Raw genomic sequence first — 57,671 nt, forward strand, 5'->3', positions numbered from 1 at the left:
GGTGGAGCTGGGGGGATTTGAACCCCCGTCCGAAATTACTACACCGTCGGCACTACATGCTTAGTCAATCTTTACATTCGCCGGTCAGCTGCGGATGGACACGCCACTAACAAACTAGCCTGATTAGATTTAGTGCTTCAACCCCAGGCAAGGTCTCCACACGATCTCTTTTGGGTTTGACCTCTCTTGATCCCCGTCTTAAGAGCGGAAGCTAGGGAGAGAGGGCTCTAGGCAGGGTATTAAGCTGCTAGTGCGTAGTTTTCGTCGTTTGCGACTATTTTTTTGCGGCTTTTTACGAGGCAAACCGCCCCTCGGCATGCTCCTTGGGCTTCGCAAATCCCGTCGAATCCAGAATCAGCCCCAAGTAACTGTGAGCAGTATATCAGAAATCTATCCTGTTAAGCCAGAGACTTAACGATTGGCATGCTTCATGATACGGGCTTTCGCCGTCTGCCATTCACGATCTTTAATATCATCGCGCTTATCGTGTTCTTTTTTACCCTTGGCTACACCAATTTTTACTTTGCTCCAGGCATTTTTCCAATACATGGAGAGGGCAACAACGGTATACCCGTCACGGGTAACGCGGCCAATTAACGAATCTAGCTCACGCTTTTTCAGTAACAGTTTTCGGGAACGTGTTGGATCGCAGACCACATGAGTTGATGCGACATTCAGCGGGGAAATGGTGGCACCGAATAGATAGGCTTCACCGTTACGAAATATCACATAGCTATCGCTGATGTTAGCTTTGCCAGCACGTAGTGATTTTACTTCCCAACCTTGCAGCGACAAGCCCGCCTCGATCTCCTCTTCAATGGAGTACTCGAAACGTGCTCGCTTGTTCTGCGCAATAGTTGCGGAACCGGGTTTGTGGGCTTTTTTCTTTGTCATAGTCTGCTCATTATACTGGATGAAACCACGAAAGAAATCCCTTAACGCTCTGTACCTGCGCTATTTCTTCTTTTTTGAACGCCTCAAATGGTAGCAGATTTTTGTCTGGCCACAGATAAATGGTACTATTCGCATGTTTTTTGCCTTACAGGAAATGATATGCCTCAGATCAGTCGCTCTGCATTGGTGCCTTTTAGTGCCGAGCAGATGTACCAGTTGGTTAATGATGTCTCTTCTTACCCCGAATTTCTGCCAGGTTGTGTCGGCAGCCGGGTGATTGCTGCTTCCCCTAATGAGATGACGGCTGCAGTTGAGGTTGCAAAGGCGGGTATTAGCAAGACGTTCACCACACGTAATACTTTGTTGGATAATCAACGCATTAATATGCAATTGGTTGATGGTCCATTCCGTAAGCTGATGGGGGGCTGGCAGTTCACTGCATTAAGCCCAGAAGCGTGTAAAGTTGAGTTGCATCTCGATTTTGAGTTCACCAATAAGTTGGTTGAGCTGGCCTTTGGTAAGGTGTTCAAGGAGCTGACGGGGAATATGGTGCAGGCGTTCACTCAGCGTGCCAAAGAGGTCTATCGTGTCTGAAATATGCGTTGAAGTGGTTTATGCATTGCCAGAACGCCAGTATCTGCGCCAGGTTACGTTGCCAGCAGGGGCTACGGTTGAACAGGCCATTCAGGCTTCAGGGCTGTTGGAATTACGCCATGATATCGATCTAGCCAGCAATAAAGTGGGCATTTATAGTCGACCCGCCAAATTGCAGGATGTACTTAATGAGGGTGATCGGGTGGAGATTTATCGCCCTTTGCTTGCCGACCCGAAAGAATTACGCCGCCAACGGGCTGAAAAAGCCGAAAAAACAAAAAAATAAGACAAGGCACGGCTGTGCCTTATCTTTATCTTCAGACTGTGTGCTCTCAGTGTTGTCCCGATACGAATAGAGACAACGCACTCTTGCTTATTTAGCCAACGCTGGCTTGTTCTGTATATCCGTCAAGATACCTGCGCTATCGAAGGTCAGTGTCAGCGTTTTCTGAGTTACTGGTTCATGGCTAGGGTGTTGACGGAACACGTAGAACCACGTTTGGGTACCAAACGGATCCTGTACCATTGGTGTGCCCAATGTGTAAGCAACCTGTTGTTGTGTCATCCCCTTGTGGATTTTTGCCACAGAGGCTGGTGTCAGGTAGTTACCCTGGTTGATATCAGGCCGATAGACCAACTTTTGAAAAGTAGAACAGCCTGCAGTCAGCATCACAAGAACTACAGCGGCAGCTGTCAGCATTTTACAACGCATAGTAATCACATTCCTTTAGGGCATAGGTTACTGATGATAATAGACCTTGCAGCAGTTGGAAACCTTTACAGGGCTTCTATATGACCTCGGAAACGTAAAAAAGTTATGCGGCCAGCAGTTCTTTTGCATTTGCCAAGGTATTTTTGGTGACTTCACTCCCCCCCAGCAGGCGTGCCAGCTCTTGTAACCGGGCCCGTTTATCCAGTTGCAACATCTGTGTTTCGGTCTCTGTACCGTCTGTTTGTTTGCTGACAAAGAAATGTTGATGACCACAACCGGCAACCTGCGGCAAGTGTGTGACACACATCACTTGAGTCGATTCCCCTAGCTGACGTAACAGGCGGCCAACGATCGCCGCAGTGGGACCACTGATCCCCACATCAACTTCATCGAATATCAACGCTGGGGTTTCCATTTTACGTGCCGTAATCACCTGGATTGCCAGCGCAATACGGGAGAGTTCACCGCCCGAGGCGACTTTAGCCAGAGCTTGCAGCGGTTGCCCAGGGTTGGTAGAAACAAAGAACTCAATACGGCTTGCCCCTTCGCTACCCAGATATTCAGGTTCAAAATTGACCTCAATATTGAATTTACCGTGCGGCATAGAGAGCGTGTTCATGCTTTCGGTAATCAACTGGTTCAGTTCAGTGGCATAGTGCTGGCGTTTCTGATGCAGCTGTTGAGCCAGATCCAATGCGTGCTGATGATGCAGGCTGACGGCCTGGCTGAGTTGTTGATGACAGCTTTCCTGCTGTGCCAGTTGTTGTTGCTCTGCCAACAGTTGCTGATGCAGATTGGGCAACTCTTCTGGCGAGACATGGTGTTTGCGTGCCAGGCTCATTTGCTGGGAAAGGCGCTGTTCAAGTTCATGTAGCCGGTTGGGGTCAAGGTCCATGCTGTCGGCATAATGGCGTAATTCGTCGCTGGCTTCGCTGATTTGAATTGAGGCTTCTTCCAGCATGTTGAGCAAACCACTTAATTTATCGTCCATGCTGGTCAGTTCAGCTAACAGATGCTTGGTGCTGTGGAGTTGGCTGAGCATATTATGCTCATCATCATCAGCCAACAGTTGCAGCGCTTGCTGGCTGAGGGTCAATAACTGGCCACTGTTGGCCAGGCGTTTATATTCGGTATCGATCTGTTCAAACTCACCGCCTTGCGGGGCAAACTCATTCAGCTCTTTCAACTGATACTGCAGCAGTTGTATGCGCGCATCACGTTCAATGGACTGCTGTTGATGGTGTGCCAGTTCGCGGCAGCTTTGGTGCCATTGTTGGTAAGCCTGGCGCATGGCGGCCAGTAGCTCAGGTTCACTGGCATAGGCATCCAACAACAGCTTTTGGTGTTCAGGTTTCAATAGCAATTGGTGAGCATGTTGACCGTGGATCTGGATCAGGTGCTGGCCGAGATCGCGCAATTGCGAGAGCGGCACCGCAGTGCCATTAATAAAGCCACGTGAGCGCCCATCCGCACTGATTACGCGGCGTAATAGGCACTCATTGCTGTCATCCAGTTGATTTTGTTCCAGCCATTCACGGGCAGAGGGGGTGTCAGCCAACGAAAAACGTGCGCAGATATCGGCACGAGCCGCCCCCTGGCGGACAACGTTACCGTCAGCACGGTTACCCAGGCAGAGACCTAATGCATCAATGGCAATTGATTTACCGGCACCAGTTTCACCGGTGATAGCGGTCATACCCGATTGGAAGTCGATTTCCAGTTCGCGAACGATAGCAAAATTGTTGATGGTCAATTGGGCTAACATAGGGCCTCTCCCGTGTATAAATTCACAACTGTGATTTCATACAGTATAAACTGGTTTTATATACAGTAAAGAGGCCCGGGCATTTTTTAGAACAATTATTTTTTAGAACAATTTTTTTGACCAGCCCAGTTTGGTGCTCAGGGTATTGAAGTAGTTGTAATCCTTTGGGTGAATCAAATTCAGGTGGAAATCACTGCGGCGGATTAATACTTCTTCGCTCTCCTGAATCGGCAGGGCTATCTGGCTGTCACAACTTATTTCCAGGTCACTACCGGTATGGGAAAATTTTAGCCTGATGGTGCTGTTGCCATTAATGACCAATGGCCGTGCAGAAAGGGTATGCGGGAACATGGGAACCAGCGCAATGGCTTCTAACGACGGGGTTAATATTGGCCCCCCCGCAGAAAGCGAATAGGCAGTAGAACCGGTTGGCGTGGCGATAATCAGGCCATCGGAACGTTGTGAGAAAGCAAAGCGGTCATCAATGTAAACCTCAAATTCGATCATATGGGCAACTTTGCCGGGGTGTAGCACCACTTCGTTAATGGCGGTGCTGATGCGGCATTGCTGGTGATCTTTATGAACGATAGCTTCCAGCAGAAAACGTTGCTCGTCGATATATTCGCCTTCTAGCACGTCGGCCAGTTGCTGAAGCGCATTATCAGGATCAAGATCGGTCAGGAAGCCGAGATTCCCCCGGTTAACCCCAATCACTTTGATGTCATAACGTGCCAAGACCCGTGCGGCCCCCAGCATATTGCCATCCCCGCCAACCACCACGGCAAGGTCGGCGTGTTGCCCAATATCCGCCAAGCTGCCAGTTACCGCGTTTTTCAGCTTGAGATCCTGCGCAATCTGGCTTTCAATCATCACCGGGTAGCCTAACGAGGTTAACCATTGAAATAGCATCTCGTGGGTTGCCAGAGCAGAAGGGTGACGCGGATGTCCAACAATGCCAATACAGGTAAATTTTTTATTCATGGCGGTGCTTTTCCTCACCTGGGGTTGTTTATGTCCCACATTGTGACTGGTTGACTTGAAAGCCCATTTTTGATCCCCATAATAAACGAAGTTGCGGGATTAATGCTAAAACGCGGAGATATTCATGAGTAGTAAAGAACAGAAAACGCCAAACGAGCAAGTTTCGGACGAAATGGAACAGCAAGCACAACACGATGAAACCATGCTGGATATGATGGAAGGTGTTGATCTACGCGCTGAACGTATTGCTGAATTGGAAACCCAATTGGCCGAAGCCCATCAACATGAGCGTGAAAGTCTGCTACGTGCCAAGGCTGAGATGGAAAATATCCGCCGTCGTAGTGAACTCGATGTCGAGAAGGCGCACAAATTCGCCCTGGAGAAGTTTTCCGGTGATTTGTTGCCAGTGATCGACAGCCTGGAGCGTGCATTGGAACTGGCAGATAAAAATAATGCCGAGCTGGTGCCGATGATCGAAGGGATTGAGTTGACACTCAAATCCATGTTGGACGCAGTACGCAAGTACGGCATCGAAGTGGTGGGTGACATCAATGTGCCATTCAACCCGGATGTCCATCAGGCAATGACCCTGCTGGAGTCTGCGGACCACCAACCGAATCACGTGATGATGGTAATGCAGAAAGGTTATACGCTTAATGGCCGTCTGCTGCGCCCGGCGATGGTGGCGGTTTCCAAAGCCAAGTCTTGATCTGGTTTAGTGACACAAGGCACCTTAAGGTGCCTTTTTAGTCAGTTGCTAGTGCCATTTTTTTCGAGTTTACGATTATACCTGCGGCAGAACCGGTACCCAATCAATGGGCGTCAAACCTTGCTGTTGCAGCAACTGGTTGGTCTGCGAGAAGTGGTGGCAACCCAAAAAGCCACGGTGAGCAGAAAGCGGCGAAGGATGGGGCGCTTTCAACACATGATGGCGTTGGCGGTCGATAATATTCCCTTTCTTTTGCGCATGTGCTCCCCAGAGTAGAAATACCACCCCTTGACGGTTTTCATTTAAAGCAGCAATTACCCGGTCAGTAAAAGTTTCCCATCCTAAATTGGCATGAGAATGGGCACGTCCTGCTTCTACGGTTAATACGGTATTGAGTAACAACACGCCTTGTTCTGCCCAGCTTTGCAGGCAACCATGTGTAGGGCGTTCGAAGCCAGGGATATCCGTCATCAGTTCCTTATACATATTGACTAATGAAGGCGGTGCCGGAATGCCTGGCTGCACAGAAAATGACAAGCCGTGCGCTTGATTGGGGCCGTGGTAAGGGTCCTGGCCGAGGATCACCACTTTGACATCTGCTAACTCAGTAAAACGGAAAGCATTAAACACATCTTTCTGTGGTGGATAAATGGTCTTACCAGATTGGCGCTCGTTGGCCACAAAGTCGAGTGTTTCAAGAAAATAGGGCTGCTCTTTCTCTTTGCCAATCACGTCATGCCAAGTGAGGGGGGTAGACATCTACACTCTCCTTTGTTTTCGTTAACGAATTATAGCCTATAGCTTACCGTTAACTTTCATTGGCTGAAACTGGCTTTTCTGCGTGGCGTGATTCAACTTACTGAGGAGGGGAATTTTTTGGTGAGTTGGCAGGTTGATGATTTGATTGCCAGATGAGGAGTGATGCAAATTTTTTTGATATTTTACAAAAATAATTTTAAAAGCAAAAAAGAGTAAAATTGATATAAAACATAAATTTGCCGCTCACCGTCATTTTGGCGCCTGACAAAAATTGATTTAAATCAAGGTAAGTCCCTCGTCAGGCTGGTATATAGAACAACAAGACAACATTGGTTTTACCAAATAGCCGGAATTCAGATTTTCGGCGAAGTAGAATTTTTCTCCCCACTACGGAGGCAACAAAATGATTACTGGTATTCAAATCACTAAAGCTAACAATCAGGCATTGGTTAACTCTTTCTGGTTGCTGGATGAAGAGAACGCACAAGCGCGTTGCGTATGTGCCAAAGCAGACTATGTAGAAGATCAGGTCGTTCCTGTGAGCGAATTGGGCCAGATCGAATATCGTGAAGTACCAATGGAAATGCAACCAACGGTACGCGTTGAAGGTGGCCAGCATCTGAATGTGAACGTATTACGTCGCGAAACGCTGGAAGATGCCGTCAAGCATCCTGAGAAATACCCACAGTTGACCATCCGTGTTTCTGGCTATGCAGTGCGTTTCAACTCACTGACTCCAGAACAACAACGTGACGTTATTGCTCGTACTTTTACTGAAAGTCTGTAATCTCAGTTTGAGTGATAGGGGTGTTGCGACCCGCTAAGTGATATAAATGAACCCCATTTTATGGGGTTCTTTTTTTTGCGCATCTGTCAGTGAGTGAAGGGAATAGGGGAGTTACTCGGTGCCCGGTTTAGCCGCTGGCTGGCGGCGCTTACCCACGTTTTTGGCATCACGATGGCGTACCTTCACTTTAGCCTTTTCCTGAGTCTTCAACTTGCTTTCTGCACGTTTAGCCAACACCTTTTTGGATGGCTTACCGCTATTTTTTTCACTGGGTACTCTACTGGTGGGGCGCAGTTCATCAATGATGCGGGCTTTCAGTGGTTCATTGAGATAACGGCCTACTTTCCCTAACAGTAGATGGTCATGGGCTTCAACCAGTGAAATTGCAGTGCCTTTGCGCCCGGCACGACCAGTACGGCCGATGCGGTGTAGATAGATATCGGCAGTGAGTGGCATATCAAAGTTGAACACATGGGTGATATCCAGAATATCCAACCCGCGTGCGGCGATATCGGTGGCGATCAGAACATTGACCCGGCCATCCATCATGCGCTTTACCGCTTCGTTGCGCTTGGCCTGGACCATTTCACCTTCGAGATAACAGGTATTGATACCGGCTTCACGTAACCAGGCTGCCAGTTCATGCACGCGCTCACGTTTGCGCACAAAAATCACTGACTTTTGCACGTCAGGCTGCTGCAACAGGTGAATCAGCAGGGCGGTTTTATGCTTGATATCGTCAGCCCGGTAATACCATTGCAGAATTTTTTTACGCTCACGGCGGGACGGATCAGCTTCTACTTCCACCGGCTCTTTCAGAATACGCTCGGCAAATTCACGAATAGCCTCGCCTTCCAGCGTAGCGGAAAACAGCAGTGTCTGAGTGCGCCAGCGTGTTTCAGCAGAAATAGTTTCAATATCCTGGGCAAAACCCATATCAAGCATGCGGTCCGCTTCATCAAGGATCAGCGTCTCTACGGCCCGGCAATCAAAGTTTTCTTCTTTGATGTATTGCAGTAAACGGCCCGTAGTCGCCACGACCAGGTCCTGGTTTTCACTGAATACCTCGGCGTGGTTCATATAGGCCACACCACCGGTGATGGTGGCAATATCCAGTGAGGTATGGGCAGCTAACTCACGTGCCTGGTCGGCCACCTGCATGGCCAGTTCACGGGTGGGGGTGAGGATCAGCACGCGCGGTGGGCCAGATTTTTTACGCGGGAAATCCAGCAGATGCTGCAAAACGGGTAACAGGAATGCGGCTGTTTTGCCCGTGCCAGTCGGCGCCGAGCCTAATACATCGCGGCCGTCCATCGCTGGGGGGATCGCTTCGGCCTGAATGGCGGTAGGGCGACTATAGCCTTTATCACGGAGCGCGCTAATCAGGCGCTCATCGAGTTCGAGTTCGGAAAATTGGGTTGCTGTCATGGTCTACCTCTACTTGGGGCGCCGATTATAGACGGGATAGTTGCCGGGTTCACCCTTTTTAAAAAAAGCATCTCTTTTACCCTGACTCAGATTACCTTATGCTACGCCAGTTTTGTTGGTGGGTGGCCATGGTGAGTAATCAATCTAAAGCTAAATTATCCCCGCGTCGCGGTGGTTTTACCTTTAAGCAGTTTTTTGTTGCGCATGATCGTTGTGCCATGAAAGTGGGAACGGATGCGGTGCTGCTGGGGGCCTGGGTCGCGGTGGCGCATAAACAGCGGATACTGGACATCGGTTGTGGCAGTGGGCTAATTGCACTGATGCTGGCACAACGAACGCCTGCTGACGTCACCATTGATGCGGTGGAACTGGATAATGAGGCGGCAACTCAGGCCAACGACAATGTTCAGGCTTCCCCTTGGCAGCAAAAAATTGAAGTGCATAGCCAGGATATTCATCATTTCGCCCAGCAGCGGGCTGATTACTATGATCTGATAGTCAGTAACCCCCCCTATTTCGAACCTGCCGTAGCTTGCCGTGATCTTGCCCGTGCCAATGCCCGCTATACCGAAACACTGACCCATGATGCTTTGCTCGATTGCGCTGAACGGCTCATCACGGCGAGTGGTCATTTCTGCGTGATATTACCTTATGACATTGGCATCGCTTTTGAACTGAACGCCCATCAGCGCGGCTGGTATACCGCACGCCGGTTGAACATCAGCGATCGGGCTGATACCGCCAAGCACCGTATTATCGTTGCCTTAACCCGCCAGGTGGCGGTAACAGAAGAGAGGGCGTTGGCGATAAAGTTGGCGGATGGCAGCTATACGGCTGATTTCCGCCAGTTAATTACCGATTTTTATCTGAATTACTGAATCGGGGGAAAGAGAAAACCTCAAGGTTGCAGAATAGTCGTCTGCGGATCAGGCAACAGGTCCGGGTAGTCCAATGTGTAATGCAACCCACGGCTCTCCTTGCGTTCCATTGCGCTGCGTACCATCAGTTCGGCAACCAGCACCAGGTTACGTAACTCCAGCAGATTGTTGGAGATACGGAAATTGGCATAATATTCGTCAATCTCCTGTTGTAGGGTATTGATACGTCGCAGCGCGCGCTCCAGGCGTTTTGTGGTGCGCACAATGCCCACATAGTCCCACATAAACAGCCGTAATTCGTGCCAGTTATGCTGGATCACCACGCGCTCATCGGAATCATCCACACGGCTTTCATCCCACTGCGGCAGCTGCTTGGCCAGTTTGATGGTGGGCAGGCGCATTAGCAGATCTTCGGCGGCGGACCAGCCATAAACCAGGCATTCGAGGAGTGAGTTGGATGCCATGCGGTTGGCGCCATGCAGGCCGGTGTAGCTGACTTCACCAATCGCATAGAGTCCGTCTAAATCGGTTCGGCCATATTGGTCCACCATCACACCACCACAGGTGTAATGAGCCGCTGGGACAATAGGGATCGGTTGTTGAGTGAGATCAATACCTAGCGTCAAGAGCTTTTCATAGATCATCGGGAAGTGCTGAGTGATGAATTCCGCAGGTTTATGGCTAATGTCCAAGTACATGCAGTCGGCACCCAGGCGTTTCATCTCATGGTCAATCGCTCGGGCAACAATGTCACGTGGGGCCAACTCGCCACGTGAGTCAAAGTCTGGCATAAAGCGGCTACCATCTGGGCGTTTTAAGTGGGCGCCTTCGCCACGCAATGCCTCGGTCAGCAAGAAGTTTCGGGCTTGTGGGTGAAACAGACAGGTTGGATGGAACTGGTTAAACTCCAGATTGGCGACCCGGCAGCCAGCACGCCAAGCCATGGCGATCCCATCGCCGGAGGAGATATCCGGGTTGGTGGTATATTGGTAAACTTTGGCGGCTCCTCCCGTCGCCAGCACCACCGTTTTGGCTCGGTGGGTTTCCACCTGTTCCAATTCACGGTTCCAAACGTAAGCACCGACGACGCGCTTGGTACCCGGTAGCCCAATTTTGTCAGAAGTAATCAGGTCTACGGCATTTTGGCGTTCCATCACGCAAATATTCGGGTGTGTGCTTGCTTTCCCTATCAGGGTAGTTTCTACTTCTTTACCTGTTGCATCAGCGGCATGCAGAATACGGCGGTGGCTATGTCCGCCCTCACGTGTCAGGTGATAGCGTTCTTCGCCATGTCGGTCGGTTTCAGTATCGAACAAGACACCTTGGTCGATCAGCCATTGCACACAGTGGCGTGCATTTCCGGCAATAAACTCGACGGCCTCTTTATCACACAAGCCTGCCCCGGCGATCAGTGTGTCATTAACGTGTGAGGCGATGCTGTCTGTTTCATCAAAGACGGCGGCGATCCCACCTTGGGCATAAAAGGTGGCACCTTCATTAAGCAGGCCCTTGCAAAGGACCGTAATCTTGCAATGATCTGCCAGACGTAGCGCCAGTGACAGGCCAGCAGCACCGCTGCCAATGATCAAGACATCGCTAACATGTTCAGATGATGGTTGCATAACGTATGATGTGTGCAGAAGAAGAGTGAAATTCATGTTAGCCTACTCTTCCGGGCAAATGCCACGGATAAGACGACATTTATAGAAAAAACAGTGGCGACATGGAACTTTATGTTCTATATGAACTCAAACCATGCGCTTGCTCAAGGAAAACAATGTTATGGCTGGCGGTACAATTTTACCCGTGGAAACGGATTTGAGGAGAATTTACCTCGGATGAGTGAGCAGTTAACGGATCAGGTTCTGGTTGAGCGGGTCCAGAAAGGTGATCAGAAATCGTTCAATTTACTGGTGGTTCGTTACCAGCATAAAGTGGCGAGCCTGGTTTCACGCTATGTGCCACAGGCCGATGTGCCGGATGTGGTGCAGGAGTCGTTTATTAAAGCCTATCGTGCATTGGAATCATTCCGTGGTGATAGTGCTTTTTACACTTGGCTTTATCGAATCGCTGTCAATACGGCAAAGAATTATCTGGTTGCTCAGGGGCGGCGTCCACCATCGAATGATGTAGATGCCAATGATGCCGAAAATTACGAAAGTGCCGGTGCACTGAAAGAAATTTCGAACCCTGAGAACTTAATGTTGTCAGAAGAACTGAAACAGATCGTTTTCCGTACTATTGAGTCACTCCCAGAGGATCTGCGCATGGCAATTACTCTGCGGGAGTTGGATGGTCTAAGCTATGAAGAGATAGCTGATATTATGGATTGCCCGGTTGGAACTGTACGTTCGCGTATTTTTCGTGCCCGGGAAGCTATTGACAATAAAGTTCAACCGCTGATCCAACGTTAGCGATAGCGGACACAGGAAAGGGTACCTAGGCATGCAGAAAGAAAAGCTTTCCTCTCTGATGGACGGTGAAATGCTCGACAATGAACTATTGAATTCATTGGGCAAAGATAGAGCTCTTCAACAAAGCTGGCAGAGCTATCACCTGATACGCGACACATTACGGGGTGATATCGGGCAAGTCGTGTATCTCGATATTGCAGATCGCGTTGCCGCTGCGCTGGAAAAAGAACCTGTACGTCTGGTTCCTTCGGCAGTTCTTGAGTCTCAGCCACAGTCCCACACTTGGGAAAAGTTGCCGTTCTGGCACAAGGTGCGCCCTTGGGCTAGCCAACTGACGCAAGTCGGTGTGGCGGCTTGTGTTTCTTTGGCGGTGATTGTCGGTGTTCAGCATTACAATCAACCCACTGAACAACCTGGTGGCTTTGAGTCACCTGCGTTTAACACGTTACCGATCATGGGGCAGGTTTCGCCAGTGAGTCTGGGGGTGCCTGCAGACAATTTCTCTACCGGTAGTGGCCAGCGGCAGCAGGTACAAGAACAGCGTAAGCGTATCAATGCCATGCTGCAGGATTACGAACTGCAACGCCGTTTGCACTCTGATCAAATGCAGGCTGGGCAGCGTAGCCCACAACAGGCCGGCATTCAGGTTCCTGGTACTCAGTCTTTAGGAATGCAACAGCAGTAATGAAGCAATATTGGTTATCCGTCTGTCTTTTGACGGGCAGCCTGCTCAATGCGAATATCGCCTCGGCGCAGCCTCCTGACGCCGGGGCGATATTGCAACAGATGAGCAGTGCCAGCCGTTCACTTAATTATGAACTCGCCTATATCAGCGTCAGTAATCAAGGGATAGAGTCGTTACGCTACCGCCATGCGGTGGTTGATAAACAGCCCTTAGGGCAACTGCTGCATATGGATGGCCCCCGCCGGGAAGTATTACAACGTGGCGGCGGGATCAGCTATTTTGAGCCTGGCCTGGAACCTTTCACACTCTCTGGTGAGCATATCGTCGATGCATTGCCAGCCATCGTTTTTGCTGATTTTAGCACTTTGCAGAAATACTACGATTTTATCTCTGTTGGGCATACACGTATTTCTGATCGCCCCTGTGATGTTTTCCGTATTGTAGCGCGAGATGGTTCGCGTTTTAGCTATGTCATCTGGATCGATACTGAAAACAGGTTGCCGTTGCGAGTGGACTTGTTGGATCGTGATGGTGAAATGCTGGAGCAGTACCGGGTTATTTCAGTCGTGGTGGGTGAACAGGTGATGAGTGTGATGCAAGGTTTACTCGACGCTAACCTGCCTCCTTTGCTGTCGTTACCCGCAGCGAAAACCCTCACCTTTAATTGGACTACCGGCTGGTTGCCTGCGGGCGTGAAAGAAGTGGCGAGTAATCGCCGCAAGTTACCGAATATGACTGATCAGGTGGAGTCACGTCTTTATAGTGATGGTCTGTTCAGTTTCTCGGTCAATATTACGTCTTCTGGCAGCGATACCAGCCAGCAGTTTTACCGCCAGGGGCGTCGTACCATCCAGACCGAAATTCGCGATGGTTATGAGATTACGGTGGTTGGCGAATTACCCCCAACAACCGCCAAACGGATTGCAGAAAGCATTGCATTCAAGGGGGCTAAATCATGATGAAAGAGTGGGCGACGGTTGTCTCATGGCAACAGGGTGTAGCGCTGTTGCGTTGCGAGCCAAAAGCAGGTTGTGGCAGTTGTAGCGCTCGTTCTGGTTGTGGTGCTCGCGCGCTCAACGAGTTGCTGCCGGAAAACCAACACTATTTACAGTTGTCGGTATCACAACCACTCCATCCTGGCCAACGTGTTGAAATTGGTATTGCAGAAGGTAGCCTATTGCGTTCAGCCATGTTGGTTTACATGACACCTTTGTTGGGGTTGATGTTGGGTGGTGGCTTATTGCAATGGTGGTTTGAGAGTAATCTTGCTGCGGTATTAGGGGCTATTTTAGGTGGCTGTGCCGCTTTTGGGGTTTCACGTTTCTTGGCTAAACAGCTTAATCAACAAACTGGCTATCAGCCGGTTATCCTGCAAATCGGTTTGCCTCCGATACCCTGTGTCAGTAACTAGTGTTCCCTATCCAGGTTCATTTGAGTATTTAAGTGATGTTTGCTCTTTACACCACCGTTAGTGGTATTTATCGATATCAAGCACTACCTAAGGTGGTGCCTGCCTGCTTTCGTCAAACGCATAGACAGTGTAAGATGCGGGCCATGCTATGTGGGTAGTTTTGGTTTTGTGTCCATCACTGTACCTACCGATTAAAAACGTAAGCGCTTAATCTGAGAAAAAACGAATTAAATGAAACAGATAAGAAATTTTTCCATCATTGCCCATATTGACCACGGTAAGTCGACGCTGTCTGACCGTATTATTCAAATCTGTGGTGGTTTGACTGAACGTGAAATGGCTGCACAGGTGCTGGATTCAATGGATCTGGAGCGTGAGCGGGGCATTACCATCAAAGCTCAGAGTGTAACGCTCGATTATAAAGCGGCTGATGGTCAGGTTTATCAACTTAACTTTATTGATACCCCCGGGCACGTTGACTTTTCCTATGAGGTTTCCCGTTCGCTGGCTGCCTGTGAAGGCGCTCTGTTGGTGGTGGATGCTGGGCAGGGCGTAGAAGCTCAGACCTTGGCCAACTGCTATACGGCGTTGGATATGGACCTGGAAGTGGTCCCGGTGTTGAACAAGATTGACCTACCGGCGGCTGATCCTGATCGTGCGGCGCAGGAAATTGAAGATATTGTCGGCATTGATGCCACAGATGCTGTCCGTTGCTCGGCAAAAACCGGCGTGGGTGTGCCTGATGTGCTTGAACGCCTGGTGCGTGATATTCCGCCACCGAAAGGTGATGCAGATGCACCGCTGCAGGCGTTGATTATTGATTCATGGTTCGATAACTACCTTGGTGTTGTTTCCCTGATCCGTGTGAAGAACGGTACTTTGCGTAAAGGTGACAAAATCAAGGTAATGAGCACCGGCCAAACCTATAACGCTGACCGTCTGGGTATTTTCACACCAAAGCGTGTTGACCGCGAGGTGTTGAACTGCGGCGAAGTGGGTTGGTTAGTCTGTGCCATTAAAGATATTTTGGGTGCTCCAGTAGGGGATACCTTGACGTTGGCTCGTCAGCCAGCAGATAAAATGTTGCCAGGTTTCAAAAAAGTGAAGCCGCAGGTGTATGCTGGGTTGTTCCCCATCAGTTCCGACGACTATGAGGCTTTCCGTGATGCGTTGGGCAAGCTGAGCCTGAACGATGCGTCCTTGTTCTATGAGCCAGAAAGTTCTACTGCACTTGGTTTTGGTTTCCGTTGTGGCTTCCTTGGCCTGTTGCATATGGAGATCATTCAGGAGCGTCTGGAACGTGAATACGATCTGGAACTGATCACCACAGCGCCTACGGTGGTGTATGAGGTTGTTACTACCAGTCAGGAGACTATTTATGTCGATAGCCCTGCCAAGCTGCCACCACTGAATAACGTCAATGAGTTGCGTGAGCCGATTGCTGAGTGTCATATGCTGATGCCGCAGGAATATCTGGGGAACGTGATTACGCTTTGTATTGAAAAGCGTGGCATTCAAACCAACATGGTTTACCACGGTAACCAGGTGGCGTTGACTTATGAAATCCCGATGGCCGAAGTGGTGCTTGATTTCTTTGACCGTCTGAAATCGACTTCCCGTGGTTATGCCTCGCTTGATTATAACTTTAAGCGTTTCCAAACGTCCGACATGGTGCGTGTGGATGTGTTGATCAACAACGAACGTGTCGATGCCCTGGCACTCATCACTCACCGTGATAATTCACAGTATCGTGGCCGTGAGCTGGTGGAGAAAATGAAGGAATTGATCCCACGCCAGCAATTCGACATTGCGATCCAGGCTGCGATCGGCACCCATATCATTGCACGCTCCACCGTGAAGCAACTACGTAAAAACGTTCTGGCGAAGTGCTATGGCGGCGACGTCAGCCGTAAGAAAAAGCTGTTACAAAAGCAGAAAGATGGTAAGAAGCGCATGAAGCAGGTCGGTAATGTTGAGTTACCGCAAGAAGCGTTTTTGGCTATTCTGCATGTTGGTAAAGATAAGTAAGAGCGAGAGCTCAGCTAACTAGGGAGTTTGCATGGCGAATATGTTTGCCCTGATCCTGGCAATTGCAACGCTGGTGACCGGGATCATTTGGTGCTTTGAGCGCTTTAGGTGGGCGCCAGCACGTCGGGCGAAGATCGCGGCAGTTAATGCACAAACTGCAGGTACCATCGATCAAGAAACGCTGGCGAAAGTCGGTAAGCAGCCAGGTTGGGTTGAGACCGGTTCTTCTGTTTTCCCGGTGTTACTGTTGGTATTTGTGGTGCGTTCGTTTATTTACGAGCCGTTCCAGATCCCTTCAGGTTCAATGATGCCAACACTGTTGATTGGTGATTTCATTCTGGTGGAAAAGTTTGCTTATGGCATTAAAGACCCGATTACCCAAACCACTTTGATTAAAACCGGCCAGCCTAAACGTGGTGATATAGCCGTATTTAAATACCCACTAGATACGCGCCTGGATTATATCAAACGTGTTATTGGCTTGCCGGGTGATCGTGTCACCTATGATCCGCTGAATAAGCAGGTGACAATATGGCCTACCTGTAGCAATGGGCAGCCATGCGATGAGGCATTGGCGGTGACCTATAGTGACATGCGGCCAAGTGAATTTGTACAGATGTTTAGCCGTGGTGGTACAGGGGAAAGCAGTAGTGGTTTCTTCCAGATCCCGCTGAATGAAAATGCCCCACTGGGTGGTATTCGTTTAGGGGAACGTGACGAAACGCTGGGCACGGTAACTCACCGTATTTTAAACGTGCCAGGGGCACAGGATCAATTAGGTGCCTATAAGAGGCAACCCGGTCAACAATTAGCAGAGTGGGTCGTTCCTGCTGGTCATTACTTTATGATGGGTGATAACCGTGATAACAGCGCTGATAGCCGTTATTGGGGTTTTGTCCCAGAGAGGAACCTGGTGGGTAAAGCTACCGGTATCTGGATGAGTTTTGAGAAACAGGAAGGTGAGTGGCCGACAGGCGTCAGATTGAGCCGGATCGGTGGTATTCATTAATACCGTCTTCATCCTTGAAACTGCAGCCGCATTGGCTGCAGTTTGCTGCTGTTAATTCAAATTATCGGCTAATGGCGACAGAATAAGGCCAAAAGCCGCTAAAAACGCATTTAAACTACAGCAGAGATATATAATCGCAGCATTATACTCACTCTCGTTGTAGAATAACTCCCGATTGATAAACAGTTGGCTTCCCTTCGGGGGCCACGGCAAACGAAACAGCTTTGGATTGGTTTTTGGCAAAACAGGACTGTTCCGTATGCGGTAGGTTTTTTGACGTATTCTGGATCTATTGGTAACCCATGAACCCCATCGTAATAAATAGATTGCAGCGAAAGCTGGGCTATACTTTTCAACAACAGGAGCTCTTACTACAAGCGTTAACTCACCGTAGCGCCAGTAGTAAACACAATGAACGGCTTGAGTTCCTCGGTGACTCCATTCTCAGTTTTGTCATCGCCAATGAACTTTATCACCGTTTCCCTCGTGTCGATGAGGGTGACATGAGCCGTATGCGTGCCACATTGGTACGGGGCAATACCCTTGCAGAGATGGCCCGCGAATTTGATCTGGGCGAATGTTTGCGCCTGGGGCCGGGTGAACTGAAGAGTGGTGGTTTCCGCCGCGAATCGATTCTTGCAGATACGGTGGAAGCGTTAATCGGCGGTGTGTTCCTGGATAGTAATATTCAAACTGTCGAACGACTGATTTTGGAGTGGTATCGTAGCCGCTTGGAAGAGATCAGCCCCGGTGATAAGCAAAAAGATCCTAAAACCCGTTTACAGGAGTTTTTACAGGGTCGTCATTTGCCGTTACCTTCTTATTTGGTGGTGCAGGTTCGCGGTGAAGCGCACGATCAGGAATTTACCATCCACTGTCAGGTGAGTGGTTTGAGCGAGCCGATGGTGGGCAATGGCTCAAGTCGCCGCAAAGCCGAACAGGCCGCAGCGGAACAAGCGCTGAAAAAGCTGGAGCTTGAATGAGCGAAGAAAAACAATACTGTGGTTTTATTGCCATTGTCGGGCGTCCTAACGTAGGTAAGTCCACACTGCTTAATCAACTGTTGGGGCAAAAAGTTTCTATTACCTCACGGAAACCACAGACAACACGTCACCGCATTATGGGCATCCATACTGAAGGGCCATATCAGGCTATCTATGTGGATACACCCGGGTTGCATATTGAAGAAAAACGCGCCATTAACCGTTTGATGAACCGCGCGGCCAGTAGTTCGATTGGTGATGTGGAGTTGGTGATCTTTGTGGTAGAAGGCACGCACTGGACGCCAGATGACGAGATGGTGCTCAATAAATTGCGCAGCCTCAAATGCCCGGTGCTATTGGCGATTAACAAAGTGGATAACGTCAATGACAAATCCATATTGTTGCCACATATTTCATTTATCAGCCAACAGATGAATTTCCTCGACGTGGTGCCGATCTCTGCGGAAAAAGGAACCAATCTGGATGCTATCGCCGCTATTGTGCGTAAAATATTGCCAGAAGCGGAACACCATTTCCCGGAAGACTATATTACTGATCGTTCACAACGTTTTATGGCTTCTGAAATTATCCGTGAAAAGCTGATGCGTTTTCTGGGTGAAGAGCTGCCCTATTCAGTCACGGTAGAAATTGAACAGTTTGTTGCCAATGAGCGTGGTGGCTTCAATATTCATGGCCTGATCCTGGTTGAACGTGAAGGCCAGAAGAAGATGGTCATCGGTAATAAAGGTGCCAAGATCAAAACTATTGGCATTGAAGCTCGCCAAGATATGGAACAGATGTTTGAAGCCAAAGTGCATCTGGAACTGTGGGTTAAAGTAAAATCCGGCTGGGCGGACGACGAACGTGCGCTGCGTAGCCTGGGTTATGTCGACGATCTGAAGTAATCCTCAATGGAAGGCTGGGAGCGCGCTTTCGTCTTGCATGGGCGGCCGTACAGTGAAACCAGCCTGATGCTGGACTTGTTTACGCAAGACCATGGGCGGGTGCGCTTACTGGCAAAAGGTGCGCGCAGTCGCCGTTCTCATTTAAAGGGTTGCTTGCAGCCCTTTACTCCCTTACTGGTACGCTGGAGTGGGCGTGGCGAAGTCAAGACGCTACGCAACGCCGAATCTATCTCCCTTGCCTTACCCCTTAGCGGTATGATGCTTTACAGCGGCTTGTATGTGAATGAGCTATTGTCTCGTGTGCTGGAGCATGAGGGTAACTATTCAGTTCTATTCCTTGACTATTTACAGTGTCTGCAAGCCCTGGCAGCAGAAGAGAGCTCGCCAGAGCAGGCTTTACGCCAGTTTGAATTGGCATTGCTGGCTCATCTTGGCTACGGATTGGATTTTCTGCACTGTGCTGGTAGTGGCGAACCCATTGATGACCGTATGACCTATCGTTATCGGGAAGAGAAAGGGTTTATTGCTAGCTTGGTGGTGGACCATTACAGTTTTACCGGCCGTGAACTGCGGTCACTGGCCGAGCGTCAATTTCCTGATCCGCAAACCTTACGCGCAGCCAAACGCTTTACCCGCATCGCTCTAAAACCCTATCTCGGCAGTAAACCGCTAAAGAGTCGTGAGCTATTCCGTCAGTGGGGGCACAAAAAAACCACGATGCCAATTGATGATGTATAGCTGCTGATTCAGTAACGATATCTTTACTTATAGTGTGAATGGCGACGGACATATTTATCGCTTTCTGCTTTTTCCGCTTGGCACCCACGTGTAAACTGCTGCTACTAAACATCATTATTTAGAGGGTTGTCATGGCTGATTTGCTGCTGGGTGTTAATATCGATCATATCGCCACCTTACGTAATGCACGTGGAACCAACTATCCTGATCCGGTTCAAGCGGCATTTATTGCCGAGCAGGCGGGTGCCGATGGTATTACCGTTCATCTACGGGAAGATCGCCGTCATATCACCGATCGTGACGTGCGTATTTTGCGTCAGACCATTCAAACGCGCATGAATCTGGAAATGGCGGTCACCGATGAAATGCTTGATATTGCGATTGAATTGAAACCCCATTTCTGCTGCCTGGTGCCGGAAAAACGCCAAGAGGTGACTACCGAAGGTGGGTTAGATGTCGCCGGGCAACAAGACAAATTGACCATTGCGATAGAACGTTTATCCCGGGCCGGGATACTGGTTTCCTTGTTTATTGATGCCGATCATCGCCAGATTGATGCCGCGGTAGCTGTAGGCGCACCTTATATTGAAATTCATACCGGTCACTATGCGGAAGCAGAAGGGGAGTTAGCGGTTCAGGCTGAGTTACAGCGTATCGCTAAAGCGGCGACCTACGCGGCCAGCAAAGGGCTGAAAGTGAATGCCGGTCATGGCTTGACCTATCATAACGTACAGCCAATCGCTGCCCTACCCGAGATGCATGAACTGAATATCGGGCACTCGATCATTGGTCAGGCAGTGATGAGCGGGTTACCGGCTGCGGTGGCAGAGATGAAACTGCTGATGCGTGAAGCTCGTCGCTGATGGCGATACTTGGTTTGGGAATCGACATCGTTGAGATAGTCCGTATCGAAGCGGTGGTCGAACGTAGCGGTGACCGTTTGGCTCGCCGCATATTAAGCCCTGCGGAGTGGCAACTATACCAACAGCATCAGCAACCGGTACGTTTTCTGGCTAAGCGTTTTGCGGTGAAAGAGGCGGCAGCCAAGGCGTTTGGCACCGGTATTCGTCATGGTCTGGCGTTTGAGCAGTTTGAAGTATTTAATGACCCGCTCGGTAAACCGAGTATTCGCCTACATGGCCGCGCCACTGAATTGGCGCAGCAAATGGGCGTGAAGTCGATTCATGTTTCACTGGCGGACGAGCGTCACTACGCTTGTGCGACGGTCATTGTTGAAGGGTAATGTTGAAGGGTAATAATGGCGCTAAGGCGCTTTGTTACCTTTTACAGTTGGTCCGAGTGATGTAGTACCACAAACTTTTCCCACAGTTGTTCCTGGTTTTCAACGTGCAGCGGGTCGATAATGATAGTGTTATCGATTGGGCAGACTTGCTGACAGGTCGGGGTGTCGTAATGCCCGACACACTCGGTACAGCGGTCAGGGTCGATCTGGTAAATATTATCCCCCATTGAAATTGCCTGATTCGGGCACTCTGGTTCGCACATATCGCAATTGATACATTTGTGCGTAATTAGCAAGGCCATGGCAATTCTCTCATTATGTAGCGGATAATTCGTGGAGCGCGATTATACGCTGGCTAGTGGCGGTCTCTCAACCAATAAGCGGTTTGGTTTGGTGGATTAAGATAACCCAAGTGATGTGAGCGCTGGTGAGCAGGCTTGGCCCGATAGCAGATAAATATTTCCGCAGCATTTAAACTACAGCATTTAAACTACAGCATTTAAACTACAGTCTAAAGTCGGAATCAATCTTGGGTATATATTCACTGTAGTGATTGAAATTAGCGCCCTTGAGGAGTCGCATTTGAGCAGCAAACCTAGCCAGCCAGCTAATACAGTTCGGCGTATCGTTTTTTTTGATCTGGATGGCACTTTACATCGAGAGGATATGTTTGGCAGTTTTTTGCGTTTTTTGCTGAAACGTATGCCATTGAATCTGTTGCTGGTGATACCGTTATTACCCATTGTTGCCTTGGGGCTGCTGATGGGGGGGCGGGCACGACGATGGCCAATGAGTTTATTGCTCTGGTCGATGACTTTTGGTCGTTCAGAAGCCAGCCTGAAAGAAGTTGAGTCGCAGTTTGTCACTGATTTTCGTCATACAGTGACTGCCTTTCCGGCGGTGCAAATGCGCTTGCGTCACTATCTTGAGGCACCTGATACCCAGGTTTGGTTGATTACGGGCTCACCAGAACAGTTGGTTACACAGGTTTATCACGACGCTGAATTCTTACCGCAGGTTTGTCTGGTGGGTAGCCAGATGGCGCGTCGTTACGGTGGCTGGGTATTACCGGTACGCTGTTTGGGCAGGCAGAAGGTGGTGCAGTTGGAACAACGTTTAGGGGCACCACTTCAACTGTTCAGTGGCTATAGTGACAGTAAACAAGATGATCCACTGCTCTCTTTTTGCCAACATCGTTGGCGAATCAATAAGCAAGGTGAACTGTTGCCGTTGAAATAACAACCTGAAGCGTTGGCATCATCGCTAATGGATTCGAGGTGATCCCCCTCATCATGGCGGTTGAGGGGGATGCAGGCGGTCACATTGCGGCGTTAAAAATAGCGACAATTTGTTGGTGACTTGCCTGGATAGGATTGGTAAATCCACAGGCATCCTTCAGTGCGTTAGTCGCAAGAGTATCAAAATCTTCTTCTTTGACTTTTAATTCGCGTAATCCTGCTGGAATATTCACATCTTTCGCCAACTGGCGAATAGCGGCGATACACAAGGCGGCACCTTGTTGATCACTTTGCCCTGTGACATCTATCCCCATTGCGGCGGCAATATCCTTCAGGCGTCCTGCGGCGACAGTCGCATTAAATGTCTGTACATGGGGGAGCAATATCGCGTTGCAGACGCCATGAGGGAGATCGTAGAACCCCCCTAGTTGGTGTGCCATCGCATGAACATAACCCAATGACGCGTTGTTGAATGCCATACCTGCCAGGAATTGTGCGTAGGCCATATTTTCGCGCGCCTGTATATCTTGCCCATTGGCCACCGCATCACGTAGCGATTGTGTAATCATGGTGACCGCTTTCAGCGCACAAGCATCAGTGATTGGATTGGCAGCACTGGAAACATAGGCTTCTACAGCGTGAGTCAGGGCATCCATACCGGTTGCAGCGGTCAATCCTTTAGGCATACCGACCATCAGCTGCGGATCGTTCACGGAAAGGAGTGGGGTGACATGTTTATCGATAATGGCCATTTTAATATGGCGAGTTTCGTCGGTGATAATGCAAAAACGCGTCATTTCTGAGGCAGTGCCTGCGGTGGTGTTGATAGCGACCATCGGTAGCTGTGGCTTGCTAGAACGGTCTACACCTTCATAGTCTTTGATTTGCCCGCCGTTTGCAGCCACCAAAGCAATGCCTTTGGCACAATCATGTGGTGAGCCACCACCGAGTGAGATCACGCTGTTGCAGTGATGTTGCTGCAGCAACGCTAAGCCTTGTCTTACATTCTCGGTTGTCGGGTTAGGGTGAGTATCGTCATACACATAACTGTCAATTTCTTGTGCGGCTAGAAGTTGTTGTACTTGAGTGACAATACCAATACTGTTCAAGACCTTATCGGTGACGATCAATACTCGATGTAATCCATTCTCCTTCATTGTTTTGACAGCCTGTTCCAAACTGCCGGAACCAATCATATTGACGGAAGGGATAAAAAACGTTGACGCAGCCATAACTTACACCTTGATAACATTCTTTACGGACTTGTTACACTACCTCGTCAATAGTTAATAAAATATGATCCATGGCAATGATGTTATTAAAAAGTTGTTTAAAGCGCTCTTTTCACTATTCCAAATTCCAATAGCCAATACGAGCCATTATACTCAGGCCCAGCCTGTAAGATGAAAGAACTAGGGTATAAGTGAGCCATGATTGAATATAGTGATGAGTATTGGATGCGTCAGGCGTTAAGCTTGGCCTTGCGTGCTCAAGCTGAGGGGGAAGTGCCTGTGGGGGCGCTGCTGGTGCTCGACAATCAGGTGATTGGGGAAGGTTGGAATCAGCCGATTGGTCGCCACGACCCTACCGCGCATGCTGAGATTATGGCATTAAGGCAAGGGGGCGTGACGTTACAAAACTATCGATTATTGAATACCACACTCTATATCACCTTAGAGCCCTGTGTAATGTGTGCAGGGGCGATGGTGCATAGCCGTATCCGCCGCCTGGTGTATGGCGCAAATGACGAAAAAACCGGGGCAGCAGGTTCACTGGTGGATATTCTACGCCACCCAGGGATGAACCATCAGGTGGAAATCGTGCCAGGGGTGTTGGCACCAGAGTGTACCACCATGCTCAGTAACTTCTTTCGTTTGCGTCGTGAGCAGAAAAAAGCCCTGAAACTGGCACAGCAAGCGGCTAAAGGGGGGGATAGTTAGTGCTTGATCGCTAGCCGGGTCTCTACCGCGGGGTATCCGCGGGTCAATTCGCTCCGCTGTGCTATCTTTTTTTCTTTTTCCTGCAGATAACCTACCAGGCTGACTTGATAGCGGCGAATATTCTCCACATAGCTATAGGCTTCATAGCCCCGGGCATAACCGTAGGTGAGTGACGGGTAGTAGCGCTTTTGGCTCAACATGGGCAGGCGCTGTTTCACATCAACCCAGCTATCGGGGTTACCTCGCTGGCTTTTTGTCAGTTTGCGCGCATCCAGCATATGGCCCCAGCCCATATTGTAGGCGGCCAACGCGAACCAGATACGCTCATCTTCCGGTACCGTCTCTGGTACTTTTGCCATCAGGTTTTGTAGATAAAGCGCCCCACCTTGAATGCTCTCTTCCGGGTCGAGCCTGTCGTTGACGCCTAATCCTTCGGCGGTTGCTCTGGTTAGCATCATCAGCCCACGTACACCGGTGCGAGAGGTCGCCAGTGGGTCCCAATGAGATTCTTGATAGGCGACAGCAGCCAGCAACTTCCAATCAATGTCATTGGCATGTTTTTCAAACAATGACTGGAAGGTCGGTAATACTGAATCGATAGCCGAGAGGAAAGTTCGGGTATCGACATAGTCGAAGCTACCCACATGACCGAGATATTTTTCTGCCAGGCGAGCTAAGGTGCCGTCTTCTATTCGTTGGCTAGAGAAATCCAGCAGCGCGGCATACAAGCTTTGGTCACCGCTGCGCTTCAAGTACCAGGTTACTGGTTTTTCTTCCGTCACATCAAAGGCTACCGCCAGTTGCGGGTGGATACGTTGCAGCAGCGCAACGGTCACCGAGTCACTGATGGTGTAATCCAACTTCCCCTCAGCCACCTGTTCCAGCAGTTCTTTAGCCGAGAGGTTGCCAGAGGTTTCCCAACTGAGATTAGGATATTGCTTCTGCCTGAGTTGCTTTAGTGTGCTGTCATGGGCTGAACCAGAAGCAACCACCAGCTTGCCGGTCATATCCGCAAACATTTTGGGCCGTGGTGCGCCCAACCGGTAAACCACTTGTTGTGAAACGGAATAATAAGCGGGACCAGCGCTGGTGCGGCTGAGGCGGTCAGGATGATAGATCAGACCAGCGGCCAACAGGTCAGCACGACCGCTATGCAGGTCCTCAAACAATTCGTTGATATTTTTATGCGGGATCATCACCAGTTTTACCCCGAGATAGTTGGCAAAACTTTTTGCCAACTCATAATCAAGGCCTTTCGGCCCTTCTGGCGTGGTGACATAGCTCAATGGTGAATTTAAGGTACTGACCCGCAGTTCACCGCGTGACTTGATGGCGTCAAGTTGGCTACCGAACTCCCCAGGCCAGCGAATATTTGGCCATAGAGCCAAGGCCAGCAATAGGGCGACAATACTGATTGAAATGTAGTTTATTTTTAGTATTTTCAAACAATTATCTCATTTAAGCGTCTGCTTGCCATTGATTGTGTGACGCTGCAATTATCATGGTTAAATGACCAGTACCGGAGCATTTTGCGTAAGAAAAGGCCAGTGTGCAACTTTATTGACGGATTATGACAATTCAATGGTGAGTATATCTTTTGTCAATAATAGCTACGCAAACGGTTTCGTTGTCGGCGTGGATTCTCTATAATGACGCGCGTTTTCCCCTGTTGCGCCCAATGAAGTGCTGGATCCAGTTGCTTCGAAGACGAGAGAACTTTGATTATGGAAATACTGCGTGGTTCGCCCGCTTTGTCGGCTTTTCGTGTTACCAAATTGCTGTCACGCTGCCAGGAAGCTCAACTTCCGATCAGTGATATCTATGCCGAATATGTCCACTTTGCTGATGTGAGTGCGCCATTAAGTGCTGAGGACCACGCCAAACTGCAGCGGTTGCTCAAGTATGGTCCTTCACTTGCAGAACACGCCCCTGAGGGGCAACTGCTACTGGTGACGCCGCGTCCGGGTACGATTTCTCCATGGTCATCTAAAGCCACTGACATTGCCCATAACTGTGGTTTGACACAGGTGGTTCGTCTGGAGCGTGGCTTGGCATTTTATGTCATAGCCCCAGCACTGAATGAGACTCAGAAGCAGATACTCGCTAGCTTGCTGCATGACCGCATGATGGAAACGGTATTCACTGAACTCCAGCAGGCAGAAAAACTGTTCTCTCACCACCAACCGGCTCCCTATCAGGTGATTGACCTATTAGGGCAAGGCCGTAGTGCGTTGGACCAGGCCAATATCAAACTGGGTTTGGCATTGGCACCGGATGAAATTGATTATTTGCTGAATGCCTTTACTCAGTTGGGACGTAATCCTAGCGATATTGAGTTGTACATGTTTGCCCAGGCCAACTCTGAACATTGTCGTCATAAAATTTTTAATGCCGACTGGGTGATTGATGGCAAACCGCAGCCGAAGTCCTTGTTCAAAATGATCAAAAATACCTTCGAGCAGACGCCGGATTATGTTTTGTCGGCTTATAAAGACAATGCGGCGGTCATGGAAGGGTCACAGGTAGGGCGTTTCTTTGCGGCAGCGGGCAGTGATCAGTATGACTATCATCAGGAAGCCGCGCATATCTTGATGAAAGTTGAGACCCATAACCACCCAACCGCCATTTCCCCTTGGCCGGGAGCAGCTACCGGTTCTGGCGGTGAGATCCGTGACGAAGGTGCCACAGGGCGCGGAGCAAAACCGAAAGCAGGTTTAGTGGGTTTTTCTGTATCCAACTTGCGTATCCCTGGGTTTGAACAACCCTGGGAGCAGGATTTTGGTAAGCCAGAGCGGATCGTTACGGCACTGGATATTATGACCGAAGGCCCATTGGGCGGGGCGGCATTTAATAATGAATTTGGCCGCCCGGCATTGGTGGGTTACTTCCGTACTTATGAAGAGCGTGTTAACAGCCATAATGGTGTTGAACTCCGTGGTTACCACAAGCCGATTATGCTGGCTGGCGGTTTGGGTAATATCCGTGCTGACCACGTGCAAAAAGGCGAGATCAGCGTAGGTGCCAAGCTGGTGGTACTGGGTGGCCCGGCAATGAATATCGGTTTGGGTGGTGGTGCCGCTTCCTCGATGGCGTCGGGGCAATCGGATGCCGACCTGGATTTTGCCTCAGTACAGCGTGATAACCCGGAAATGGAACGCCGTTGCCAGGAAGTGATTGACCGCTGCTGGCAGTTGGGAGCCAGTAACCCTATCCTGTTTATTCATGATGTCGGGGCGGGTGGTCTGTCAAATGCGATGCCGGAACTGGTCAGCGATGGTGGCCGGGGTGGGCGTTTTGAGCTGCGCGATATTCTCAATGACGAACCGGGTATGAGCCCACTGGAAGTGTGGTGTAACGAATCCCAAGAGCGTTATGTATTGGCCATCGCGCCAGCGCAGATGGCACAGTTTGACCAAATTTGCCGCCGTGAGCGCGCACCTTATGCCGTCATTGGCGAAGCCACCGAAGAACGTCATTTAACACTCCATGACAGCCACTTCAACAATCAGCCGATCGATATGCCGCTGGACGTGTTGCTGGGTAAAACACCTAAAATGACCCGTGATGTGACACGTTTGCAGGCAACGGGTGAAACATTGCAGCGTGCTGGGATCACCCTGGCTGATGCGGTAAAGCGCGTGCTGCATTTGCCCGCAGTGGCAGAGAAAACCTTCTTAATCACCATTGGTGACCGTAGCGTGACCGGAATGGTCGCCCGGGACCAAATGGTGGGGCCATGGCAAATCCCAGTGGCTGATTGTGCAGTCACTAGCGCCAGTCTGGACAGTTATTACGGTGAGGCGATGTCCATTGGTGAGCGTGCACCTGTGGCGCTATTGGATTTTGCTGCTTCCGGCCGTTTGGCTGTTGGGGAGGCACTGACCAATCTGGCGGCGACTGAGATTGGCTCACTCAAGCGAGTGAAACTTTCTGCTAACTGGATGGCTGCGGCGGGTCACCCAGGGGAAGATGCCGGTCTTTATGATGCGGTAAAAGCAGTAGGCGAAGAGCTGTGCCCGGCGTTGGGGATCACTATCCCGGTGGGGAAAGACTCTATGTCGATGAAAACCCGCTGGCAGCAGGATAACGAACAGCGTGAAATGACATCACCGCTGTCGTTGGTGATCACCGCATTTGCCCGCGTTGAAGATGTGCGCCATACCGTGACACCTCAACTGCGTACCGATAAAGGCGATAGCGCTTTATTGCTGGTTGACCTGGGCAATGGTCACAATGGGCTGGGGGCAACCGCTCTGGCTCAGGTTTATCGCCAGTTGGGTGATAAACCTGCGGATGTTCGTGATGCCAAGCAATTGGCCGGCTTCTTCAACGCGATGCAGCAGTTGGTGGCGGAGCGTGCGCTGCTGGCTTATCACGACCGTTCTGATGGCGGCCTGTTGGTCACGTTGGCAGAAATGGCGTTTGCAGGCCATTGCAGTGTGAATGTGGATATACAGCCATTAGGTGAGGATACGCTGGCTGCACTGTTCAATGAAGAACTGGGGGCGGTGCTCCAGGTACCCGCCACACAGTTGGCAGCAGTGCAACAGGTGTTTGCCCAGCACGGTCTGGTCGATAATGTGCATTACCTCGGTCAGGTATTGAGTGGTGACGATTTTGTCATTACCCATGCGGGCAAACCGGTATATAGCGAAAAACGCAGTACCCTGCGTACCTGGTGGGCGGAAACCACATGGCAGATGCAACGTTTGCGAGATAATCCGCACTGTGCTGACCAGGAACATCAGGCTAAGCAAGATGATGGCGATCCGGGCCTCAACGTCAAACTGACATTCACACCTGATGAAGATATCGCTGCACCTTATATCGCCAAGGGCCTGCGCCCGAAAGTGGCGGTATTGCGTGAACAGGGGGTTAACTCCCATGTCGAGATGGCGGCAGCCTTCCACCGTGCCGGTTTCGATGCCGTTGATGTGCACATGAGTGATTTGCTGTCAGGCCGTCGTGATTTACAAACATTCCAGGCATTGGTGGCTTGTGGCGGCTTCTCCTATGGCGATGTGTTGGGAGCAGGAGAGGGCTGGGCTAAATCAATTCTGTTTAATGACCGTGTGCGCGATGAGTTTGCCGAGTTTTTCCATCGTCCTCAGACTTTGGCACTGGGTGTCTGCAACGGCTGTCAGATGATGTCCAACCTGCGAGAATTAATCCCGGGTGCGGAACATTGGCCGCGTTTTGTGCGCAATTTGTCAGATCGTTTTGAAGCTCGTTTCAGCTTGGTGGAAGTGGCAGACAGCCCATCACTGTTTATGCAGGGGATGGCGGGTTCGCGCATGCCAATTGCTGTTTCTCATGGCGAGGGGCATGTTGAGGTGCGAGATGCGGAGCATTTGGCGGCACTGGAGCAGCATGGTTTGGTGGCATTACGTTTTGTCGATAACTATGGCCAGGTCACCGAAGCTTATCCGGCTAATCCGAACGGTTCACCGAATGGCATCACTGCCGTGACGAGCAGCAGTGGCCGGGCCACGGTGATGATGCCGCATCCTGAGCGGGTGTTCCGTACGGTCAGTCACTCCTGGCACCCAGATGAGTGGGGGGAAGATAGCCCCTGGATGCGGATGTTCCGCAATGCCCGTAAACAGTTGGGCTAGGTTGCCGATGGCCTACTGGTGCTAATAACGGGTTGATTTTGTTGGTCTAAGGGCACATTTGATGGTGCCCTTTTATTTTTAGCGGGCAGCTGTCGGTTTTTAGAGACAACCGCTATATTGACTGTCTCTAAAAAGCGACATGTAACATATTGATTTTAATGATGGTTATTTTACTGGTATTAAGCTGTCGGGATTTAGCGACGGTAAGAAGAAAACTTACTCATCTTTTGTGGGTGGGGCACTCTCTTACAAACCCAGATTAAATAATTTATTCATTATAATCAGTCAATTAAAAATGATCATTCAAACTTGGCACAAGTCGTGCATTATAATGCCCAGTTGCTCATTCAATTTTTTATGACCGGCCCCGTATTAGCGGAACAGCGCCTCATAAGCCGCCGAATGATGCCAAAGTAATGGTGCCTATCGTCCAACCAAACCGATAATTGCTGCGCAAGTGGCTTTATCAAGCATCGGGCGACACGTTGAGTGAGGCACCGCCTTGTATCCAACTGTGATGAAGTGTTCATCAATCCCGGATACTTATGGATGTTTTCGTCCTGATTCGATGCCAGTTCTGTATTATATTATACGTACTACATCACCTGGGGACGCGAAGTCAGCATCCGCGCTTTCTTGCTCTGGGGCAGCATTGCCCCAGCGTTCAAGACCAATACCTCTCTTCGTTAATTCCTTGGTTAGTGCCAATTCAGTTAGTGCCAATTCAGTTAGTGCCAATTCAGTTAGTGCCAATTCATTTGCTACTTGGTGGCGACAATATGACAATCTTTGTGGAAGCACCGCAGGGCTGAAACCCAATAGACACGGGTTGTGTTATCCTACAGTTAGAATGAACCTGGTATAGATAACGAAATGATTTCCTTGAAAAGATGGCGTCTATTCCCACGCTCGCTGCGTCAATTGGTGGTGATGGCATTTCTATTGGTGCTGCTGCCGCTGCTGATCCTGGCTTATCAGGCTTATCAGAGCCTGAATAACCTGAGTGCCCAGGCGGCGGATATTAACCGTACCACGCTGACTGATGCTCGGCGCAGTGAAGCGATGACCAGCATGGCGTTAGAAATGGAGCGCAGTTATCGGCAGTATTGTGTGCTGGTGGACCCCACTCTGGAACGCTTATACCAAAACCAGCGTAAACAGTATTCACAGCTACTGGATGCCCACGCGCCTATTTTGCCGGATGAACGTTACTACCAGACCTTACGTGACTTGCTGACACAACTCGCTACCATCAAATGCCAGGGCAGTGGCCCCGATAAGGATGCCTCGCTGCTGCTGGAGTCATTTTCACGTTCTAATGCAGAAATGGTCCAAGCGACCCGCAGTGTTATCTTTTCCCGCGGTCAACAGTTACAACAAGCGATAGCTGAGCGCGGTCAATATTTTGGTTGGCAGGCACTGTTATTGTTTCTGGTGAGTGTACTGTTGGTGGTGCTGTTTACCCGCATGATCATCGGGCCGGTAAAGGCGGTAGAGCGGATGATTAACCGTCTGGGGGAAGGGCGGCCTATTGGCATGATGGCCTCTTTTAAAGGGCCTCGTGAGTTGCGCTCGCTGGCACAACGCATTATCTGGCTAAGTGAACGTTTGGCGTGGTTGGAGTCACAGCGCCATGAGTTTTTACGCCATATCTCCCATGAGTTGAAAACCCCCTTGGCCAGCATGCGTGAAGGGACTGAGTTGCTGGCCGATGAAGTAGTGGGGGCACTGACCACCGACCAAAAAGAGGTGGTGGCGATCCTCGATCAGAGCAGCCGACATCTGCAACAACTGATCGAACAACTGCTGGATTACAACCGTAAGCTGGCTGATGGGCCGTCAGAACATGAGAATGTCGAGTTGGAGGAACTGGTGGATATGGTGGTCGCTGCCCATAGTTTACCTGCTCGAGCCAAGATGATCCGTACTGAAGTGAGACTTGAGGCGAAATATTGTTGGGCTGAACCTACACTATTAATGCGCGTTCTGGATAATCTTTATTCCAATGCGGTGCACTACGGCAAGGAATCCGGTAACATTTGGATCCGTAGCCGTCAGGTGGACCAACGAGTACAAATTGATGTCGCTAATACGGGTACACCCATTCCGGAAGCTGAGCAAACCATGATTTTTGAGCCTTTTTTCCAAGGGAGTCACCAGCGAAAAGGGGCGGTCAAAGGAAGTGGGCTGGGGCTGAGTATTGCGCAGGACTGTATTCGCCGTATGCGTGGTGAACTGAAACTGGTTAACCTATCTGACGCCGATGTTTGTTTCCGAATTGAATTGCCACTAATCGCAGAGAGTGAATAAATAATGTACACAGGGTCTAACTGCGCTCATCTTACGCATACTGAAGGTTTATCGCGTGTATCCCGCTGCTTATCCCTTGGTAAAAACTCCTTTTCTTTTTTGGGCTCGCTCTTTTTGACCCCTGTTATTTTGATAGCCCCTGTTCTTTTGATAGGGTGTACCCCGCATTCTGCCAGTAATACGGAGGTGCAACAGCAATATGAGACAATTACGCATCCCAAAGTGGTAGATTTCCGTACTGCATCCTGTGATAGCTTGTTGCAACTTGATGAAAAAGAGTTTTTAGCGAATTCACTTTACTGGTTACGGGCGTTGGATTGTGCTGATCGTCTCGGTTCTCCCCAGGCGCGCTCGTTGGCCAAAACCTTGCCAGCCAGCAACTGGTCTAATGCTGTCAAGCAAGGTATGTTGTTGGCCAGCGCAGAGCCAACAGCCGCTGAACGCCGCCAAATCATTGCTCGTCTGGATAGCTATCATCTCGAGTTTCCTGATTCAGTGCGTCCATTATTGCAGCTATGGCGGAAACAACAGGTTTTACAAGTTTCGTTGGTCGATGAACGAACACGCTACCAGCAATTGCAACAGAGTACCGATAGCCAGATTGAGTCATTACATCAGAACCAGCTTCGTTTACAGAACCAGTTGCAGGTTACTGCGCGTAAGTTAGAGAACTTGACTGATATCGAGCGTCAACTCTCATCGCGTAAGCAATTGCAGGGCGAAATACCGGAAAACACGACCACACAATCTAAAGTCGAAGTAGATAATCACGCAACACCGGCTAAAGCCGTGGAACCTGATCATTCAACTGAAACAAAGAATGCCGCGCAACCTGAGCATACCGCACCGGCTAAAGTGGCCGAACCCTCAGCCAAGCCAGCTGCCGCCACTGCACCCGCTAAAGTGACCGCGCCCTCAAGCAAGCCAGCGGAACCCAAGCCAGCGGCATCGAATGCACCAGCAAAAGCAACTGAGCCTGAGCCGGCACCAGCAATGGGTACGGCTATCCCAGCCCAACCGGTAGAGACGGAAGATATTTATAGCCCAGCCCCGGTGTATAAGAGGGAAACTGCGCAATGACCATTCGTAAACCGGCTAATCTGTTGTTGGTTGATGATGATCCCAGCCTGCTTAAACTATTGGGGATGCGCCTGACTAGCGAGGGGTTTCAGGTCACGACGGCAGAAAGTGGCCAGGAAGCGTTACGCTTGCTGACACGTCAAAGTATTGACTTGGTTATCAGTGATTTGCGTATGGATGAGATGGACGGCATGGCGCTGTTTACTGAAATCCAAAAATATCAGCCAGGGATGCCAGTGATTATTCTGACCGCACATGGTTCGATTCCTGACGCAGTGGCCGCCACTCAACAAGGTGTTTTCAGTTTTCTAACCAAGCCAGTTGATCGTGAGGCACTGTACAAAGCCATTGATGAAGCGTTGTCCTTGGCTGCCCCCGCAGGGGATGACAGTTGGCGAGAGGAGATTGTCACCCGCAGTCCACTGATGCTGAGGTTGATTGAACAGGCGAAGATGGTTGCTCAGTCAGATGTCAGTGTCTTGATCAACGGCCAGAGTGGTACTGGTAAAGAAGTATTGGCGCAAGCGATCCACCGCGCCAGTCCACGGGGTAAAAAAGAGTTTATTGCGATCAACTGTGGTGCATTACCAGAACAATTGCTGGAGTCGGAATTGTTTGGGCATGCCAAAGGGGCATTTACCGGCGCGGTAAGCAACCGTGAGGGGCTGTTTCAGGCTGCTGCGGGTGGCACACTGTTCCTTGATGAAATTGGTGATATGCCCCTCTCTTTACAGGTCAAGCTGCTGCGTGTTTTGCAGGAACGTAAAGTCCGGCCATTGGGCAGTAACCGCGATCTTGATATTGATGTTCGTATCATTTCTGCCACTCACCGGGATTTACCCAAGGCGATGGCGAAGAAAGAATTCCGTGAAGATCTTTACTACCGCCTGAATGTGGTTAACCTGAAAATACCTGCGCTTAATGAACGGGCAGAAGATATTCCGCTGTTGGCAAACCATTTATTACGTGAGTCCGCGCAACGGCATAAGCCGTTTGTGCGTAGTTTTTCCTCTGATGCCATGAAACGCCTGATGACCGCCAACTGGCCTGGCAATGTTCGCCAATTGGTGAACGTTATCGAACAGTGTGTGGCTCTGACAACGGCTCCGGTGATCAGTGATGCGCTGGTGGAGCAGGCGTTGGAGGGGGAAAACACGGTATTGCCAACCTTTGTCGAAGCGCGAAATCAGTTTGAATTACACTATTTGCGCAAGTTGTTGCAAATCACCAAGGGTAATGTAACTCAGGCTGCGCGTATGGCAGGCCGTAATCGTACTGAGTTCTATAAATTGTTGTCGCGCCACGAGCTGGATGCCAACGATTTCAAAGAATGATGTTTCCTTTTCTGAACCTGAAAATGCAGGTTCTCAACAAATGAGGCGGAATGCTTTACACTTCGCTTTCTTTGTTGCGGTAGGGCAGATGATAGAGATATGAGTAGATCACTTTCCATTGCGTTGGCCCAGCTGAATTTGCTGGTGGGCGATATTGAAGGCAACTGCGAACGCATGTTACAAACGGTGCACGAGCAGCAACAAGCGGGTGTCGATCTGGTGATGTTCACTGAACTGGCGTTGTCCGGTTATCCGCCAGAAGACTTGCTGTATCGCGATGATTTCTATCAGCGTTGTGATATCCAGTTGGAACGTTTACGGCAGGCCTCCGGCGATGTGGCTATTCTGCTGGGGCACCCGTGGCGTGAAGAGGGCAAACTGTATAATGCCCTGTCGCTGTTTTCTGCCGGCCGTTTACAGGCGCGCTATTTCAAACAACAACTACCGAATTATGGTGTTTTTGACGAAAAACGCTATTTCCAACCAGGCAATAAAAGTTGTGTGGTGAGCCTGAAAGGCTATCGCCTCGGGCTGTTGATTTGTGAAGATTTATGGTTTCCAGAGCCGGTTGACGCCGAGAAAGCGGCAGGCGCAGAAATCATACTGTCGATTAATGCCTCCCCCTATAGTCGAGAAAAACCTTATATCCGCAACACGCTGATAGAGGGGCACTGCCAGCGTAGTGGTTTGCCATTAGTCTACCTTAATCAGGTAGGTGGGCAGGATGAACTGGTTTTTGACGGTTGTTCCAAGGTTTTTGATGCGGCAGGTAATATCACTCACCGCTTGGCGGCCTTTAGTGAACAGGTTACTCGGCTGGAATTTAATGAGCTGAATGTGGTGCCAATGGTGTCGCCAGCGGCAGAAATGCCGCAGTTGGCGCAGATCTATGCTGCCTTGGTGCTGGCGGTACGTGACTACGTGACCAAAAATGGTTTTAAAGGTGCGGTGCTTGGGTTGTCTGGGGGGATCGACTCAGCGTTGACCTTGGCGATCGCCGTTGATGCGCTAGGAAAAGAGCGGGTGCAGGCGTTAATGATGCCGTTTCGCTACACGGCGGATATCAGTATTGCGGATGCCAAAGAAGAAGCTGAAATCCTCGGTGTGGAATTTGATATTGTCTCGATCGAACCGATGTTTGATGCTTTTATGGGGCAACTGACACCGATGTTTTCTGGCACACAGCAAGATACCACTGAAGAGAATCTGCAGGCGCGTTGTCGTGGTGTGGTGCTGATGGCCCTGTCTAATAAACGCCGCAGTATTGTATTGACCACCGGCAATAAAAGCGAAATGGCGGTGGGCTATGCCACGTTGTATGGTGATATGGCTGGCGGTTTTGATGTATTGAAGGACGTCCCCAAGACACTGGTATTCAAACTGTCTGAGTACCGCAATACGCTCTCCTACGTGATTCCTCAACGGGTGATTGATCGCCCACCTTCCGCCGAATTGGCACCGGACCAATGCGACCAAGACAGTCTGCCACCCTATGATATTCTGGACGCTATCTTGGAAGGTTACGTTGAGCATGACAAGTCAGTTGCTGATCTGGTGGCAGAGGGCTTTGAAGAGTCAGTGGTACGTAAGGTAATTCGCCTGGTGGATATTAACGAATATAAGCGCCGTCAGGCTGCGGTGGGCCCGCGTATCACGGCTCGCAACTTCGGCAAAGATCGTCGTTATCCGATCACTTCAGGCTTTGGCCGTAAAAATTGGTAATTTAAGAGCCTAGTGGATAGGCGCGAGGAAATAAGATGAAAAAAATCGACGCGATTATCAAGCCGTTTAAATTGGATGATGTGCGTGAGGCATTAGCCGAAGTGGGCATTACCGGGATGACGGTAACGGAAGTTAAAGGCTTTGGCCGCCAGAAAGGACATACCGAGTTATATCGTGGTGCGGAGTATATGGTCGACTTCTTGCCGAAAGTTAAAATTGAAATCGTCGTGCCTGATGACATTGTGGATACTTGTGTAGAAACCATCATGCAAACGGCGCAAACCGGTAAAATTGGCGATGGAAAAATCTTTGTTTTTGATGTTGCTCGCGTAGTGCGTATTCGTACTGGCGAACAGGATGAAGAAGCGATTTAATTTTTCCGCGTTTAAGTTTTCCGTTCAAGCGGCAGGAATTATCCACTATTCCTGCCATCAAACATGAAAAGTCTGCATGATCATCATGAGCAAAAATCCAGTGCCAATCATTGAGTGGTAAATGGATCAAAGCCTTGTGCCACCTAAAGCCAATCGTTTGCGTAAAAACCTCTGTCAAGGCCTATCCTCAATAGGGTAAAACGGTTTACACTGTTGCCCAGAGCCCAAAGGGGGATTTTTATACCTTGATTGGTCCAAGTTACCGCTACGGGGTAAATCAGCCACTTCCCAGGCGATTCGCGAACGAGGTGGCTGCGTGAACTCACACCGCCAATAAGTGGGTAACTTGAAACCGATAGGGTATGTCAGCTGAATTAAAGCCAGGAGATGCCGGATGTTAAAGCGTGAAATGAACATTGCAGATTATGATGCCGAATTGTGGCGTGCAATGGAGCAAGAAGTGGTGCGTCAGGAAGAGCACATCGAACTGATTGCCTCAGAGAACTATACCAGCCCGCGTGTTATGCAGGCCCAAGGTTCTCAACTGACTAATAAATATGCGGAAGGCTATCCTGGCAAGCGTTATTACGGTGGTTGCGAGTATGTGGATATCGTTGAGCAACTGGCTATCGATCGTGCTAAAGAGCTGTTCGGTGCCGACTATGCCAACGTGCAGCCACACTCTGGTTCTCAAGCGAACTTTGCTGTCTATACTGCACTGCTGCAACCAGGTGACACCATCCTGGGGATGAACCTGGCACATGGTGGCCACTTGACTCATGGTTCACCGGTGAACCTGTCGGGTAAGTTATATAACGTGGTGCCTTACGGCATTGATGAAACAGGTCAGATTGACTATGACGATTTGGCTAAACAAGCGCAGCTTCACCAGCCAAAAATGATTATCGGTGGTTTTTCTGCCTATTCCGGTGTTGTTGACTGGGCAAAAATGCGTGAAATAGCCGACAGCATCGGTGCTTACCTGTTTGTGGATATGGCGCACGTTGCTGGTCTGATCGCAGCAGGTGTTTACCCGAATCCGCTGCCCCATGCTCATATCGTTACCACCACGACGCACAAAACCCTGGCAGGTCCGCGCGGCGGCTTGATCCTGGCTAAGGGCGGCGATGAAGAGTTGTATAAAAAACTGAACTCAGCTGTGTTCCCTGGTGGTCAGGGTGGCCCATTGATGCATGTGATCGCTGGTAAAGCGGTAGCATTAAAAGAAGCGATGGAGCCCGAGTTCAAAGTTTACCAACAGCAAGTGGCAATCAACGCTAAAGCGATGGTCGATGTATTCCTCAAGCGTGGTTACAAGGTAGTTTCTGGTGGCACTCACAACCACCTGTTCCTGCTGGATCTGGTAGATAAGAATCTGACCGGTAAAGAGGCCGACGCCGCACTGGGCCGTGCCAATATCACCGTTAACAAGAACAGCGTGCCAAACGATCCGAAGAGCCCGTTTGTGACTTCAGGTGTGCGTATCGGTACGCCAGCAGTGACTCGCCGTGGCTTTAAAGAAGCTGAGGTGCGTGAACTGGCTGGCTGGATCTGTGACGTATTGGATAACATTAACGACGAATCCACTATTGAACGCACCAAGAAAAAAGTGCTGGAGATTTGTGCTCGTCTGCCGGTGTATGCCTAGTTATAGTGATTGCGCTATAGACTGACGAAACCCGCTACGGCGGGTTTTTTTTAACACTATTGCAATAAACCGTGAGCTAGATTGCACCCTTGTGGTTTAAACATCAGTGAGCATTGCTGCAAGATGTGATCTCTGTCAAAGTATGCCGTTGGCTCTGGCTGGAGGGAATATGGTTCTGCAATCAACGCATTGGCTTGCTCTGAGTTATTTCACTTATTTTTTTTCTTTTGGTATTTACCTGCCATTCTGGAGTGTCTGGCTGAAAGAGGAAGGGCTGGCACCAGAAACCATTGGTATCTTGCTCGGCGCCGGTTTGGTGGCCCGTTTTCTCGGTAGCTTGTTGATTGCCCCTCGTGTTAAAGATCCCTCGCGTTTAATTAGTGCATTACGCCTTTTGGCACTGCTTTCCCTGGTTTCTGCTGTCGGGTTTTGTTTTGGTAACGGCTGGGCTTGGTTGATGTTGGTGCTGGTGGGTTTCAACCTGCTTTCCTCTCCGTTAGTGCCGTTGACTGATGCGTTGGCAGCAACCTGGCAGCGGCAAATAGCGCTGGATTATGGCCGGGTACGTTTATGGGGGTCGCTGGCCTTTGTGGTGGGCTCCGCACTGACCGGCAAACTGGTTTCTGTCTGGGGCCATAATGCCATCTTGTTCAGCTTGTTAATCAGCCTATTGGCGGTGTGGCTGGGTATGCTACTCAAGCCCAGTGTCATGCCCAGTGGCGGGCTGCGTGCACAACATAACAGCAACCGCTCCTGGCGTGAATTGCTGAGTGAAGGCCCGGTATGGCGGTTTCTATTGTGCGTGACGCTATTGCAAGGGGCCCATGCCGGGTATTACAGCTTTGCTTCTATCTATTGGCAAGAAGCCGGTTATTCCGCTGCTAGCGTGGGTTACCTGTGGTCATTGGGGGTGGTGGCAGAAGTGATACTCTTTGCCTGCAGCAATTTCCTGTTCCGTCGTTGGAATGCAGGGAGTTTACTGTTGTTATCGGCGGTATGTGGTTTGCTGCGCTGGGGGTTGATGGCTTCTACGACGGAACTCTCCATGCTGCTATTGATACAAGTGCTACATTGCGGCACCTTTACGGTCTGTCATCTGGCAGCAATGCGTTTTATCGCGGCACGCCAAGGCGCAGAAGTGATTCGCTTACAGGCCGTCTATTCTGCTCTGGCAATGGGGGGCGGCATCGCCGTGATGACGGTGGTCGCTGGCTTTCTGTTTGAACATCTACAGCAGGATGTATTTTGGGTAATGGCGGCAATCGTGGTGCCGGTACTGTTTATAGCCAAAACCATTTCAGTTGCGGGCGAACGGTAACGGGCATGATTGGGTAGACAACAACAATGAGTCGATTTTTATGATGAAACACTGCGGCCCGAGGGTGCTGGCTGGCCTGTTAATGTTGTTCAGCATGGCAACCATTGCCCACCCACACAGTTTTATTGATATGAATACCACGTTTATCGCCAAAGACCAGAAACTGGTTGGGTTGAAAATGGTTTGGGTTATGGATGAAATGACCTCAGCAGATCTGTTGTATGATGCTGAAAACGCTAAAAGTGATTCCGAAATCTGGAAACAATTGGCGGCGGAGGTGATGGCTAATGTATTGGCGCAGCACTATTTCACCGATATTTACCGTGATGGTAAACCGGTGAAATACTTGAATCTGCCCACGGAATACCATCTTTCGCGCCAGGGAAATAAGGCGGTATTGGAGTTTGTATTACCACTGGCGGAAGCACAACCGTTGGTGGGTAAACCTTTTAAGATTTCCACCTATGATCCCACCTATTTTGTTGATATGTCATACCAGGATCAAAAAGCATTACAGTTGCCACCAGAGATGGCCAAACACTGTGAGTTGAATTTGATGACACCCAAGCCGGATTCATCATTGAAAACCTATGCCATGTCCCTGGACAAGAGTGATTCCCCCCCTGAAGACCTGGCATTAGGGCAACAATTTGCCCAGCGAGTGACGCTGACATGCAAATAAAGATCAGGCAACCTGCGGGACAGAAATATCATTGGATGCTCGGGTTATGGCCACTGCTGCTGTTTTTGATTTTGCTGGCGCTGGTGATCCAGCAGGCTTGGCACTATTGGCCGCAGATATTAATGCATACGGTGGTGTGGCAGAAAAAGTTAAATCAGGAAATGGCGCTACTGTTACAACAAGTCAAGGCGGCACCACAGCAAGCGGGTATAGCACTGATGCTGTTCAGTCTTGGTTATGGCGTCTTACATGCTTTGGGGCCAGGGCATGGCAAAGTGGTGATTGCGACTTATCTGGCTACTCATCCAACACGTTTAAAAACCAGCCTGAAACTGACCTTTGCTGCCTCATTGTTACAGGGTGGGGTGGCTATCGGCTTGGTGACACTGGTGTTGGTGGTACTGCAACTCTCATCCAGTCAACTGCATCAGAGTAGTTTCTGGCTGGAGCGAGGCAGCTATATTTTGGTGATATTATTGGGGGTATTGCTAAGCTGGCGTGCACTAAAACGCCTCTATTTAGCGATTAAATCCCTGCGTCCAGTGCCGGCACTGCGTATTAACCGTTTACAACCGTTACCCGACACACATACCCATGGTATTGATTGTGGCTGTGGACATCGCCATTTACCCAATGATGCTGAGTTGCAAGCGGGAAAAGATTGGCGAACAACAACGGCGATTGTACTGGCGATGGGGATGCGCCCTTGTTCAGGTGCAATCCTGGTGTTGCTGTTCTCCAAAGTGATCGGTGTTTTTACCTGGGGTATTTTTTCTGCCTTGGCGATGGCGTTGGGAACATCAATGACCATCTCTTTACTGGCACTGTTTGTGCACTACAGCCGTAAACTGGCGATCCGCATCAGCCGACAGCGTGCCTCCGCAGCTTGGAGTCGCGTAGCTTGGGGAACCTTGGCATTGGTTGGCGGTTTAACTTTACTGTTTGCGGGGATAGTGCTGTATATGAGTGCGCAGCCTGAGCTAGGGGGCGGAGTTCGTCCGTTTTCCCGCTAACCTTTGCTTATTTTAAGTACAAGTTATTATTTTGAACAGCAAGGAGAGACCAAGGTAACGCTCTGGCAGTTACCTTGGTTATCGCAGAAATTAAAACATTAACGCTTCAGCGCTTCACTCAGTTCTTCACGCATCACTGATAGCAGCGATTTCACCACCCGTGGGTTACCGGCAACCAGATTACCAGAGTTCAAGTGATTATGACCGCCCACAAAATCGGTGACCACCCCGCCAGATTCACGGACCAGCAATTCACCTGCCGCGAAGTCCCAAGGCTTTAGGCCGATTTCAAAATAGCCATCAACACGGCCTGCGGCGACATAAGCCAGATCAAGCGCAGCGGAACCGGTACGGCGGAAATCTGCACACTGGGTAAACAGTTTACCGATCAGATTAATATAAGAGGGAGCATGTTGTTTGGCTTTGAAGGGGAAGCCGGTGGCCAGGATGGTGCCATCCAGGTCTTTGGCATTAGTGCCGCGTAGACGGTAACCATTGAGTTGCGCACCTTGACCGCGGGTTGCGGTGAACAGTTCGTTGCGCATTGGGTCGTAAACCACCGCTACTTCGGTACGGCCTTTAATGCGTACAGCAATGGAAACGGAGAAGTGTGGGAAGCGTTTGACAAAGTTGGTGGTGCCATCCAGTGGGTCAATCACCCATTGTACATCTTGATCTTCACCCGGCAACTCACCACATTCTTCACCGATTATGGTGTGTTTGGGGTAAGACTTACGGATAATTTCAATGATCTGACGTTCAGCTTCACGATCAACGTTAGTAACAAAGTCATTTGAACCTTTCTGCGTTGTTTCTACAGAGTCAGGCGTTTCGTAATTTTTGGCAATCAAGTTACCCGCTTTACGCGCAGCGCGCACAGCGATAGTCAGCATCGGATGCATGGGCATTTTCCACAGGATGTTAAAGAACGAGAAACGCGCGGATTATAGCAGGTGTTTGGCAAAATACCTATGCCTGAGTTTGTGCAAATTGAATCAACCTGGCTAGACAAGAGGCGGAAACTTGCATGAACTTGGTGAGATGCCTGTGTTAGGATATGGCGATTTTCTTCTACATTCAGAGTTTGTATGCTGCACAATATCCGCATTGTTTTGGTTGAGACTTCCCATACCGGTAATATGGGCTCCACCGCCCGCGCCATGAAAACCATGGGTTTAACCAACCTTTATCTGGTTAATCCGCTGGTAAAACCTGATTCACAGGCTATCGCCTTGGCTGCAGGTGCCAGCGACGTTATTGGTAATGCCACGCTGGTTGATACTTTTGATGCCGCCATTGCCGGTTGCCGTCTGGTGGTAGGTACTAGCGCGCGCTCAAGAACTTTACCCTGGCCGATGTTAGAGCCTCGAACCTGTGGGGTGCGAGCCGTTCAGGAAAGCGAACAGGGGCCGGTGGCATTAGTCTTTGGCCGTGAACGTGTTGGCCTAACTAATGATGAATTGCAGAAGTGTCACTATCATGTGGCGATCCCGGCCAATCCTGATTACAGCTCGTTGAACCTGGCGATGGCAGTACAGATTCTGGCCTATGAAGTGCGTGTCGCTTACCTCGACCGCCAACAGGAAGGCGCGCCAGTACCGGCAGAAACGCTCTATCCGCTAGTGGACGATCTTGAACGGTTTTATCAGCATCTGGAGCAGACCTTGGTACATACCGGCTTTATCCGTGCGGCGAATCCCGGCCAGGTGATGGGGCGCTTGCGGCGTTTATTTGCTCGGGCGCGGCCAGAAGAGCAGGAACTGAATATTTTGCGTGGGATGCTGTCATCGATCGAAAAACAGGATAAAAATCAAGGCAATTAATCTTGGTAACATGCAGGGTCGGGCCGCGTTACCGGGTCGGGTTTGGCGACCGTTGCTTGAATGATCCTGGTAAGTAGCTTGAATGTTCCTGGTAAGAAGTTTGAATGCCCTTGGTAAGAAGTTTGAGTGACCCAGGCAACAGGTTCACAGCCAGAGACAAGTCGTATAAAAAGGCCCAATAGTTGAGTAAATAGTGCGGTTAAATAGTTGACTGTTTTAGTCAGGAATGTCAGACTCTACTACATGTTCGACCAATAGGTAATCACTAGCTATGAGACTGACATCTAAAGGGCGTTATGCCGTGACAGCGATGCTTGATGTGGCATTACACTCCCAGAAAGGGCCAGTACCCCTGGCGGATATTTCCGAACGTCAGGGTATTTCACTCTCTTATCTGGAACAACTTTTTTCCCGTCTGCGCAAGAATGGCCTGGTGGCCAGTGTGCGTGGTCCAGGTGGTGGCTATCTGCTGGGCAAGGATATGGGTGATATCGCCGTTGGTGCAGTGATCTCTGCAGTGGATGAGTCAGTAGATGCCACCCGCTGCCAAGGCAAAGAGGGTTGCCAAGGGGGGGGCGCTGTCTGACCCACTCCTTATGGAGTGACCTGAGTGATCGTATTAGCGGGTTTCTGAATGGCATCACGTTGGCTGAACTGGTTAATGATCAGGATGTGCTGGAGGTGGCAAATCGTCAGCGCCGTACTCTTGATGAGCGTCAGCAAGAAAAGATCAACGTGAATCTGCGTGCATAAGCAGTCAGTGACTCATTTATCTGTTTTTGGAAGTGATGTACGGAGTAAAAGAGCAATGAAATTACCGATTTATCTGGACTACTCGGCAACCACACCGGTCGACCCGCGAGTTGCGCAGAAGATGATGCAGTTTTTAACCCTCGACGGTACTTTCGGTAACCCGGCATCTCGCTCCCACCGTTTCGGGTGGCAGGCGGAAGAGGCTGTAGATATCGCCCGTAATCAAATAGCTGAACTGGTTGGCGCAGACCCGCGTGAGATTGTGTTCACTTCTGGGGCCACCGAGTCTGATAACCTGGCGATCAAGGGTGTAGCTAATTTCTATCAGAAGAAAGGCAAGCACATTATTACCTGTAAAACCGAGCATAAAGCGGTGCTGGATACTTGTCGCCAACTTGAACGTGAAGGCTTTGAGGTCACTTATCTGGCCCCTCAGAGCAACGGCATTATCGATCTCGATACCCTTGCTGCGGCGATGCGCGAAGACACCATTCTGGTTTCCATTATGCATGTGAACAATGAAATTGGTGTGGTGCAGGATATCGAAACCATCGGTGAAATGTGTCGTGCCCATGGTATTATCTACCATGTTGATGCGACCCAGAGCGTCGGCAAATTGCCTATCGACCTGAGTAAATTGAAAGTGGATTTGATGTCCTTCACCGGTCATAAAATTTATGGCCCTAAAGGTATTGGTGCCCTGTATGTGCGCCGTAAGCCACGTATCCGTATTGAAGCGCAAATTCACGGTGGTGGGCATGAGCGTGGTATGCGCTCCGGTACGCTGCCTGTCCACCAGATTGTTGGCATGGGTGAAGCCTATCGTATCGCCAAGGAAGAAATGTCCACTGAAATGGCACGCTTGAGTAGCTTGCGTGATCGTTTGTGGAATGGTGTGAAAGATATGGAAGAAGTCTATTTGAACGGTGATTTGGAGCATGGGGTGCCAAACATTCTCAACGTCAGCTTCAACTATGTTGAAGGCGAGTCGTTGATCATGGCGCTGAAAGATTTGGCTGTTTCATCCGGTTCTGCCTGTACTTCTGCCAGCCTGGAACCTTCCTATGTGCTGCGTGCGCTGGGGATGAGTGATGAGTTGGCGCATAGCTCGATTCGTTTTTCTCTTGGGCGTTTCACGACCGAAGAAGAGATCGACTACACCATTTCGCTGGTACGTAAATCCATTGGCCGTCTGCGTGAACTCTCTCCATTGTGGGACATGTACAAGCAGGGTGTGGATATCAACAGCATCGAATGGGCACATCATTAATTCTCAGGATTTAGGAGCAACGTCATGGCATACAGCGAAAAAGTAATAGACCATTACGAAAATCCACGTAACGTGGGATCGTTTGATAATGAAGATCCAACCGTCGGTAGTGGAATGGTAGGTGCACCGGCCTGTGGTGATGTGATGAAACTGCAGATCAAGGTTAACGATGAAGGCATTATTGAAGATGCCCGTTTCAAGACCTACGGTTGTGGTTCTGCCATTGCCTCAAGTTCCTTGGTGACCGAGTGGATGAAGGGCAAATCTCTTGATCAGGCCGAAGCGATTAAAAATACCCAGATTGCCGAGGAACTGGAGTTGCCCCCCGTTAAGATTCACTGCTCAATTCTGGCAGAAGATGCCATTAAAGCAGCGATTGCTGACTATAAGAGCAAGCACGGCACTAAGTAGTGATAACTTGTTATTTGGCCCGCGTGGTCGGGCTTGGCTTCGAATGAGGTTGCTATGTCAATAACCATGAGTGACAGCGCTGCGCAGCGCGTTCAGGCATTTTTGAACCACCGTGGCAAAGGTCTTGGATTGCGTTTGGGAGTGCGAACTTCCGGCTGCTCTGGAATGGCGTATGTGCTCGAATTTGTTGATGAAAAAAACGATGACGACATCGTTTTTGAAAACAAAGGCGTCAAAGTGATTATTGACAGCAAGAGCCTGGTCTATCTTGATGGGACCGAACTTGATTTCGTCAAAGAAGGTTTGAACGAAGGCTTCAAGTTCAACAACCCGAACGTTACTAGTGAATGTGGCTGCGGCGAAAGTTTTAACGTCTGATCATTGATGGCGTTCTCCGTTACGGCTCGGTTTTTCAAGCAGCAGTAAATTCCCTGCTGCTTGAGTGAGCTAGATAGCGGGTTTTCGAGGGTTCACCGACCTATCGCAGCTTGAATTATTTAGAATTCAATGCCCAGAGCATATTATGGATTACTTTACTTTATTCGGGCTGCCAGTTCGTTACAGTGTGGACGGCAGCCTGTTGACTTCGCGCTATCAGGATCTGCAGCGCCAATTTCACCCCGACCGTTTCGCTACCCAACCAGAACGTGAACGCCTGATGGCATTGCAGCAGGCGGCAACCATTAATGAAGCCTATCAATCACTCAAGCATCCGTTAAAACGGGCCGAGTATATGTTATCTTTGCACGGCTTTGATCTGCGCAATGAGCAACATACTCTGCGTGATCCTGCATTCTTGATGGAGCAGTTGGAGTTACGTGAAGAGCTTGATGCCATTGCACATCAACCCGATGCATCGGAGGCGCTGGCTGCTTTTACTGCGCGTTTGAATACCAGTTGCCAACAACGTAGTAGGCAGATGGTACAGGAGTTGGATAACCAGCAATGGGAAGTGGCAGCCGACAGCGTGCGGAAACTACGTTTTTTGGACAAACTACAGCAACAGGTTGAACAACTAGAAGAAAAACTGCTGGGGTTTGAGTAATCACCTGATACTTTGCAAGCGTTAATCTGGCAACAAGGGTTTGGCGCTATCGTCACCATGCACCATGCGGTGGCTTGCAAGAGAGGGGAGAGATTTTTGATTGTGGAAGCTTTGATATATGGCCTTATTACAAATTAGTGAACCTGGCCTTAGTGCTGCGCCGCACCAGCGCCGGCTGGCTGCAGGTATTGACTTGGGCACCACCAACTCGTTGGTGGCTACGGTTCGCAGTGGGCAGGCAGAAGTATTGCCTGATGCGCAAGGGCGCTATCTGTTACCTTCAGTTGTCCATTACCAGGCGGACGAATACCATGTCGGTTGGGCTGCTCGTGCCCAAGCGGCACAGGATCCGGTCAATACCATCAGTTCTGTCAAACGCATGATGGGGCGCTCTCTGGTTGATGTGCTGCAACGCTATCCCAACCTGCCGTATCAGTTCCAGCCCAGTGACAATGGTCTACCGATGATGGTCACCCCCGCTGGCGTGGTTAACCCGGTGGGCGTCTCTGCGGATATTCTCAAAGCATTGACTGAACGTGCCAAAGAGGCATTAGACGGCGAGCTCGATGGTGTGGTGATCACCGTTCCTGCCTATTTTGATGATGCGCAACGGCAAGGGACTAAAGATGCGGCGCGCTTGGCTGGTCTGCATGTGTTGCGCTTGTTGAACGAACCCACTGCGGCGGCGATTGCCTACGGGTTGGATTCTGGGCAGGAAGGGGTGATTGCTGTCTACGATCTGGGGGGGGCACCTTCGATATTTCGATTCTGCGCCTCAGCCGTGGCGTGTTTGAAGTTTTAGCTACCGGTGGTGATTCAGCGCTTGGTGGTGACGATTTCGATCATTTGCTGGCAGATTGGTTGCGTGAGCAAGCCGGTGTTGCTGATCGCAGTGACCACGGGGTGCAGCGTCAATTGCTGGATGCCGCCATTGCGGCCAAAATTGCGTTGAGTGATGCACCAAGCACACAGGTCAATGTGGCGGGTTGGCAAGGGGAAGTGACCCGTGAACAGTTTGAAACGCTGATTGCTGCTTTGGTGAAACGCACGCTGTTGGCGTGCCGTCGTGCACTTAAAGATGCTGAAGTCACAATAGATGAGGTCTTGGCGGTGGTGATGGTCGGTGGGTCCACTCGTGTTCCGCTGGTGCGCGAGCAGGTGGGGGCATTTTTTGGCCGTACCCCACTGACATCCATCGATCCGGATCAAGTGGTGGCTATCGGTGCGGCTATTCAGGCCGATATTCTGGTGGGTAACAAGCCAGACAGCGAAATGCTGCTGCTGGATGTGATCCCATTATCGCTGGGGTTGGAAACCATGGGGGGCCTGGTTGAGAAAGTGATCCCCCGTAATACCACCATCCCAGTGGCCCGTGCGCAAGAGTTCACCACCTTCAAAGATGGTCAGAGCGCCATGATGATTCATGTCCTGCAGGGGGAGCGCGAACTGGTGGCCGATTGCCGCTCGCTGGCGCGTTTTACGCTACGTGGTTTACCACCGCTAGCTGCGGGTGGCGCGCATATTCGGGTGACTTTTCAGGTCGATGCCGATGGTCTGTTGAGTGTCACGGCGATGGAGAAATCCACAGGAGTTGAAGCCTCTATACAGGTGAAGCCTTCCTATGGTTTGTCTGATGCGGAAATTGCCGGGATGATCAAAGATTCCATGGCCAATGCGCAAAGCGATATTGGCGCCCGCAAACTGGCAGAGCAGCAGGTTGAAGCTTCTCGGGTACTGGAAAGCTTGCAAGGGGCGTTGGCCAGCGATGCCGCGTTACTCAGTGACGCAGAAAGCCAGGCCATCAACCAGGCGGTAGCAAACCTGCGGCAAGTGATGCAAGGTACCGATCCTGCTGCTATTGAAGCCGCTATCAAAGACGTTGATGCAACAACTCAAGATTTTGCCGCGCGCCGTATGGACAATTCGATTCGTCGTGCGTTGGCAGGCCATTCTGTGGATGAGGTTTAACCATGCCTAAAATTGTTTTTTTACCTAATCAAGATCATTGTCCTGAGGGCGCGGTGTTGGACGCCGAGGTTGGGGAAACCATCCTTGATGTCGCATTGCGCAATGGCATTGAAATTGAGCATGCTTGTGAGAAATCCTGTGCTTGCACCACCTGCCATTGCATTGTGCGCGAAGGGTTTGATTCCCTCGACGAAAGCAGTGAGCTGGAGGACGACATGCTGGATAAAGCCTGGGGGCTGGAGCCCGAGAGTCGTTTGAGTTGTCAGGCTCGTGTCAGCGATGAAGATCTGGTGGTGGAAATACCACGTTATACCATCAACCATGCACGTGAGCATTGATCGTCATTCAAACGTAGCCGTGATTTAAACTTAACCGTCATTCAAATTGAGTCGTTATTCAAACAACCGTTTTGTGACCGGTAATTTTAATGCCTGGAGATAACAATGGGCCTGAAATGGACAGATAGTCGTGAAATTGGTGAGGCGTTGTATGACGCCTATCCTGATACGGATCCAACCACGGTGCGCTTTACCGATATGCACCAATGGATCTGCCAACTGGAAGAATTTGATGACAACCCACAGGCATCCAACGAAAAAATACTGGAAGCGATCCTGTTGGTTTGGCTGGATGAAGCGCAATAAAGAGCACCATCAGCCAAATAGCCCTTAACTCCCTGGCAACTTGAATACGCCAGGGTGTACAAGGTATAGCAAAGAATGATCCGGAGTTAACGCGATGACCACTGAAATCATGCAGATCACACTATCACAACAGCCAGCAGATGCCCGCTGGGGTGACAAGGCGTTGTTGAGCACCAATGACCAAGGTATGACTATCCATCTGGCTGCGGGTAGCAAGCTCGGGGCGATTCAACGGGCGGCACGCAAAATAGATGGTCAAGGTATCAGAAACGTGAAACTGGCCGGTGATGGTTGGGGCCTTGAGCAAAGCTGGGCATTCTGGCAGGGGTTCCGTGGGCCGAAAGGGCAGCGCCGTGTTGAATGGGCCGTTTTACCCGCAGCGGAATCTCAGGAGCTACAACAACGCCTGATGGTGGTTGATTGGGTACGTGACACCATCAATATGCCAGCGGAAGAGTTGGGGCCAGAGCAACTGGCTGCCCGTGCCGTTGATCTGATGTGCGAAGTGGCGGGTGAAGCCATCAGCTATCGCATTACCAAAGGTGAAGACCTGCGTGAGCAGAACTATGCTGGCCTGTATAGTGTCGGCCGCGGTTCTGAGCGCCCGCCAGTGCTATTAGCGCTGGATTTTAACCCGACAGGTAACCCGGATGCTCCGGTGTTTGCATGCTTGGTGGGGAAAGGGATTACCTTTGATTCAGGGGGCTACAGCCTCAAACAAAGCGCCTTTATGGACTCCATGAAGTCCGATATGGGAGGCGCTGCGACCATCACCGGTGCACTGGCGTTGGCGGTATTGCGTGGTTTGCAGCAACGCGTCAAATTGTTCTTGTGTTGTGCCGATAATCTGGTCAGTGGTAATGCATTCAAGTTGGGTGACATTATTCGCTACCGTAACGGCAAAACCGTTGAAGTGATGAATACCGATGCCGAAGGGCGCTTGGTGCTGGCGGATGGTTTGATTGATGCCAGTGAGCAACAGTGCGCACTGATTATCGATTGTGCCACCTTGACCGGGGCGGCGAAAACCGCATTGGGTAACGACTATCACGCGCTGTTCAGCTTTGATGATGCATTGGCGCAAGAAGTGCTGGTCAGTGCTGAACTGGAGCACGAGCCATTCTGGCGCCTGCCATTGGCAGAATTCCACCGTGGTCAATTGCCGTCAAACTTCGCCGATCTTAATAATATTGCAGGGGCCGCACATAGTGCAGGTGCCAGTACCGCAGCGGCATTTCTATCGCATTTTGTGAAGAACTACCAGCAAGGATGGTTGCATATTGACTGTTCTGCCACTTATCGCAAAGGTGCGGTCGAGCAGTGGTCGGCGGGTGCGACGGGCTTAGGGGTGCGCACGCTGGCAAATCTATTGCTGCGTAAGGCTAAATAACCGCAGGGCAGGCTGGGGCGCACTCATCCTTGTGAATTGACGTGCACAGATATGACATTTTATAAGGGTTCAGCGGTGCTGAACCCTTAATACATTGGAGTTGGCGATGAATACCCACCATCATCATAATGAGCATGATGCCATGTCGAGCTCTGATGAGCTTGAACAACTGCTGAAATTAGCGGCATCACAACCAGCGTATCGTCCGGCGTTTTTTCGCCAATTGCTGGATGCCACGGTCTATATTTTGGGGGACAGTGAGCAGGTGCAACTGCAAGGTGAAATCACGCTGGATGCAGAAACACCGGTGAATATTCAGCACTGGGAAAAGCAAGATGGCAGCAGTGTGGTGCCTTTCTTCTCCTCGTTGGCGTTGTTACAACAGGCAGTGGCGGAGGAGGAACACCCTTTTATTGCTATGCCTACGCGGGTACTGTTTGAAATCACCCAAGGAGACCATCTGTTTCTCAACCCCAAAGCGGAATACAGCAAAGAGTTTTTCCCAGATGAAGTTGCCATGCTGTTAGCCACAGGTGGGGTAGTGAAACCCGTTGAGCGCGATATTGAACAAGAAACTCAACTGCTGTTGGGGCAACCCACTGAATATCCAGCGGCAATGATCGATGCACTTACCACCTTATTTAGTCAACGTAAGCTGGTTCGGCGAGCTTTTCTGGCGTTGATACATGACCGAGAGGTTGATGAGCAGCCCAATCTGCTGATTGGGTTAGATGTGAAAGGTGAGCAGGTAGATATTGATGCACTTATCAGTGAAGCCGGCATGGTGGCCAGTGAAACAGCACCGAATGATGACCCTGTCGATTTTTGTCTGGTAGAAGAGAATGCGCGCGGTGTGAGTCACTACTTGGTCAATCATACCCAGCCATTTTATCAGCGTCGTTGGGGAAGCTGGTTGCGAAACGCTATTCCGTCAACGGATGTCTCCAGTTCTGTTTGAAAAACATCACGATATTGAGTGATTACGATCATTTATTTTTAAAGAAATGTATATTTTTGCATAGGAAATTGTTAACGGTGGACATATAATCTGCGCCACTCGATAGGGCCGTATCTTCGATGTACGGCCTGTTTTGGAAACTATAATAGAGGCCATCATGACCGTAGAACGTACCTTTTCCATTATTAAACCCAACGCTGTAGCTAACAATGATATTGGCGCAATTTACGCTCGCTTTGAGCGTGCAGGTTTCAAAATTATTGCATCTAAAATGTTGCGCATGACCCGTGAACAGGCGGAAGGTTTCTACGCCGAGCATAAAGACCGTCCATTCTTCAATGGATTGGTAGAGTTTATGACTTCGGGGCCAGTCATGGTTCAGGTACTAGAAGCGGAAAATGCCGTACAACGTAACCGTGATATCATGGGGGCAACCAACCCAGACAACGCGCTCGCGGGTACCTTGCGTGCCGATTATGCTGACAGCTTTACCGCCAATGCGGTACATGGCTCAGATGCTGTAGAATCTGCTCAGCGTGAAATTGCTTATTTCTTTACTGAAAGTGAACTCTGCCCACGCTAAAAGCGTATATACCCGTCATACTTCAAATTGCATGTGTGTTGGCTTTCCTCGCTCACCCCAGTCACTTACTAGTGTAAGCTCCTGGGGATTCTCTGCGTCGCCGCCTTCCTGCAAAACGAATTATTTAGGGTATAAATCTGCATCGAGAGTCATTGTTTCGTTGCAAAAGAGTTGTCACTCACATTATTGACTCTTTACGGTAACCGGCAGATACAATAAAAATGACTGGGAAGCCGTTCAGACGTGGAAATGAGTTATTAATATTTGTACAATGCTGCGCCCTGGGAGTGAACTGCCCAGGGCGCATTTTTTCTGTCATTGTGTAATCCGCACATGGTGTAATTGATCGATGGTGTAATTGACCCATTGTGTACTTGTTCCATGGTGTAATTGTTCATGGTGCAATCGGTAAACCGCAGACACATTGACTGCTTTTTCTTCTTTAGAGCCATAACGTGTAATAACGAGGCTGAGAGATCTTTTATGTTAGAACCTACCGCGACCGAATATACCTTGTCTGAAAATAATTTATTGGCAGACCCTGCTGTGCAAACGGAACAACCAGTAACGAATAAAATTAATCTGCTGGATTTGAATCGTCAGCAACTGCGTGAGTTTTTTATCAATATGGGTGAAAAGCCCTTTCGTGCCGATCAGGTGATGAAGTGGATGTACCACTATTGCAGCGATGACTTTGAGCAAATGACCGATATCAACAAGGTCTTGCGTAATAAGTTGCAGGCTGTGGCTGAAATCCGCGCACCTGAGGTGGCAGCGGAACAGCGCTCAGCAGATGGCACCATCAAATGGGCATTAAAGGTAGGAGATCAGCAGGTTGAAACGGTCTATATTCCAGAGGCCGACCGCGCGACGTTGTGCGTCTCTTCCCAGGTAGGTTGTGCACTGGAATGCAAATTCTGTTCAACGGCGCAGCAAGGGTTTAACCGTAACCTGCGGGTGTCGGAAATCATCGGGCAGGTTTGGCGTGCAGCTAAAATCATTGGTGCCCAGAAAGTGAGCGGCCAGCGCCCCATTACCAATGTGGTGATGATGGGGATGGGCGAACCGCTGCTCAACTTGAATAATGTGGTGCCAGCGATGGAGATCATGCTGGATGACTTCGGTTTTGGTCTGTCCAAGCGTCGTGTTACGTTGTCCACTTCAGGCGTGGTGCCCGCGTTAGACAAGCTTGGGGATATGATTGATGTGGCATTGGCTATTTCGCTGCATGCGCCGAATGATACTATCCGTGATGAAATCGTACCGATTAACCGTAAATACAATATCGACGCTTTTCTGGCCGCCGTTCGCCGTTATTTGGCTAAATCCAATGCCAACCAGGGGCGAGTCACTGTAGAGTATGTAATGTTGGACCAGATCAACGACAGTACGGATGATGCGCACCAACTGGCGGAAGTGTTGAAAGATACCCCGTGCAAGATCAATTTGATCCCTTGGAACCCATTCCCTGGGGCACCTTTTGGACGCAGCTCGAATAGTCGTGTCGATCGTTTCTCCAAAGTATTGATGGAATACGGTTTTACGACTATTGTTCGTAAAACCCGTGGCGATGATATCGATGCGGCCTGTGGTCAGTTAGCGGGGGAAGTGATCGATCGCACCAAGCGTACCCTGAAAAAGAAAATAGCCGGGGAACCTATCAACATACGAACGGTCTGACCCTTGTCACATTATTTTTTGTTATCTAATAGCCTGCTATGCTTGTACTAATCTAGCGGGCGAACAGATGGCATCAGGTAAGGGAATAAGTACAAGCATGAAGCTGAAATTGTTGAGTGTGTTATTGGCAACCAGTTTGTTGGTGGGTTGCTCAAGCTCGAAACCGGATCAAGACGAGCCTGACTCGGCAGCCGGCCAGACCCGTTTACAACTGGGGCTGGCGTATCTCCATCAGGGTGATATGCCGTCGGCGAGAAAAAATCTGCAAAAAGCGCTCGATGTGGCACCGCAAGATTATCGTACCCAGTTGGGTATGGCACTCTATAATCAGCGGGTAGCAGATAATGCTGCTGCGCAGCACTACTATCAGCAAGCGCTCAAGCTCGCACCAGGCAATGGCACAGTATTGAATAATTACGGTGCGTTTCTCTGTAGTTTAGGGCAGTATGTACAGGCTCAACAGCAGTTTAGCGCAGCGATGCAGGCACCCGATGATGGACAGGTTGCTGATAGCCTTGAGAACGCGGGTTATTGTTTCCTCAAGGCTGGGCAAACGGATGAAGCTCGTAAATTATTAACTCGAGCATTAAAGGTTGATCCCGATAAAGGTATTCCACTGTTGGTGGAAGCCGAGAAACAATTTGGAGAAGGGAATCGTGCACAGGCGCAAATTTTATTAGATAGTTATCAACATGTTTTGCCGGCCAGTGCCGACAGTTTATGGTTACAGATTCGTTTCGCCGCGTTAGCAGACCGTCAGGATAGCGTTCAACGCTATGGCAAACAGTTAGCGCGAAGTTTTCCACAATCCAAACAGCACCAGCAGTTCTTAGCTAATGAATACTGAAGACTCTCAAGATAAAACTGTACCTATGACGACAGGCCAGCGTTTGCGTCAGGCCCGTGAACAACTCGGCCTGAGCCAACAGGCGGTTGCAGATCGCCTGTGTCTAAAAAACTCTACCGTGCGCGACATCGAAGAGGATAACCTCTCAGCCGATCTGGCTTCGACGTTTGTGCGTGGTTATATCCGTTCCTATGCCAAGTTGGTGCATTTACCAGAAGATGAACTGTTACTCGCGCTAGGTAAACAGGCGTCATCCAAAGTCACTAAATTGCCTCATATGCCAGGGCTCTCAATGAACAAGCGTCGCAAGAAACGTGATGGTTGGTTGATGAGCTTTACTTGGCTGGTGGTGTGTGTGGTAGTGGGATTGACGTTTGCCTGGTGGTGGCAAAATCATAAGGCGCAGCAGGAAGAGATCGCCGCCATGGTTGATCACTCTACGGCGCAACTTTCTCAGCGCGATAATGAAAGCCAATCTGCTGCTTCGGTTGACGGTAATGTGGATAACGGTACTTCAGTACTCGATCCCGATAGTCATGCAGCATCCGCAACCGATACGGCAACCTCTCAACCCGCAGTGGCGCCGGTGACGGCTCCTTTGGTGGCTACCCCTGAGACGACTAGCCCTCAGGTTGTGGCATCACAACCGAGTAATGTGGTTGCGCCAAGCCAAGCAACTATTCCGGGCCAGGCAACTATTCCGGATGTAACCACAGCTCCGGATGCAACCGCAGCGACCTCTGCTACCACCAATCCACTACCTACTGGAGCGGCGACTGAATTAGTAGCAGATGCCAATGCGTTGGTGATGGATTTTTCTGGTGATTGCTGGTTGCAGGTGATTGACGCTACCGGTAAGTCATTATTCAGCGGCCTCCAGAAAAGCGGTACCAGTCTAAATCTGGTGGGTACACCACCGTATAAATTGACTATTGGTATCCCGGCTGCGGTACAGATCCAATTCCAAGGTAATCCGGTGGATTTAAGCCGGTTTGTTAAGGCAAACCGTGTTGCTCGTCTGACGGTTCCAGAGCAGTAATTACGCGGTTATTGTTGTTAGAAATGCGCCGCAGTGGAGAGTGAGTGATGCATAACCAAACGCCCATTAACCGCCGTAAATCTACGCGTATTTACGTTGGTAATGTGCCTATTGGCGATGGTGCACCGATTGCCGTGCAATCGATGACCAATACCAGGACGACTGATGTTGCCGCGACAGTGGCTCAGATCAAAGCGCTGGAGCGCGTTGGCGTTGATATCGTCCGCGTTTCAGTTCCTACCATGGATGCAGCAGAGGCATTTCGCCTGATTAAGCAGCAGGTTAACGTACCGCTGGTGGCTGATATCCATTTTGATTACCGCATTGCTTTGCAGGTGGCCGAATACGGTGTTGACTGCTTGCGTATCAACCCTGGCAATATTGGTAATGAGTCGCGTATTCGTTCCGTAGTGGATTGCGCTCGTGACAAAAATATCCCGATCCGTATTGGTGTTAATGGCGGTTCGCTGGAGAAAGACATTCAGGAAAAATACGGTGAGCCCACGCCGGAGGCCTTGGTGGAATCTGCCATGCGTCATGTGGATATTCTTCAACGCCTCAATTTTGATCAGTTCAAAGTCAGTGTAAAGGCATCCGATGTCTTTTTGGCGGTACAGTCTTATCGCTTGCTGGCTGGTCGTATTGCTCAACCGCTACACTTGGGCATAACTGAAGCCGGTGGTGCCCGCAGTGGTTCGGTGAAGTCGGCCATTGGCCTGGGGATGCTGTTGTCGGAAGGCATTGGCGATACCCTGCGTATTTCCCTGGCGGCTGATCCGATAGAAGAAGTGAAAGTGGGTTTTGATATTCTGAAATCATTACGTATCCGTGCGCGTGGTATTAACTTCATTGCTTGCCCAACCTGTTCCCGTCAGGAGTTTGATGTTATTGCGACGGTTAATGCGCTGGAGCAACGTCTGGAGGATATCATTACGCCGATGGATGTCTCGATTATCGGTTGTGTCGTCAATGGTCCCGGCGAAGCGCTGGTGTCTACCCTAGGCGTAACCGGGGGGCACAATAAGAGTGGTTTCTACGAAGATGGCGTGCGTCAGAAAGAGCGCTTTGATAATGAACAGATGATTGACCAATTGGAAGCGAAAATTCGTGCCAAGGCAGCGATGCTGGATAACGCCAATCGTATAGTTGTCAACCAGTTGGATGAGTAGATAAGTGATAGGGGTTTTTCATCCGCGTTGAACAGTAGATGGTAATGTCCCTATAATCAGGTTTATTTTGATCTAAACAGACAGAGAACTCACGTGGCAAAAAGCATTCAAGCCATTCGCGGCATGAACGATTACCTGCCGGAAGAAACGGCATTATGGCAGCGAATTGAAGGCACACTCAAGCAAGTGCTAGCCAGCTATGGATATAGCGAAATTCGTATCCCTATTGTTGAGCAGACTCCGCTATTTAAACGCGCCATTGGTGAAGTGACCGATGTTGTAGAAAAAGAGATGTATACCTTCGAGGATCGCAACGGTGAAAGCCTGACATTGCGACCTGAAGGAACCGCGGGCTGTGTTCGTGCCGGTATTGAGCATGGGCTGCTGTATAATCAAGAGCAGCGCTTGTGGTACGTCGGGCCGATGTTTCGCTACGAGCGTCCGCAAAAAGGGCGTTATCGCCAGTTTCACCAGTTAGGGGTTGAGGTTTTTGGTTTACCTGGGCCGGATATTGATGCCGAGCTGATTTTGCTGACCGCCCGTTGGTGGAAGGCGTTGGGGATTGCTGAACACGTCAAACTGGAACTGAACTCGATTGGTTCGCTGGAAGCGCGGGCCAATTACCGTGATGCGCTGGTGGCTTTTCTTGAGCAACATCAGGATCAATTGGACGAAGACTGCAAACGTCGCATGTATAGCAATCCACTGCGTGTGTTGGACTCAAAAAATCCGCAGGTGCAAGCCCTGCTTAATGATGCGCCATCTTTGGGTGACTATCTGGATGAAGAGTCGAGAATTCATTTTGCTGGATTGTGTGAGCATCTACAGCAGGCGGGTATTCCCTATACAGTAAACCAACGTCTGGTACGGGGTTTAGATTATTATAATCGTACG

The 57,671-nt window shown here is 50.0% G+C and carries 54 protein-coding genes, 1 other RNA gene and 2 pseudogenes (2 of these 57 only partly in view); 45 read left to right on the forward strand and 12 right to left on the reverse strand.

Going from position 1 to position 57,671, the window contains the following annotated elements; all coding sequences use genetic code 11:
* Positions 1-362: a transfer-messenger RNA gene (gene ssrA, locus ACX9GV_RS03995) on the reverse strand; it reaches 1 nt to the left of the window's first position.
* 49 nt (positions 363-411) lie between these two features.
* Positions 412-894, reverse strand: coding sequence for an SsrA-binding protein SmpB (gene smpB, locus ACX9GV_RS04000; protein WP_023492393.1), 483 nt, complete (start codon positions 892-894; stop codon positions 412-414).
* A gap of 159 nt (positions 895-1,053) precedes the next feature.
* Between smpB and ACX9GV_RS04005 the strand changes: the two genes are divergently transcribed.
* Both ACX9GV_RS04005 and ACX9GV_RS04010 read left to right on the forward strand, forming a co-directional pair.
* Complete coding sequence (locus ACX9GV_RS04005) at positions 1,054-1,488, forward strand: type II toxin-antitoxin system RatA family toxin (RefSeq protein ID WP_473197123.1); 435 nt, start codon at positions 1,054-1,056, stop codon at positions 1,486-1,488.
* Positions 1,481-1,774 carry an RnfH family protein gene (locus tag ACX9GV_RS04010; RefSeq protein ID WP_473197124.1) on the forward strand — a complete coding sequence of 98 codons (294 nt, stop codon included), beginning with the start codon at positions 1,481-1,483 and terminating at the stop codon, positions 1,772-1,774. The genes ACX9GV_RS04005 and ACX9GV_RS04010 overlap by 8 nt, the downstream gene beginning before the upstream one ends.
* Positions 1,775-1,861: 87 nt before the next feature.
* Here ACX9GV_RS04010 and bamE read toward each other — a convergent pair whose 3' ends face one another.
* From bamE to nadK, 3 genes are all read right to left on the reverse strand, one after another.
* Complete coding sequence (gene bamE, locus ACX9GV_RS04015) at positions 1,862-2,200, reverse strand: outer membrane protein assembly factor BamE (protein WP_473197125.1); 339 nt, start codon at positions 2,198-2,200, stop codon at positions 1,862-1,864.
* A gap of 103 nt (positions 2,201-2,303) precedes the next feature.
* The gene (gene recN / locus ACX9GV_RS04020; RefSeq protein ID WP_473197126.1) at positions 2,304-3,965 is read right to left on the reverse strand and encodes a DNA repair protein RecN; all 1,662 of its coding nucleotides are present in this window, start codon (positions 3,963-3,965) and stop codon (positions 2,304-2,306) included.
* Between the two features lie 102 nt (positions 3,966-4,067).
* Complete coding sequence (nadK, locus tag ACX9GV_RS04025; RefSeq protein WP_023489118.1) at positions 4,068-4,946, reverse strand: NAD(+) kinase; 879 nt, start codon at positions 4,944-4,946, stop codon at positions 4,068-4,070.
* Between the two features lie 124 nt (positions 4,947-5,070).
* On the opposite strand from nadK, the gene grpE reads away from it, so the two are divergent.
* Positions 5,071-5,655 carry a nucleotide exchange factor GrpE gene (gene grpE / locus ACX9GV_RS04030; protein WP_023489119.1) on the forward strand — a complete coding sequence of 195 codons (585 nt, stop codon included), beginning with the start codon at positions 5,071-5,073 and terminating at the stop codon, positions 5,653-5,655.
* Between the two features lie 75 nt (positions 5,656-5,730).
* Here grpE and ung read toward each other — a convergent pair whose 3' ends face one another.
* A complete protein-coding gene (gene ung / locus ACX9GV_RS04035; protein WP_473197127.1) occupies positions 5,731-6,414 on the reverse strand; it encodes a uracil-DNA glycosylase in 684 nt (227 codons plus the stop codon).
* A 403-nt stretch (positions 6,415-6,817) separates the two neighbouring features.
* Between ung and grcA the strand changes: the two genes are divergently transcribed.
* Positions 6,818-7,201 carry an autonomous glycyl radical cofactor GrcA gene (gene grcA / locus ACX9GV_RS04040; RefSeq protein WP_023489121.1) on the forward strand — a complete coding sequence of 128 codons (384 nt, stop codon included), beginning with the start codon at positions 6,818-6,820 and terminating at the stop codon, positions 7,199-7,201.
* Positions 7,202-7,312: 111 nt separating this feature from the next.
* Here the strand turns inward: grcA and srmB are convergent, their stop codons facing one another.
* Positions 7,313-8,629, reverse strand: a complete 1,317-nt coding sequence (gene srmB, locus ACX9GV_RS04045; RefSeq protein ID WP_023489122.1) for an ATP-dependent RNA helicase SrmB — start codon at positions 8,627-8,629, stop codon at positions 7,313-7,315.
* Positions 8,630-8,760: 131 nt separating this feature from the next.
* Here srmB and trmN point away from each other — a divergent pair, with 131 nt between their 5' ends.
* Complete coding sequence (trmN, locus tag ACX9GV_RS04050) at positions 8,761-9,507, forward strand: tRNA(1)(Val) (adenine(37)-N(6))-methyltransferase TrmN (RefSeq protein ID WP_473197974.1); 747 nt, start codon at positions 8,761-8,763, stop codon at positions 9,505-9,507.
* A 20-nt stretch (positions 9,508-9,527) separates the two neighbouring features.
* On the opposite strand, the gene nadB is transcribed toward trmN, so the two are convergent.
* Positions 9,528-11,129, reverse strand: coding sequence for an L-aspartate oxidase (nadB, locus tag ACX9GV_RS04055; RefSeq protein ID WP_200874196.1), 1,602 nt, complete (start codon positions 11,127-11,129; stop codon positions 9,528-9,530).
* Positions 11,130-11,345: 216 nt separating this feature from the next.
* Between nadB and rpoE the strand changes: the two genes are divergently transcribed.
* The 11 genes from rpoE (at position 11,346) to acpS (ending at position 20,923) form a co-directional block, all read left to right on the forward strand.
* The gene (rpoE, locus tag ACX9GV_RS04060) at positions 11,346-11,921 is read left to right on the forward strand and encodes an RNA polymerase sigma factor RpoE (protein WP_023489125.1); all 576 of its coding nucleotides are present in this window, start codon (positions 11,346-11,348) and stop codon (positions 11,919-11,921) included.
* A gap of 31 nt (positions 11,922-11,952) precedes the next feature.
* Entirely contained in the window at positions 11,953-12,606 is a 654-nt protein-coding gene (gene rseA, locus ACX9GV_RS04065) for an anti-sigma-E factor RseA (RefSeq protein ID WP_473197128.1), read from the forward strand.
* Positions 12,606-13,565: a sigma-E factor regulatory protein RseB gene (gene rseB, locus ACX9GV_RS04070; RefSeq protein ID WP_473197129.1), complete on the forward strand. Its 960-nt coding sequence runs from the start codon at positions 12,606-12,608 to the stop codon at positions 13,563-13,565. The genes rseA and rseB overlap by 1 nt, the downstream gene beginning before the upstream one ends.
* A complete protein-coding gene (gene rseC, locus ACX9GV_RS04075) occupies positions 13,562-14,017 on the forward strand; it encodes a SoxR-reducing system protein RseC (RefSeq protein ID WP_037386958.1) in 456 nt (151 codons plus the stop codon). Before rseB ends, rseC begins: the two co-directional genes overlap by 4 nt.
* Before the next feature lie 231 nt (positions 14,018-14,248).
* Positions 14,249-16,045, forward strand: a complete 1,797-nt coding sequence (gene lepA / locus ACX9GV_RS04080) for a translation elongation factor 4 (protein ID WP_023489129.1) — start codon at positions 14,249-14,251, stop codon at positions 16,043-16,045.
* Between the two features lie 31 nt (positions 16,046-16,076).
* Positions 16,077-17,054, forward strand: a complete 978-nt coding sequence (lepB, locus tag ACX9GV_RS04085; RefSeq protein WP_473197130.1) for a signal peptidase I — start codon at positions 16,077-16,079, stop codon at positions 17,052-17,054.
* Positions 17,055-17,356: 302 nt separating this feature from the next.
* Positions 17,357-18,037 (forward strand): ribonuclease III, encoded by a 681-nt coding sequence (rnc, locus tag ACX9GV_RS04090; protein WP_473197131.1) that lies wholly within the window; start codon positions 17,357-17,359, stop codon positions 18,035-18,037.
* Positions 18,034-18,942: a GTPase Era gene (gene era / locus ACX9GV_RS04095; RefSeq protein WP_023489132.1), complete on the forward strand. Its 909-nt coding sequence runs from the start codon at positions 18,034-18,036 to the stop codon at positions 18,940-18,942. The genes rnc and era overlap by 4 nt, the downstream gene beginning before the upstream one ends.
* 6 nt (positions 18,943-18,948) lie before the next feature.
* Entirely contained in the window at positions 18,949-19,680 is a 732-nt protein-coding gene (gene recO / locus ACX9GV_RS04100; protein ID WP_023489133.1) for a DNA repair protein RecO, read from the forward strand.
* Positions 19,681-19,811: 131 nt separating this feature from the next.
* On the forward strand, positions 19,812-20,543 hold the full coding sequence (gene pdxJ / locus ACX9GV_RS04105; RefSeq protein ID WP_023489134.1) for a pyridoxine 5'-phosphate synthase: 732 nt from the start codon (positions 19,812-19,814) through the stop codon (positions 20,541-20,543).
* Positions 20,543-20,923, forward strand: a complete 381-nt coding sequence (acpS, locus tag ACX9GV_RS04110) for a holo-ACP synthase (RefSeq protein WP_473197132.1) — start codon at positions 20,543-20,545, stop codon at positions 20,921-20,923. Before pdxJ ends, acpS begins: the two co-directional genes overlap by 1 nt.
* A 41-nt stretch (positions 20,924-20,964) precedes the next feature.
* Here the strand turns inward: acpS and ACX9GV_RS04115 are convergent, their stop codons facing one another.
* Positions 20,965-21,225: a YfhL family 4Fe-4S dicluster ferredoxin gene (locus tag ACX9GV_RS04115; protein ID WP_023489136.1), complete on the reverse strand. Its 261-nt coding sequence runs from the start codon at positions 21,223-21,225 to the stop codon at positions 20,965-20,967.
* A 280-nt stretch (positions 21,226-21,505) separates the two neighbouring features.
* Here ACX9GV_RS04115 and yfhb point away from each other — a divergent pair, with 280 nt between their 5' ends.
* A complete protein-coding gene (gene yfhb, locus ACX9GV_RS04120; RefSeq protein WP_023489137.1) occupies positions 21,506-22,162 on the forward strand; it encodes a phosphatidylglycerophosphatase C in 657 nt (218 codons plus the stop codon).
* Positions 22,163-22,241: 79 nt separating this feature from the next.
* Here yfhb and yiaY read toward each other — a convergent pair whose 3' ends face one another.
* The gene (gene yiaY, locus ACX9GV_RS04125; protein WP_473197133.1) at positions 22,242-23,393 is read right to left on the reverse strand and encodes an L-threonine dehydrogenase; all 1,152 of its coding nucleotides are present in this window, start codon (positions 23,391-23,393) and stop codon (positions 22,242-22,244) included.
* 198 nt (positions 23,394-23,591) lie between these two features.
* On the opposite strand from yiaY, the gene tadA reads away from it, so the two are divergent.
* Positions 23,592-24,101: a tRNA adenosine(34) deaminase TadA gene (tadA, locus tag ACX9GV_RS04130; RefSeq protein ID WP_473197134.1), complete on the forward strand. Its 510-nt coding sequence runs from the start codon at positions 23,592-23,594 to the stop codon at positions 24,099-24,101.
* On the opposite strand, the gene mltF is transcribed toward tadA, so the two are convergent.
* Positions 24,098-25,546, reverse strand: coding sequence for a membrane-bound lytic murein transglycosylase MltF (gene mltF / locus ACX9GV_RS04135; protein WP_473197135.1), 1,449 nt, complete (start codon positions 25,544-25,546; stop codon positions 24,098-24,100). The genes tadA and mltF overlap by 4 nt on opposite strands.
* 276 nt (positions 25,547-25,822) lie before the next feature.
* On the opposite strand from mltF, the gene purL reads away from it, so the two are divergent.
* The 10 genes from purL (at position 25,823) to ACX9GV_RS04185 (ending at position 41,197) form a co-directional block, all read left to right on the forward strand.
* Positions 25,823-29,716 carry a phosphoribosylformylglycinamidine synthase gene (gene purL, locus ACX9GV_RS04140; RefSeq protein WP_473197975.1) on the forward strand — a complete coding sequence of 1,298 codons (3,894 nt, stop codon included), beginning with the start codon at positions 25,823-25,825 and terminating at the stop codon, positions 29,714-29,716.
* 873 nt (positions 29,717-30,589) lie between these two features.
* Positions 30,590-32,026: a sensor histidine kinase gene (locus ACX9GV_RS04145; RefSeq protein WP_473197136.1), complete on the forward strand. Its 1,437-nt coding sequence runs from the start codon at positions 30,590-30,592 to the stop codon at positions 32,024-32,026.
* A 3-nt stretch (positions 32,027-32,029) separates the two neighbouring features.
* A complete protein-coding gene (gene qseG, locus ACX9GV_RS04150) occupies positions 32,030-33,106 on the forward strand; it encodes a two-component system QseEF-associated lipoprotein QseG (protein WP_473197137.1) in 1,077 nt (358 codons plus the stop codon).
* Entirely contained in the window at positions 33,103-34,440 is a 1,338-nt protein-coding gene (gene glrR, locus ACX9GV_RS04155) for a two-component system response regulator GlrR (protein WP_473197138.1), read from the forward strand. Before qseG ends, glrR begins: the two co-directional genes overlap by 4 nt.
* A gap of 99 nt (positions 34,441-34,539) precedes the next feature.
* A complete protein-coding gene (locus ACX9GV_RS04160) occupies positions 34,540-36,162 on the forward strand; it encodes an NAD+ synthase (RefSeq protein ID WP_473197139.1) in 1,623 nt (540 codons plus the stop codon).
* A 35-nt stretch (positions 36,163-36,197) separates the two neighbouring features.
* Positions 36,198-36,536: a nitrogen regulatory protein P-II gene (glnB, locus tag ACX9GV_RS04165; protein ID WP_011147501.1), complete on the forward strand. Its 339-nt coding sequence runs from the start codon at positions 36,198-36,200 to the stop codon at positions 36,534-36,536.
* A gap of 394 nt (positions 36,537-36,930) precedes the next feature.
* Positions 36,931-38,184 (forward strand): serine hydroxymethyltransferase, encoded by a 1,254-nt coding sequence (glyA, locus tag ACX9GV_RS04170; protein WP_473197140.1) that lies wholly within the window; start codon positions 36,931-36,933, stop codon positions 38,182-38,184.
* 169 nt (positions 38,185-38,353) lie between these two features.
* Positions 38,354-39,502, forward strand: a complete 1,149-nt coding sequence (locus tag ACX9GV_RS04175) for a 3-phenylpropionate MFS transporter (RefSeq protein ID WP_473197141.1) — start codon at positions 38,354-38,356, stop codon at positions 39,500-39,502.
* Between the two features lie 40 nt (positions 39,503-39,542).
* Entirely contained in the window at positions 39,543-40,184 is a 642-nt protein-coding gene (locus tag ACX9GV_RS04180) for a DUF1007 family protein (RefSeq protein WP_473197142.1), read from the forward strand.
* Positions 40,175-41,197: a nickel/cobalt transporter gene (locus tag ACX9GV_RS04185; RefSeq protein WP_473197143.1), complete on the forward strand. Its 1,023-nt coding sequence runs from the start codon at positions 40,175-40,177 to the stop codon at positions 41,195-41,197. Before ACX9GV_RS04180 ends, ACX9GV_RS04185 begins: the two co-directional genes overlap by 10 nt.
* A gap of 98 nt (positions 41,198-41,295) precedes the next feature.
* Here ACX9GV_RS04185 and suhB read toward each other — a convergent pair whose 3' ends face one another.
* Entirely contained in the window at positions 41,296-42,099 is an 804-nt protein-coding gene (suhB, locus tag ACX9GV_RS04190) for an inositol-1-monophosphatase (protein WP_473197144.1), read from the reverse strand.
* A 186-nt stretch (positions 42,100-42,285) separates the two neighbouring features.
* Between suhB and trmJ the strand changes: the two genes are divergently transcribed.
* From trmJ to hisS, 17 genes and pseudogenes are all read left to right on the forward strand, one after another.
* A complete protein-coding gene (gene trmJ / locus ACX9GV_RS04195; protein ID WP_473197145.1) occupies positions 42,286-43,020 on the forward strand; it encodes a tRNA (cytosine(32)/uridine(32)-2'-O)-methyltransferase TrmJ in 735 nt (244 codons plus the stop codon).
* Between the two features lie 271 nt (positions 43,021-43,291).
* Positions 43,292-43,773, forward strand: a pseudogene (gene iscR / locus ACX9GV_RS04200) (Fe-S cluster assembly transcriptional regulator IscR).
* A 55-nt stretch (positions 43,774-43,828) separates the two neighbouring features.
* Positions 43,829-45,043, forward strand: coding sequence for an IscS subfamily cysteine desulfurase (locus ACX9GV_RS04205; protein WP_473197146.1), 1,215 nt, complete (start codon positions 43,829-43,831; stop codon positions 45,041-45,043).
* A gap of 24 nt (positions 45,044-45,067) precedes the next feature.
* Positions 45,068-45,454 (forward strand): Fe-S cluster assembly scaffold IscU, encoded by a 387-nt coding sequence (gene iscU / locus ACX9GV_RS04210; protein ID WP_023489155.1) that lies wholly within the window; start codon positions 45,068-45,070, stop codon positions 45,452-45,454.
* A 54-nt stretch (positions 45,455-45,508) separates the two neighbouring features.
* Positions 45,509-45,832 carry an iron-sulfur cluster assembly protein IscA gene (iscA, locus tag ACX9GV_RS04215; RefSeq protein WP_023489156.1) on the forward strand — a complete coding sequence of 108 codons (324 nt, stop codon included), beginning with the start codon at positions 45,509-45,511 and terminating at the stop codon, positions 45,830-45,832.
* A gap of 145 nt (positions 45,833-45,977) precedes the next feature.
* Positions 45,978-46,499, forward strand: coding sequence for a co-chaperone HscB (gene hscB / locus ACX9GV_RS04220; RefSeq protein ID WP_473197147.1), 522 nt, complete (start codon positions 45,978-45,980; stop codon positions 46,497-46,499).
* Between the two features lie 118 nt (positions 46,500-46,617).
* Positions 46,618-48,467, forward strand: a pseudogene (hscA, locus tag ACX9GV_RS04225) (Fe-S protein assembly chaperone HscA).
* Positions 48,468-48,469: 2 nt separating this feature from the next.
* Positions 48,470-48,805 carry an ISC system 2Fe-2S type ferredoxin gene (gene fdx / locus ACX9GV_RS04230; RefSeq protein WP_023489159.1) on the forward strand — a complete coding sequence of 112 codons (336 nt, stop codon included), beginning with the start codon at positions 48,470-48,472 and terminating at the stop codon, positions 48,803-48,805.
* Between the two features lie 105 nt (positions 48,806-48,910).
* On the forward strand, positions 48,911-49,111 hold the full coding sequence (iscX, locus tag ACX9GV_RS04235; RefSeq protein ID WP_023489160.1) for a Fe-S cluster assembly protein IscX: 201 nt from the start codon (positions 48,911-48,913) through the stop codon (positions 49,109-49,111).
* A gap of 94 nt (positions 49,112-49,205) precedes the next feature.
* Positions 49,206-50,501 (forward strand): aminopeptidase PepB, encoded by a 1,296-nt coding sequence (gene pepB / locus ACX9GV_RS04240; protein ID WP_473197148.1) that lies wholly within the window; start codon positions 49,206-49,208, stop codon positions 50,499-50,501.
* 106 nt (positions 50,502-50,607) lie between these two features.
* A complete protein-coding gene (gene sseB, locus ACX9GV_RS04245) occupies positions 50,608-51,459 on the forward strand; it encodes an enhanced serine sensitivity protein SseB (RefSeq protein WP_473197149.1) in 852 nt (283 codons plus the stop codon).
* Positions 51,460-51,616: 157 nt separating this feature from the next.
* Complete coding sequence (gene ndk, locus ACX9GV_RS04250) at positions 51,617-52,042, forward strand: nucleoside-diphosphate kinase (RefSeq protein WP_023489163.1); 426 nt, start codon at positions 51,617-51,619, stop codon at positions 52,040-52,042.
* A 483-nt stretch (positions 52,043-52,525) separates the two neighbouring features.
* Positions 52,526-53,722 carry a dual-specificity RNA methyltransferase RlmN gene (gene rlmN, locus ACX9GV_RS04255; RefSeq protein WP_473197150.1) on the forward strand — a complete coding sequence of 399 codons (1,197 nt, stop codon included), beginning with the start codon at positions 52,526-52,528 and terminating at the stop codon, positions 53,720-53,722.
* 97 nt (positions 53,723-53,819) lie between these two features.
* Complete coding sequence (pilW, locus tag ACX9GV_RS04260) at positions 53,820-54,569, forward strand: type IV pilus biogenesis/stability protein PilW (protein ID WP_473197151.1); 750 nt, start codon at positions 53,820-53,822, stop codon at positions 54,567-54,569.
* Positions 54,559-55,608, forward strand: a complete 1,050-nt coding sequence (gene rodZ / locus ACX9GV_RS04265; RefSeq protein ID WP_473197152.1) for a cytoskeleton protein RodZ — start codon at positions 54,559-54,561, stop codon at positions 55,606-55,608. Before pilW ends, rodZ begins: the two co-directional genes overlap by 11 nt.
* 47 nt (positions 55,609-55,655) lie before the next feature.
* Positions 55,656-56,777 carry a flavodoxin-dependent (E)-4-hydroxy-3-methylbut-2-enyl-diphosphate synthase gene (gene ispG, locus ACX9GV_RS04270; protein WP_473197153.1) on the forward strand — a complete coding sequence of 374 codons (1,122 nt, stop codon included), beginning with the start codon at positions 55,656-55,658 and terminating at the stop codon, positions 56,775-56,777.
* Positions 56,778-56,870: 93 nt separating this feature from the next.
* Positions 56,871-57,671, forward strand: partial view of a histidine--tRNA ligase gene (gene hisS / locus ACX9GV_RS04275; protein WP_473197154.1) — the 5' portion only. 474 nt of this gene lie beyond the right edge of the window; only the first 801 of its 1,275 coding nucleotides appear in the window; it begins with the start codon at positions 56,871-56,873; the stop codon falls past the right edge of the window.

This window comes from Serratia sp. 25CWL12 (genome assembly GCF_055790885.1).

Coding starts and splice junctions, on each gene's coding strand:
- smpB (WP_023492393.1), bottom strand. CDS start 894: ATGACAAAGAAAAAAGCCCACAAACCCGGTTCCGCAACTATTGCGCAG.
- ACX9GV_RS04005 (WP_473197123.1), top strand. CDS start 1,054: ATGCCTCAGATCAGTCGCTCTGCATTGGTGCCTTTTAGTGCCGAGCAG.
- bamE (WP_473197125.1), bottom strand. CDS start 2,200: ATGCGTTGTAAAATGCTGACAGCTGCCGCTGTAGTTCTTGTGATGCTG.
- recN (WP_473197126.1), bottom strand. CDS start 3,965: ATGTTAGCCCAATTGACCATCAACAATTTTGCTATCGTTCGCGAACTG.
- nadK (WP_023489118.1), bottom strand. CDS start 4,946: ATGAATAAAAAATTTACCTGTATTGGCATTGTTGGACATCCGCGTCAC.
- grpE (WP_023489119.1), top strand. CDS start 5,071: ATGAGTAGTAAAGAACAGAAAACGCCAAACGAGCAAGTTTCGGACGAA.
- ung (WP_473197127.1), bottom strand. CDS start 6,414: ATGTCTACCCCCCTCACTTGGCATGACGTGATTGGCAAAGAGAAAGAG.
- grcA (WP_023489121.1), top strand. CDS start 6,818: ATGATTACTGGTATTCAAATCACTAAAGCTAACAATCAGGCATTGGTT.
- srmB (WP_023489122.1), bottom strand. CDS start 8,629: ATGACAGCAACCCAATTTTCCGAACTCGAACTCGATGAGCGCCTGATT.
- nadB (WP_200874196.1), bottom strand. CDS start 11,129: ATGCAACCATCATCTGAACATGTTAGCGATGTCTTGATCATTGGCAGC.
- rpoE (WP_023489125.1), top strand. CDS start 11,346: ATGAGTGAGCAGTTAACGGATCAGGTTCTGGTTGAGCGGGTCCAGAAA.
- rseA (WP_473197128.1), top strand. CDS start 11,953: ATGCAGAAAGAAAAGCTTTCCTCTCTGATGGACGGTGAAATGCTCGAC.
- rseB (WP_473197129.1), top strand. CDS start 12,606: ATGAAGCAATATTGGTTATCCGTCTGTCTTTTGACGGGCAGCCTGCTC.
- rseC (WP_037386958.1), top strand. CDS start 13,562: ATGATGAAAGAGTGGGCGACGGTTGTCTCATGGCAACAGGGTGTAGCG.
- lepA (WP_023489129.1), top strand. CDS start 14,249: ATGAAACAGATAAGAAATTTTTCCATCATTGCCCATATTGACCACGGT.
- lepB (WP_473197130.1), top strand. CDS start 16,077: ATGGCGAATATGTTTGCCCTGATCCTGGCAATTGCAACGCTGGTGACC.
- rnc (WP_473197131.1), top strand. CDS start 17,357: ATGAACCCCATCGTAATAAATAGATTGCAGCGAAAGCTGGGCTATACT.
- era (WP_023489132.1), top strand. CDS start 18,034: ATGAGCGAAGAAAAACAATACTGTGGTTTTATTGCCATTGTCGGGCGT.
- recO (WP_023489133.1), top strand. CDS start 18,949: ATGGAAGGCTGGGAGCGCGCTTTCGTCTTGCATGGGCGGCCGTACAGT.
- pdxJ (WP_023489134.1), top strand. CDS start 19,812: ATGGCTGATTTGCTGCTGGGTGTTAATATCGATCATATCGCCACCTTA.
- acpS (WP_473197132.1), top strand. CDS start 20,543: ATGGCGATACTTGGTTTGGGAATCGACATCGTTGAGATAGTCCGTATC.
- ACX9GV_RS04115 (WP_023489136.1), bottom strand. CDS start 21,225: ATGGCCTTGCTAATTACGCACAAATGTATCAATTGCGATATGTGCGAA.
- yiaY (WP_473197133.1), bottom strand. CDS start 23,393: ATGGCTGCGTCAACGTTTTTTATCCCTTCCGTCAATATGATTGGTTCC.
- tadA (WP_473197134.1), top strand. CDS start 23,592: ATGATTGAATATAGTGATGAGTATTGGATGCGTCAGGCGTTAAGCTTG.
- ACX9GV_RS04145 (WP_473197136.1), top strand. CDS start 30,590: ATGATTTCCTTGAAAAGATGGCGTCTATTCCCACGCTCGCTGCGTCAA.
- qseG (WP_473197137.1), top strand. CDS start 32,030: ATGTACACAGGGTCTAACTGCGCTCATCTTACGCATACTGAAGGTTTA.
- glrR (WP_473197138.1), top strand. CDS start 33,103: ATGACCATTCGTAAACCGGCTAATCTGTTGTTGGTTGATGATGATCCC.
- ACX9GV_RS04160 (WP_473197139.1), top strand. CDS start 34,540: ATGAGTAGATCACTTTCCATTGCGTTGGCCCAGCTGAATTTGCTGGTG.
- glnB (WP_011147501.1), top strand. CDS start 36,198: ATGAAAAAAATCGACGCGATTATCAAGCCGTTTAAATTGGATGATGTG.
- glyA (WP_473197140.1), top strand. CDS start 36,931: ATGTTAAAGCGTGAAATGAACATTGCAGATTATGATGCCGAATTGTGG.
- ACX9GV_RS04175 (WP_473197141.1), top strand. CDS start 38,354: ATGGTTCTGCAATCAACGCATTGGCTTGCTCTGAGTTATTTCACTTAT.
- ACX9GV_RS04180 (WP_473197142.1), top strand. CDS start 39,543: ATGATGAAACACTGCGGCCCGAGGGTGCTGGCTGGCCTGTTAATGTTG.
- ACX9GV_RS04185 (WP_473197143.1), top strand. CDS start 40,175: ATGCAAATAAAGATCAGGCAACCTGCGGGACAGAAATATCATTGGATG.
- suhB (WP_473197144.1), bottom strand. CDS start 42,099: ATGCATCCGATGCTGACTATCGCTGTGCGCGCTGCGCGTAAAGCGGGT.
- trmJ (WP_473197145.1), top strand. CDS start 42,286: ATGCTGCACAATATCCGCATTGTTTTGGTTGAGACTTCCCATACCGGT.
- ACX9GV_RS04205 (WP_473197146.1), top strand. CDS start 43,829: ATGAAATTACCGATTTATCTGGACTACTCGGCAACCACACCGGTCGAC.
- iscU (WP_023489155.1), top strand. CDS start 45,068: ATGGCATACAGCGAAAAAGTAATAGACCATTACGAAAATCCACGTAAC.
- iscA (WP_023489156.1), top strand. CDS start 45,509: ATGTCAATAACCATGAGTGACAGCGCTGCGCAGCGCGTTCAGGCATTT.
- hscB (WP_473197147.1), top strand. CDS start 45,978: ATGGATTACTTTACTTTATTCGGGCTGCCAGTTCGTTACAGTGTGGAC.
- fdx (WP_023489159.1), top strand. CDS start 48,470: ATGCCTAAAATTGTTTTTTTACCTAATCAAGATCATTGTCCTGAGGGC.
- iscX (WP_023489160.1), top strand. CDS start 48,911: ATGGGCCTGAAATGGACAGATAGTCGTGAAATTGGTGAGGCGTTGTAT.
- pepB (WP_473197148.1), top strand. CDS start 49,206: ATGACCACTGAAATCATGCAGATCACACTATCACAACAGCCAGCAGAT.
- sseB (WP_473197149.1), top strand. CDS start 50,608: ATGAATACCCACCATCATCATAATGAGCATGATGCCATGTCGAGCTCT.
- ndk (WP_023489163.1), top strand. CDS start 51,617: ATGACCGTAGAACGTACCTTTTCCATTATTAAACCCAACGCTGTAGCT.
- rlmN (WP_473197150.1), top strand. CDS start 52,526: ATGTTAGAACCTACCGCGACCGAATATACCTTGTCTGAAAATAATTTA.
- pilW (WP_473197151.1), top strand. CDS start 53,820: ATGAAGCTGAAATTGTTGAGTGTGTTATTGGCAACCAGTTTGTTGGTG.
- rodZ (WP_473197152.1), top strand. CDS start 54,559: ATGAATACTGAAGACTCTCAAGATAAAACTGTACCTATGACGACAGGC.
- ispG (WP_473197153.1), top strand. CDS start 55,656: ATGCATAACCAAACGCCCATTAACCGCCGTAAATCTACGCGTATTTAC.